The organism is Dyella marensis (genome assembly GCF_900112865.1).
Taxonomy (GTDB): domain Bacteria; phylum Pseudomonadota; class Gammaproteobacteria; order Xanthomonadales; family Rhodanobacteraceae; genus Dyella_D; species Dyella_D marensis_A.
The window spans coordinates 1-55,022 of the sequence record NZ_FONH01000021.1; the positions used below are offsets into that span (position 1 = coordinate 1).

Sequence of the window (55,022 nt, forward strand, 5' to 3'; positions counted from 1 at the left end):
ACCCTTCTCCCTCCGGGAGAAGGTGGCGGCAGCCGGATGAGGGTGCGGGCGGAGCGGTGCACATCACTCTTGCGCTCCGCCCGTACCCTCACCCCCAACCCCTCTCCCGAGGGGAGAGGGGCTTACGTTGCGGCTAATGGCAGGTGGTGTTTGTCAGCGGTGCTAAAGTGCCCCGCCTCACCCACCCCCATGGAGCGAATCACGCCATGACCACCCCCGCGCCCTATCCGATCGGCACCCCTGGCACACCCTGGGGTCCCGCCGAAGTGGCCGCATGGCTGTCGCGCCAGAGCAAGCACCGCAGCTACGCCGACGAAGTGCAGAGCAAGATCGACGCCCTGCGCGCGCGCTTCGACGTCGCGGAATACGGCCGCCTGGACTACGCACCGGAAAGCTATCCACTGTTCGCGATCAAGACCCGCCACTGGCGCGACGACCTGCCCACCATGCTCATCACCGGCGGCGTGCACGGCTATGAGACCAGCGGCGTGCATGGCGCGCTGCTGTTCGTCGACCGCCATGCGGCCGACTACGAAGGCCGCGCCAACCTGCTGGTGGCGCCGTGCATCAGCCCCTGGGCGTATGAGCGCATCCACCGCTGGAATCCGTCCGCGATCGATCCCAACCGCTCCTTCCGCGAGAACAGCCCGGCAGGCGAGTCGGCCGCGCTGATGCAGCTGGTGGCGCCGCTGCGCGACAAGGTGCTGATGCATATCGACCTGCACGAAACCACCGACACCGACGAGAGCGAATTCCGCCCCGCGCTGGCCGCGCGCGACGGCAAGCCCTCCGCGCCGGGCGAGATTCCGGACGGCTTCTATCTGGTCGACGACACCGAGAACCCGCAGCCGGCGTTCCAGCAGGCGGTGATCGAGGCGGTGGCCAAGGTCACGCATATCGCACCGACCGATGCCAAGGGCGAAATCATCGGCTCGACGGTGGTGGCGCCGGGCATCATCCGCTATCCGCTGCGCAAGCTGGGCTTGTGCGCCGGCGTGACCTCGGCGCGTTATACGACGACGACCGAGGTCTATCCGGACAGCCCGCGCGCCACGCCCGAGCAGTGCAACGAAGCACAGGCGGCGGCGGTGTGTGCGGCGATCGATTACGCGCTGGCCCATCGATAGGGCGAGCGCCTTCAGCCGCTGCGCAGATCAGCGCGCAGCGCGCGTAGCAGGGGCAACAATGTGTCGGGCTCGCGCAATGCGCGTCGCGCGGCGCCGACGGCCTGTCGCAGCCTGCCCGGTGTCGCGCCCTGATCGATCAGGGCTTTTGCCGGCTCGCGGCAATCGAGCAAGGTGTCGGCCCAATCGGCCGGATGCATGGCGCGCCGGCGAAGCAGCAGGCGCGCGGCGCGGAATGGCGGCGTCACCTCCTCCACGCGATCCAGTGCAGCAGTGAAGCGCGCCGCGCTGCGTTGCTCCGTCGCCGGATCCAGCGCTTCACTCAGCGCCGCCAACGCATCCGCAAGCCGCCGGCGCAGCACATCGGTAGAGCGCACCGGCAGCACCCACCACGCGGCAGCGATACCGACGATCGCACCCAGCACGATCTCCTCCATGCGCTGCCACAAAAGACCTGTCGGCTCGCCGCCGCCGAAGCCTTGCAGCAGCGCCAGTGCCAGCGTGACGAACAGCGCCCACCACGCATAGCCGAACGGGCGCAGCCACACGCCGAGGAATAATGCGGTGAGCATCAGGATCGGGCTGGTGTGCCGATCGACACCGAGATGTTGGCCAAGGCCCAGCGCGATCGCCGTACCGACGGCAGCGCCCAGCACGCGCATCCCGCTCTTGTAGACCACGTCGAGCCGGCCGCGATTGCCGCTGTTGACGATGAAGGCGGTCAGCACGATCCAGCCCCAGCGCTCGCGGAAAAACAAAAAGCCGAGCGCGAACGACACCGCAAGCGCAACGGCCATCTGAATGGCCATGCGCGTACTCACCGCCAGGCCAGGCCTGTCCTGGGTGGCCGGTATCGCGATGGGCGCATCGTCCTCGTCAACCGGTGGCCGTATGCGCAGGCGGCGCACCAGCAGGTGGAGCATCGACACCCAGAACAGCGCCAGCAAGGCCACCACGATCGGCACCAGCCACACCGGCAACACGCCATTTGCCGTCGGCTGCACATGCGGCACGGTCAGCAGCGTCACGAAGGGCAGGGCGATCAGGCCGCCGGCACGGCGCGCCATCGCGCCGAAGCGGCGCAGCCAGATGGAGACGAACATGCCGGCCACGAATACCGCCGCGCCTGCCCACGGCCAGTGCCGCAGCAACAGCCCCACGCCGAGCGCCACCAGGCCGACCAGCGGCAGTACCACGGCTGCCTCCAGCCGTCCGCGCAGGTCGCGGTCCAGCTGGCTGCGCGAGAGCGAGAGGCACAGCACGACGGCGAGCACGGCCGGCCCAGGCCCCGGGGCGGCAACCCATGTGCACAGCATGGTGGCGATGGCCGCCAGCAGCGTGGCCAGCGCCTCGACCAGCGCGCGCAACAGCGCGGTTGTCGAGGGCAATCCATCGCGTGTTCTTGCGAAGACGGGAAGGCGCATGGGCATCCAGGCTCGAGCGGTGCGCCATCCTAATCGTTGCCGCGCGGGACGGCGCATGCCTTCCGGCATCGCCGTCCCGCTTGCGCCTAGCCTGGCTGCCCGAGCGCGTCCAGTTCGGCGATCACCGCGTCGGACAGCGACAGCTGCGCCGCCTGCAGGTTTTCATGCAGATGCTTGACCGACGAGGTGCCCGGGATCAGCAGGATGTTCGGCGAGCGATGCAGCAACCACGCCAGCGCGAGCTGCATCGGCGTCGCCTTCAGCGACGCGGCGATGCCGGAGAGTCCGTCCGACTGGATCGGCGTAAAGCCGCCGAGCGGGAAGAACGGCACGTAGGCGATGCCCTCGCGAGCCAGTTCGTCCACCAGTGCGTCATCCTGGCGATGCACCAGGTTGTAATGGTTCTGCACGCACACGATCGGGGCGATGCCGCGCGCTTCGGCCACCTGCGCCGAGGTGACATTGCTCAGCCCGATATGGCGCACCAGGCCCTGCCGTTGCATTTCCGCGAGGGCGGCGACCTGCGTGGCGATAGAGCCCTCGCTGGGTGCATGGACGTCGCCCATGATGCGCATGTTGACGATCTCCAGCACGTCCACGCCCAGGTTGCGCAGATTGTCGTGCACGGCCCGCTCGAGTTCCTGCGGCGACTGCGCCGGCAGCCAGGAGCCTTCGGCGCCGCGGACCGCGCCCACCTTGGTGACGATCAGCAGCTTGTCCGGATAGGGGTGCAAGGCCTCGCGGATGATCTGGTTGGTGACGTGCGGACCGTAGAAGTCGCTGGTGTCGATATGGTCGACGCCGGCGGCCACGGCCTCGCGCAGCACGGCGACGGCGGCGGCGCGGTCCTTGGGCGGACCGAACACGCCCGGGCCGGCCAGCTGCATGGCACCGTAACCCATGCGGTTGACGGTGCGGCCGGCGAAGGAATAGGTCGAAGCGGAGGGGGTCATGGCGATGCCTTCTGGGTGGACAGGACGCCTACTATGGGGAAAGCCCGGCTGGCGGATAATCCGGCCCCATGTGCACGGGTTGTGCGAAGGAATGAACAATGGCCGAGATCAACGATCTCATGGCGTTCGTGTCGGTAGTGCAGGCCGGCGGCTTCCGCGACGCGGCCCGCGCCGGCGACATCTCCGCGTCCGGCCTCAGCGCGGCGGTGCGGCGGCTGGAGACCAAGCTTGGCGTGCGCCTGCTCAACCGCACCACGCGCAGCGTGGCGCCGACCGAGGCCGGGCAGCGCCTGATCGAGCGGCTGGCGCCGGCGCTCACCGAGATGGAAGCGGCGCTGGATGTGCTCAACGGTTTCCGCGACCAGCCGGCCGGCACCTTGCGCCTCAACGTGCCGGCGGGCGTCTCGCGCACGGTGCTGCCGCCGATCGTGATCGGTTTCATGCAGCGCTATCCGGACATCCGCATGGAAATCGTGGTCGAGGACAGCTTCGTCGACGTGCTGTCCGCCGGTTGCGATGCGGGCATCCGCTACGACGAACGGCTGGAGCAGGACATGATCGCGGTGCCGCTGGGGCCGCGCGTGGAGCGTTTCGCCACGGCCGCGGCGCCGGCATACCTCGATGCCCGCGGCCGGCCGCAGCATCCGCGCGACCTGCTCGCCCACGACTGCCTGCGCGGGCGCTTCGCCAGCGGTGCGATGCCGCTGTGGGAGTTCGAGCGCGACGGCGAAGTGGTGCGCGTCGATCCGTCCGGTCCGCTGGTGGTGAGTCCCGGCGGCGCGTTCGACCTGAAGATCCATGCCGCAGTGTCGGGGCTGGGCGTGATCCATCTCTACGAGGAGCTGCTGCGGCCGCATCTGGACAGCGGTGCGCTGGAGCCGATCCTGGAATCCTGGTGCCAGGACTTCTCCGGACCGTTCCTCTATTACCCCGGACGGCGCCATCTGCCTGCGCCGTTGCGGGCGTTTGTCGACTTCGTGAAGGCCGCAACGCCGGCGTAGGTTGGGGTGAGCGCAGCGAACCCCAGCGTGTGCGTGCGTGGTGATGCCCGGTTGGGGTTCGCCTTCGGCTCACCCCAACCTACGCCGGCCGGTTCAGCGATCGAGCGTAGGTTGGGGTGAGCGCAGCGAACCCCAACGTGTGCGTGCGCGGTGACGGCGGTTGGGTCGTTTACAGCTTGAAATTCGCGCTCAATGTATACGTCCGTCCATTCTTGTACGCATTGTACGGCTGGTTCGGCGAACCGTTGTAGACGAAGTAGGTCTCGTCCAGCAGGTTGTTGCCGTCCAGCTGCAGGCGCAGGTGGTCGTTGACTTCATACGACACCGACGCGTCGAGCTGGCGGAAGCGGCCGGTGATCTGCTGCGACTGCAGCGTGCCGATCTGGGTGAAGTACGGCGAGCGGCGGCTGAAGGTGACGCGTGCGCTCCACGGGCCCTGCTCGTAGTACGGCGTGAGGGTGAAGGCATTCTTCGAGTTGTACGGCAGCGGGAAATCGTTGCTGGTGTCGTCGTCCGAGTAGGTGTAGTTCGCCGCCAGGCCGAAACCGTGGCCGAAGCTGGTCTGGTAGGTCAGCGACACGCCCTTGACCTTGGCCACGCCCGCGTTGGTCGGCGTCACCATCTGGTACACGGTGTTCTGCTGCTGGGTCAGGTTGTAGTAGGTGCGCGCCACCGTGGTGTACAGCACGTAGTCGCTGATGCGGCGGAAGAAGAACTCCGCCGACAGCAGGCTGTTCTCCGCGAAGTACCACTCCGCAGTGGCATCGTAGTTGGTGGACTTGTACGGCTTGAGGTTGACGTTGCCGGAGGAGCCGGTCTGCGTGCGATCGTCCAGCGCCACGTACGGCGTCATGTCCTGGTAGCGCGGGCGGGCCAGGGTCTTGGCCGCGGCGAAGCGCAGGGTCAGGTCGTCGCGTACGTCATAGGCGATGTTGAACGAGGGCAGCCACTCGTTGTAGCTGTTCTTCTGGTCGACTGGCTGGTACTGGTTGTCGGCGATCACGTTGTAGCCGGTGATGCCGTTGCGCGTGTGGATATAGCGCGCGCCGAGATTGCCGCGGTAGTTCTCGCCGCCGAAGTCGCCCTGGATATAGAAGGCGCGATTCTGCTCGGAGATCGCATAGGTGGCCTTCGGGTCCATCGGCGCATCGGTGAACAGCGTGTTGACGTACTGCTTCAAGCCGCCCTTGCTGATCTGCACCCAGCGCGCCATGTTGCCGGCGGGGCTGAGGCCGTCGAGATAATCGCCGCCGGTCATGCCGCCCTGCAGATCGGCCAGCGTCACGCCGCTGTTGTCGAGGGTGGGGATGCTGGCGGCGTAGTTGGTCTGGCCGTTGAAGTGATTGCTGCTCTTGATGCCCAGCTCCACCGTGTTGAGCGGCCCCAGCGTCAGGTCGTGGCTGAAGTCGGCCTGGAAGTAGCGCTCGCGGTCGTAGCTCGGCGCGCGGCTGAAGCCGGCGCCGTGGGCGAGCATCTGGCTGGCGTCGGTGGGATCGGTGTTGTAGTTGATCTGCGGATGCTCGCCGGCGAGGTTCCAGTTGTAGCCGCCGTAGCCGCGGAACTGCAGGCTGTAGATGCCCTGCGAGCCGCCGGAGGAATTGGTGTAGCCGATCTGGCTCGACGCATTCCAGCCTTCGCCGTGCCAGTCGGCACGCAGCTGCAGGGCGCCGGTGTTGACCTTGGAGAAGCGCTCGTAGCCGTCCAGATAGGTCGGCGCGTTGGCGCCGTACGAGCCGCCGGTGGCCACGCCGTTGGCGACGTTGACCGACGTTGCCGCCGGTGCGCTGCCGGACCAGTCGCCGTAGCGGCTCTGGTTGTAGTTGTCGAACTTCTCGGTGACGTACAGCCCGGTGAAGTTCAGCTCGAACGACTGGTTCGGTTTCCACTGCACGCCGGTGGCCACGCCGTCGCGCTTGCGATGCTGCTGGAACAGCGCGGTGTTGATCGCGGTGGGGTAGGTGAAGCTGCTGCCCGGCGGTACCACGCTGGCAGGGAACTGGTGATTGGGATCGGTATCGGTCGGATCGTTGGCGCGCTGGTAGCCGAAGATTTCCGTGCCTTCGCGGTAGATCACGCGGTCCGAGTGCATCAGCGAGCCGAGCACGCCGAAGGTGCCTTCGGCGTTTTTCCAGCTGTACAGCATAGAGGCATTCGGCTTGCCCTTGTCGGCGCGGTCGTTGTAGCCGTAGCTGACCGTGCCGGTGAGCGTGTTGGCTTTGAGATCCAGCGGACGGCGCGTGTTGACGATCACCGTGCCGCCGATGCTGCCTTCGTCGATGCGCGCCTGCGGCGTCTTGTACACCTCGGCGGTGCCGATGATTTCCGAAGTGAGCAGGCTGTAGTTGAAGGAGCGGCCGTCCGGATGGTTCGGATCGCTGGTCCAGTTGGTGGAAGCCACTGTCTGGCCGTTGAGCAGCAGGCGATTGAGCGCCGGATCGGTGCCGAGGATGGAGACCTTGTCGCCCTCGCCGAAGTTGCGGTCCACGCTGATGCCCGGCAGGTGCGACAGCGACTCGGCCACGTTGGTATCGGGGAACTTGCCCACGTCCTCGGCGGAGATGGCGTCGATGATCGAGTCGGAGTTGCGCTTCAGATCCAGCGACTTCTGCAGGCTGGCGCGGATGCCGCTGACCGTGACGGTCTCCAGCTGCTTGGCCTGGCCCTGCGCAGGCTTGGACTGATCGTCATTCTGCGGTGCGCTGGTATTGGCGTCCTGCGCTATCGCGGTGCCGGCACAGAACAGTGCGGCGAGGATGCTGATGGTGAGCGTGCTTCTGCGGTAGTCCATGGGTCGATGCCTCCGATCGGGGGTTTGTGCCGGATGTCGCGCATCCGGTCGTTTTCGTAGGACGAACGAAACCGCACGGGCCCGAAGCCCGTGTGCGCTTGTTCGTCGTTGCTCAGGTCCTGCGCCGCGTCTGTTCCGGCCGGCCCGTCAGCCCCCCGCTGTCGGAACCGTCCTGCGGCCTCTCCGTCGAACCCTTCCCTTTCAACGGCGGAGTGGGTGAAGTCTTAGGTGCGCCCGATAACGTTGTCAACGAATTTTTGCCACGATCTAAACGACGGTGGTCAATATCTAAGCTATTGAGTGGTTGAGCCTTTATGGCGCATCGCAAAAATTTGTGCGGTCTAATTTGAATCGATTCAAGCGGGGCGCCGATGTGCGCGTTTTGCAGTGCACACATGACTCGTACTTAAAGCATGGGCGGAGGATTTCATCCGGACGCCGCGGCATGGCGGGCCAGGCATGACCACGTTGTCGCGCGTTGGCCATACAGTGGCGGGCAGAAGCACACACCAGTCATGCAAAGGGGAGCATGTCGATGAAGGCGTATGTCGCGTGGGTTGTGCCGTTGCTGGTCTCGCTCGGCTTGCCGGGCATCGTGCGTGGCGAAGAAGCCGTCACCGTCTCGGTATGCGCGGTGATGGCAGCGCCGCTCGATTTCGATCGGCATGTCATTCGCGTCGAGGGCACGGTGGATCACGCCGATGAAGGGTTCACCATCTCCGATCCAGCCTGCCCGGGCCGGCAGATCTGGCTGGAATACGGCGGCAAGACCGGTTCCGACACCGCTTATTGCTGCGGCAACATGTCCGAGCGGCATCGCAAAGAACCGCTGACCATCGACGGCGTCGAAACGCAACTCATCGAAGACAAGCCGTTCCGCCATTTCGATCGCATCGTGCGCAGCGCTTATAGCGTGACAATGCATGCGGTCGTGGAGGGCCACTTCTTCGCGCGCAAGGCGCCGGCGAATTCATTCGGCGGCGGCTACGGGCACTTCGGCGGCTTCAGCCTGTTGGTGGTCGAGCGAGTCCATGAGGCGACCCGCCTGAGTCATAGCTCGTAGCTCTGTGGCGCCACGCGCTCAGCGCGGCGTGCGCAGGACCGAATTGCGCAACGCGTCTTCCCGCTGCAATTCGTCCAGCTCGGAGGTCTCCACCGTATCCAGCACGTTGTGGCCGGGGCGATGCATGCCCGGGTGTTCGTTCGTGTCGGCCGGGTCCGGATGGATATGCGTTTCGCCGGGCGTCTTGTGGGTCATGGGGAAGCAGCGCAATGCCGGTTGGCGGGAGTCACGATGATGGGGGCGGGCATGGCGGAAGTCACGTTGTTGGGGCGAAGCTCGCGGTACTAGAGTCGAACGGGTGCGCGCGCAAATTCTTGCGCAGGCCAAGGGGCAGACATGGCAAAGGCAACCATCGTCGTACTCGTCGGTGCATTCGGCCTCTGGGCCAGCGGCGCGCAAGCTGCACAGGACTGCGCCAACGACACCATTCGCAAAGCCGGCGACGCCTTCATCGCAGCCGGCTCCTCCGACGGACTTTCCATCGCCGTGGTGAAGGACGGCAAGACCGTCTTCTGCGACTTCGGCACCGTCGAGCGCGGCAAGGCGCGGCTGCCTACGCCCGATACGGTTTATGAGATCGGCTCGATCAGCAAGACTTTCGGCAGCCTGCTGCTGGCGCAGGCGATCGTCGCGGGCAAGGCACAGGTCGATGACGACATGCGCCGCTACCTGCCGCCGGGCGAATACCCCGGGCTGATCTATCAGGGGCAAGCGGTGACGTTGCGCAACCTGGTGTCGACCACCTCGGCGCTGCCGGACAATCTGCCCGACGAACTCACCCGCAAGGCGAAAGAGGCCAAGCCGGAAGACAAGCCTTTCGTGCTCGTGGAAGGGCTCAATCGCTACACCATGCCGCAGTTCCTGGCCGACCTGCAGCAGGCCAGGCTGCAACGCCAGCCCGGTGTCATGCCTGCGCATTCCAATGTGGCGGCGCAGGTGGTCGGCCTTATCGATGCCAGGCTGCTCGGCAAGCCGTTCGAAACCCTGCTGGACGAACGCATCGAGCGCCCGCTCGGCATGGCCAGCGGCACGGACAAGGCGCGCGCCGCGCGCATGGCCACCGGCTATACCGGCGAAGGCCGCGTCGCACCGGTATGGGATGCGCCCGTGACGCGCGCCGCCGGCGGCCTGCGCTACAGCACGCGCGACATGGCGAAGTACGCGGCGTACCAGCTTGCCGAGCGCGATCCGGCGGTCAAGCTCGCGCACCAGGCGCAATGGGGCGATCCCGGCGAAGGCGCGACGGGCTTCAACTGGGTGATCGACTTGATGGTCGACGGCCAGCCGCACCTGGAGCACTCCGGCGGCACCTTCGGCTTCGCCAGCTATATGGACCTGTATCCGCGTTCCGGCTACGGCATCGTGCTGCTCGCCAATCGCAGCGCCGACAATACGCAGGGCCAGTTGCAGGCGGTGGCCGAGCGCATCCGCGATGGCCTGGTCGGCGCACTGCCCGCGCAGGTGGCGCTGGACAAGGCGTTCGCCGAGCATGGTTATGGCGATGTCGCCGCCACCGTTGCGCAAGTGCGCCGCGCGTATCCGGGCCTGCATCTGAGCGAGAACTACATCAACGCCCTGGGCTACCGGTTGCTGCAGCAGGAGAAGCGGCCGAAGGACGCGGTGAACGTGTTTGCCTACAACGTCACGCAGCATCCCAAGAGCTTCAATCCCTATGACAGCCTGGCCGAATGCCAGGAGGCGCTGGGCGAGCGCGAACATGCCATCGCCAACTATCGCCTGTCGCTGGAGCGCAACCCCAACAACGAGCATGCCAAGACCCGGTTGGCGGAGTTGGACAAGCCGAAGTCGTGAGGTATTGGCAGCGAGGTAGCGGTTGTGTTTCGATGACTGCCGTTTTTCGCTGGGGAAGTTCGTGATGCTTCGTTCGGCCGCCCTGGGGGTGGCGCTGGTTCTGCTTGTGGCTTGTTCGAATGGCGCCGCGCCGCCTGCGTCGAACCAGGCCGCGCCGGTGACTGCGGCCGCCACTGCGCCGCCACCGCCGCCGGCCTACGCGCTGGAGGGCACCGAAGTACGCGAGCTGCCGTCGAAGATCCTCGGGCGGGACTACCAGCTCTACGTCTATCTGCCCGATAGCTACGCCACTGAACCCGCGCGCAACTATCCGGCGCTGTTTGTCACTGATGCGCCTTATGCGTTCCCGCTGATCCGCAGCATCGCCAGGCGCGTGGGCGATCATGGCGAGGGCCTGCGCGACTTCATCTTGATCGGCCTCTCCTACGCCAAGGGCGACACGCCGAAGTTCAGCCGCAACCGCGACTACACGCCAACGGCGAAGGGACCATCGGGCGCCGAGTCGGACATGCCCGGCCGTGCTCCTCTGTACGGCGAGGCGGAGAACTACCGGCGCTTCATCGCCGAGGAAGTGTTTCCCTTCGTCGCCAGCCACTACCGCGCCGACATGCACGAGAAGATCTACGCCGGCCATTCCTACGGCGGCCTGCTCGGCGTGCAGATGCTGCTGACCGAGCCGGGCATGTTCGAGCACTACATCCTGGGCAGCCCGTCGCTGCAGTTCGACGGCAAGGTGATGTTCGAGCGCGAGCGCGCCTACGCGGCCAATCACAAGGACCTGCCGGCCGATGTGTTCATGGCGCTGGGCGGCTTCGAGACGGTCGATCCATCATCCTCGGATCGCCGTTATCACAACTCGGTAGATATGGTGCGCAATGCGCAGGCGTTCGAGCGGGTGCTCAAATCTCGGCATTACCCCGGCTTGCATATCCAGTCCGTGGTGATCGGCGACGAGGACCACCTGACGGTATTCCCTACCCTTATTACCCATGGCCTGCAGGCCATGCTGGCGCCACGACAGGAAGCCCCCGCGACGCGGTGACGCCCGGCCCGGTTTTGGGGCAGGATAGCGAGCGCGTCCAGGAGGGGCGGGACGCTTGTGGCGACAAGCCGATCACAGGGGGAAAACATGAGTAATCCGTACGAGGCACCCAAGGCGCAGGTGGGCGATTCCCTGCGCGACGATCCGGGCGTAGAGGAAGTAGCCAGCGGCCAGAAGCTGGTGATCTACGCAATCCTGGTCTATCTCGCGATCATCCTGGTGCGCGGCGGCGCCGGCCCGATCGCCGGCGTGCTGGCCATCGTGTCCCTGGTGCTGTCGCTGATGGGCATCCTGCGCATCAGCAATGGCCTGGGTTACGGCACCGGCACCAAGGTGCTATTGGTGATCCTGATGTTCGTGCCGCTGGTGGGGTTGATTACCCTGCTGGTGCTCAATGCCAAGGCGACGAATCGGTTGCGTGAGGCGGGGTATCAGGTGGGGTTGCTGGGGGCGCGGCGGTGAGGATCGGGTCCCGCGCCGTGGTGGCGCGGGACTTTGCTGGGCTTACGACCGAGTGTGAAGGTGGCGGGCGCGTAGAGCTAATTCACTTTTGTTTGTAGTGCAGTCCGCGCCGATAAAGTCCAGGGGCGGGTCTCGGCGTTGCGCTTCGCCCGGCCCCTCACCCCAGCCCTCTCCCCGGATGGGAGAAGATGCCGGTCCCACGGGGACTCCCTTCGGTAGCAACAGATGAGGGACGGGGCTCGCCTATGGGCTGGGTAGTATCGGAGCTCACTGCTCGTCATTCCTGCGCAGGCAGGAATCCAGTAGCGGTACCGCTCGATGGTCGCGAAAAGCCAAATCGACGCTATCGCGAAAATCCAGAATTTTCGCTACTGGATTCCTGCCTGCGCAGGAATGACGAGCAAAGGACCGGCGTAGGTTGGGGTGAGCGCAGCGAACCCCAACGTGGGTACATCGATGTGCACCGCAACGTTGGGGTGCGCCTGCGGCTTACCCCAACCTACGCCGGTTGTTGCCATTGCAGGCGTAGGTGCGCCTGTGTGGCGCAGCGGGTGCCCATTTCGATGAAGGCGGCGATGCCGTCGAGCATGATGGGCAAGCGATGCGCGTCGATGTTGCCGCGTTCGTGCGCCAACTCGGCCAGCAGCTTGATGGCGTGGTAGGCGTACTGCAGCCATTCGGTCGCGTCGTTCAATAGCTCATCCGGCTCCGCACTGGGATCGGAGAAATAGTTGGTGTGGCGGATGATCCAGGGTTCGCCAAAGACGTTGTTCATAAGCAACTCCTTGCTGAGCGCCGCATCCTCGATCCGTAAACGGCACGCCGCCAACAGCACGACGTGCCGCGACCACACGGACTCGAGGGTTCACCGGTAGCCTGAAATGTCAGGCGCCGAGCGGCTTGATTGAGGAAGTGGGTTGCGGGGTCGGAGGGTTTCGCCGTTGCGCAAGGCAACGCGCCGGGTTGCACGGCTCGGATTAATTCCTGCGAAAACTCTTAAACCGCGGTTCTTCAACCGTGTCCGCGGTGTCGTCGGACGGCCCGGATGGGCGGTGAGGATGTCGCCGTGGGGATCGGCGAGCGCGAGAGTGACGTATGATCTGGCCTAGCCATGATCAACTCCTGACGTAGTTGGTGATGGTCAGCGGGTCGAGGGTGCTCGTAACACCCTTGGCCCGCGCTTCTCACAGCATTGCTGCCATGGTCGTCCGCGACGCGACTCTAAGCACTCCGCGGACAACACGAATCAAGCTATCAAAGCGCTTCGCGCTTGTCTTTAGTCGAAATCCGATAAGCAAGCCGGTTGGCATTCGTCAGCCGGCCGGCAGCGGCGCCGTGTTGATGGCCAACTGCGCGGCAAACGCACGCTGATATGCCGGCCGCGCTTCGCCACGCGCGACGTACGCCGCCAGCTTCGGAAACTCATTGAGCAGGCCAGAGGGTTTCACGCGCAGCAGCACCGACACCATCAGCAGATCGCCTGCACTGAAATCGCCATCGAGCCATTCCGCATCGCCCAGGCGCGCGGAAAGCAGAGTCAGCTTCTGGCGGATGCGATCCTGCACCACGGGCAGGCGGTCCTGCGCCCAGGGTTTGTCACCCTCCTGGAACTTGGCGATGGACAGGTCGAGGATCGGCGGCTCCACGGTGCTGAGCGCGGCGAACATCCAGGTGACCGCGCGTGCTCGCGCGTTGGCGTCCTTCGGTAGCAGGCCGGGATGGCGCTGGGCGAGGTGGAAGACGATGGAGCCGGTTTCGAACAGGGTGAGGTCGCCTTCCTCGTAGGTGGGGATCTGGCCGAAGGGGTGTACGGAAAGGTGGGCGGGTTCTTTCATCGCCTGGTGCGGGACGAGGCGGACTTCGTAGGGCTGGCCGACTTCTTCCAGCGCCCAGCGCACGCGGGTGTCGCGGGCGAGGCCTTTGCCGCCGTCGGGGGAACGTTCGAAGGCAGTGATGGTGATGGTCATGGCGGTGGCTCCCTTGGGTCGATTCAGGCGGCGTGATTGCCGGCTTTCGTCATGACGACGAATGGGCGGGGCTGGTTTCGACATGGGATGGCAAAATTTTGTACCTGGCCTTGGAGCGGACAACGAGCGTCGTCCCGGCCAGCTGGTGCGCACAGCAACTGGAACGAACATTTCGCGATTCAGATCTCCGCGCGACGGAGCTCCTTGACGCCGCAGCCCAGTCGCTTGCGAAGCAGCGTGCGTAGCGTAACCCCATCGGCATAGCCGACTTCGGTGGCGATGGCCTCGACGTCCTGATGGCTCGTGCGCAACAGATGCACGGCACGCTCCACGCGCAGATCCTGGAAGTAGGCCAATGGCGACTTCCCAAGCACGGACTCCATGCGACGTTGCAGCGAACGCTTGCTCGTATTCATTGCCTCGGCGGCGGCCTCGAGCGAAAACCCTTCATGCAACCGCTCCCGAGCCCAGCGCTCGAAGCTCTGCACCACCGGATCGGCTTGCGCCAGGTGCACGGGGATCATGTAGGGCGCCTGCGAGGTCCGCGTATCCACCAGGAGATAGCGCGCGGTCATATCGGCCAGTGCGGGGCTGACCTGGCGAACCAGCCACAACGCCAGTTCCAGATGCCCCATGGCGGCGCCCGCGGTCACGAAATCCCCCGCGGGAACGAGAATGCGATTCTCATCGAGCGCCACGTTCGGGTAGCGCCGCCGAAAGAGCGGGCCGAGCCACCAGGTGGTCGTGGCGTCGTGACCGTCGAGCAGCCCCGACTCGGCCAGCAAGAAGCTGCCGATGCAGGCCGCGCCGATGCGCGCCCCGCCGCGATGCCAGCGGCGCAGTTGCTCCATGGCGTCCTGCGATTCCCGCTTGGCCAGCGCGAGCAGCAGCGGTTCGGGCATCTTGGTGCCCGGCGCCGGGACCATCACCCAGTCGGGTCGCCTGACACTCGCCGCTTCCTGCACAGGTACCCGAAGACCGAGCGATGTGCGCACCGTCTTGCGCACCCCGACGACGCGGAAATCGAACCGCGGCGACGGCATCTTCTGCATGACGGCGAGCTCGTTGGCCGTGGCCAAGGTGTCCAGCATCGTCGCCAGACCGGTATCGAACACGCCATCGACGGCAAGCACGGCAATCTTCATGGCGTAAATGATATCAATTTTGCCGTTAGCGACAATATGACCGCAGGAGGGCCGAGCCTAAAGTGGCAAGCGTCGAATGGTCGACAGCCACTGAAACGAGTCCTTCACCATGATCCAATTCGCACTGTTTGCACGCCTCGAAGCCAAGCCCGGCAAAGAAGCCGAGGTCGAGAAATTCCTCCAGGCCGGCCTCGATATGGCTCGCGACGAACACACCACGCCGATCTGGTTCGCGCTGCGGCTGTCGCCCACGACCTTCGGCATCTTCGATGCGTTTCACGATGAGGAGGGGCGACAGGCTCACCTCCAGGGGCCGATTGCGCAGGCCTTGATGGCGAAGGCCGACGAATTGTTCTCGGTACCGCCGTCGATCGAGGCGATCCAGGTGCTGGGGCTGAAGAACGAGCTCTGACAAGCGGGCGCTACTGCTATCGCTCCCCTTACAGCACAGGAATCCCCATGAATCTGAATACCTTCGCCCGCCTCTCGCTGCTTGGCGCCATCCTCGCCGGCGCTGCCGGTCTCGTGTCCGCGCCGGCCATCGCGCACGAGTCCGATAAGTTCACGCTGTCCAGTCCCGACGTCATGGCAGGCGGCAAGATTGACAACAAGTTCGTCCTCAACGGCTTCGGCTGCGAGGGCGGGAACATCTCTCCCGCCCTGGCATGGAAGAACGCTCCGGCAGGCACCAGGTCGTTCACGCTGCAGGTTTACGATCCGGATGCACCCTCGGGCAGCGGCTGGTGGCATTGGACCGTCTACAACATCCCGGCATCGGTGACGCAACTGGCCCAGGGGGCTGGCAATGCGCCGGCGGCACTGCCGGCCGGCGCTGTTGCGGGAGCCAATGACTTCCAGGACACCGGCGCCTCGGGTGGCAACGGCAACTACGGCGGTCCGTGTCCACCGGCTGGCGACAAGCCCCATCGCTACGTGTTTACGATCTACGCGCTGTCGGTGGACGACATCGATGCCGCTGCCGGCATTCCCAAGACCGGAACCGCAGCCCTGCACGGTTTCGTGCTGAACAAGGGCCTGGGTGACAAGGTGCTGGGCAAGGCTTCGTTTACGGCGCGCTACGGCCGTTAACGCAAGACTGAGCGCTGATGAGTCCGGGTGACGGGCTCATCGGCCTCGATGCGCAGCTTCGCCAGTCGGCCATCACCTCAATGACGGTGACCATCAACGCTCTTCATAAGGATCGCCGATGCAGACCCGCACCATTCCTTCTTCGCAGGAAGCGCTGCCCGTCATGGGGCTGGGCACGTATCGAGGGTTTGACACAAGCCTGGAAAGCGCCAACCGCAGCCGTCTCTCCGGAGTGTTGGACGCGCTGTTCACCGCCGGCGGCACGGTCATCGATAGCTCTCCGATGTATGGGCAAGCCGAAGCCGTGGTCGGTGAGCTGCTGGCCGGACAGGATCTTCAAAGCTCGGCCTTTCTCGCCACCAAAGTGTGGACCCAGGGCCGCGAGGCCGGCCGCCGCCAGATGGAGCACTCGTTCCGTTTGCTGCGCACCCAGCGCATCGACTTGATGCAGATCCATAACCTCGTGGATTGGAAGACGCATCTACCGGCTCTGCGCGACATGAAAGACGCGGGGCGCATCCGCTACATCGGCATCACTCATTATTCGAACGCGGCCTATGGCGAGGTCGAACGAATCCTCAAGACCGAATCGCTGGATTTCCTGCAGATCAACTATGCGCTCGATGCCCGCGAAGCCGAGGCCCGGGTGCTGCCCCTGGCTCAGGACAAAGGCGTTGCCGTTCTGTGCAACATGCCGTTCGGCGGCGGCGGTCTCTTGCGCCGGTTGAACGCCACGCCCATGCCGGGATGGGCACAAGCAGCCGGAGCCATCTCCTGGGCCCGGCTCGCGCTCCAGTTCGTGCTTGCCCATCCCGCCATCACCTGCGTCATCCCTGGCACGGGCAAGCCCCGGTCCATGGCGGAAAACGCCGCCGCGGCGGGCGGAATGCTGACTGCCTCCCAGCGGCGGGACCTGATCCGGGCTGTCTGAGCATCGCGCGCCAAGAACGGCAGAGGTCTGATGCACCCAACCCGTCGCCGGCATCGATGTGTAGACCACATATGGATATGTGCGGCGCCTTCGACAATGGCTTGGACGGCGACGTCGCAGTGACGTGACTCAGGCGTAGTAGGCGAGGAACATATCGACGGCCGTCTCCGCCACCCGCTTGCGCTCCTTCGGTCGCAACGCCGGCTGGCCCAGCGTGATCTGCGGCCAGAACGCGAACGTCTTCACCAGCCCCTGCAGCTGATGCGCGGCAAACACCGGGTCGGCGATCTTCAGCCGCCCATCCTTGGCCGCCGCACGCAACCACACCGTCAGGCCTTCCTCGCGCTCGTTCATCCGCGCCACCATGTCCTGCGCCCGTTCCGGCGAATGGATCGCCGCGGCGATGGCCACGCGTGCCAGCGAGACGAAGGCTTCGTTGTTGACCAGGCGCAACTTCAGCGTGACCAGTTCCAGCAACTGGTCGCGCAATGGGCGGTCGGCGCGGTAGGTGAGCTCCTCGCCCTCGCGGCTGGCCTCCCACAGCTGGTGCATGATCTCGACGAACAGCACCTCCTTGCTGGGGAAGTGGTTGTAGACCGTGCGCTTGGAGACCTCGGCGCGGGCCGCGATGCGGTCCATGCTGGTGGCTTCGTAGCCGGCGGAGCGGAACTCGTCGATGGCGGCCTCCAGGATGGCGGCGCGCTTGAGATCGGTGAGACGGGCGGGGCGGGACGGAGTGGGCATGCCCGGATTTTACACTGATGGGTTTACATTTGCCTCGCGGGGAAATTACACTGCTCGGTGTAGTTTCCCTTCCCACCCCTCTAAACGCCCTCGGAACCCGCCTTATGAAGATCGTGCTGGGCCTCGTCGCCCTCGCCATCGTCCTGGCCCTGCTGGCCTCCCGCCGCGCGCGTGCCGCGCTGGGCGGCTACCAGGATTCGCCGCAACGTGGCGGCGATCGCTTCCGCAACCCGCGGCCGCGCCCGTCCGAAGGCCTGGGCAAGATCCTGGGCATCATGTGGAACATGATGTTGCACAAACCCAAGGACGCGGCGCCCGATGCGCCGTTGCCGGTGCAGCGCCTGACCCGCGCGCAGCTGGAGGCGGCGCCGGACCGCAGCCTGTATCGCCTGGGCCATTCGACCCTGTTGCTGAAACTGCGCGGCCGTTTCTGGATCACCGACCCCGTGTTCGCCGAGCGCGCCTCGCCGTTCTCCTGGATGGGCCCGAAGCGCTTCCACGCACCGCCCATCGCGCTGCAGGACCTGCCGCCGATCCGCGGCGTGGTGCTCTCGCACGATCACTACGATCATCTCGACCGCGCCACCGTCGAATACCTCGCCGATCGCGCGGAGCTGTTCCTCACGCCGCTGGGCGTGGGCGATCGCCTCACGGCCTGGGGCGTGCCGGCGGACAAGGTGCGCCAGCTGGACTGGTGGCAGGAAACCGAGGTCGACGGCCTGCGCTTCATCGCCACGCCCGCGCAGCACTTCTCCGGCCGCGGCCTGTTCGACGGCGACCAGACGTTATGGGCCTCGTGGGCCATCATCGACGACGACCTGCGCGTGTTCTTCAGCGGCGACACCGGCTACTTCGACGGCTTCAAGACGATCGGCGAGCGGCTGGGTCCGTTCGACGTGACCTTTATCGAAACCGGCGCCTACGATCCGCAGTGGCCCTACGTGCACATGCAGCCGACCGAATCGGTGCAGGCGCATGTGGACCTGCGCGGCCGCTGGATGATGCCGATCCACAACGGCACCTTCGACCTGGCCATGCACCGCTGGCAGGATCCGTTCGAGCAGGTGAGCGCGCTGGCCGCCGAGCGCAATGTCGCCCTGTCGACGCCACGCATGGGCGAGCGGTTGGCGCTGGATGCGCCGCACGCGGGCGAGCGCTGGTGGCGGATGTTCGAGCAGCCGGCGGCGCGTCCCGCGTCGCTGCTGTCCGCCGCCGGGCACGACGCGCGCTGAGTTTCAGCAGGCGAGGGCGCAGGCAGGCGTTGCGTTCTCGTCGCGATGGATCACTTCGCCGCCTTCCGGAAATTCCAGCACCATCCGCGGCGCGCGCTGCATCCAGCGTGCGGTTTCCTGTTGAATGCCCAGCGCGGCGGCGATGGCGCGGCGGTCCACCGCGCGGCTGCGCCGGCGGCGCTCGAGGTGGGCGAAGCGCAGGTAGTTGTAGGACGACCAGCTGAACATCAGCAGCGCGCAGGCCGCCGCCAGCGCCAGCAGCGCGGCGAGGTCGTGCCCGCCGTGGCCGTGCTCGCGCACCACCATCTCGACATAGCCGGCGCGCAGGCCCAGGGCCCAGGCGACCAGGGTCGCCAGCGGCAGCCACAGCGAGATCCACACCATCCACGCCATCAGCGTGGCGGTGGTGAACAGCAGGCGGTGCGCCGGATGCTGGCGCTCGGGACGCTGGATCAGGATCGCTTCGGCTCTCATCGCACACCTCGGTCGGGGCTGACCCACACGGCGCGCGTGCCCTTGCGCTTGAGCAGCGCCTTGGGCAGTGCCGCCACGGTGGTGGCGGTGCTGAGCAGCCAGTAGGTCAGCGGATACCAGATCATCCAGTAGTAATTGCGGCCGACCCGCGTCTCGTAGCGGCGGTCGATCAGCGTGCTGATGCCGAACTGCAGCAGGCACACGATGCCCAGCACCACGCCGTGCCACTGCGGCAACAAGGTGGCGATGCGCAGGGGCGGTGGCAGCACGACGAAGATGCCGACCAGCCATAGCGAAACGATGGCCAGCATCACGTAGGCCCAGACCAGGCTGAGCAGGTATTCCAGCGCCACCGGCCACATGCGCCGACGGCGCCAGCGCAGCAGTTCGGGCAGGTAACGCAGGGTGACTTCCACGCCACCCTGGGCCCAGCGCAGGCGTTGCTTCCACAGGCCGCGCAGGGTTTCCGGCATCAGGATCCAGCACAGCGCGTTGGGCTCGTAGCGGATGTCCCAGTGGCGCATCTGCAGGCGCCAGCTGATGTCGATGTCCTCGGTGACCATGTCGGTGTTCCAGTAGCCGACGTCGTGCAACGCGCTGCGGCGAAAGCAGGCGATCACGCCGGACACGGTGAACACGCGGCCGTACACGCGCTGCGCGCGCTTGATCAGGCCGATGATCGAGGAGAACTCGCCCACCTGCAGCTTGCCCAGCAGGGTCGAGCGGTTGCGGATGCGCGGGTTGCCGGTGACCGCGCCGACGCGCGGACTGCCCACCATATGGCTGACCAGCCAGTGCGTGGCGTAGTCATCCAGCAGCGCATCGCCGTCGACGCAGACCAGGAAATCGCCGCGCGCGGCCATCGCCGCCATGCGCAGGCCCATCGCCTTGCCCTGGTTGCTGGCGAAGTGGATCACGCGCAAGCGCGGAAACTGCGCTTGCAGTTCGTCCAACTGCGCGCCGGTGTCGTCGGTGGAGCCGTCATTGACGGCGATGATCTCGAAATGCGGGTAGCGCTGCGCATCGAGGTGGGCGATCGTCTCGCGCACCTGCTCGCCTTCGTTGTGGCAGGGCACGATCAGCGTGACGAAGGGTGCATGCGGCAGGACGGGCGGCTCGATGCGCAGCGGCTCGCCGCGCTCCCAGCGCAGGTAGTAGATCAGCCCACCGCTCAGCCACACGAAGGACATCAGCAGCGGATAGTAGAAGGCGAAGTCCAGCAGGACGGTCATGAGCTCGCGCATGTCCGCCTCACGGTTCCCGGAAGGGATGTTCGGCGGCCGAGATATACGGCCGGATCGCTTCGAGCGCGGGACGGCCGGCGACGAAGTCGTCCGGGTAGTAGCCCAGGTGGCGCACGCCCTGCGCCTGCAGCAGGCGCAAACGTGCGCCAAGCACTTCGGCAGGCACCGGCTTGCCGCCGCTGCGCCAATCCACGGTGGCCAACTCGAACAGCGTGCGGTCCATGCCGTGCGGTTGCGCGGCGACGGCGGCGGCCAGGCGCTTGAACCAGGCGTCGCTGGCCGGCTCCTGGTCCAGTTGCGGCATGGCCATCAGCGCGGTGTAGTCGTAGGCGGCATTGAAGGCAGCGAGGCTTTGCGCGAACCAGGCTTCGGAGGCCGGTTGCAGTACCGGGCGCGCGTAGAGGTTGCGCGCGGTCTTCAGTTGCGCGCGCCATTGGCGGGCGCGGTCGGCCAGTTCGCGGGTGAAGTCGATCAGGTATTGGGTGCGCTCGGCCGGAGTGGCGTGGGCGAGCGGGCCCAAATCGTCGGTGTCACGCAGATAGGCATCGTCGGAGAACAGCAGGCCGCTCATGCCGCCGTGCATGGCGAGGTCTTCGTACACATCGCCGATCATGGCGCGCACGTGCGGGTTCCAAGGCGCGAGGCGGTAGTGATCGCCGCGCTTGCCGTCATCGAGCGCCGGCAAGTCCTTCGCATCCGGAAAGCGGAACGCCAACACCGGCATCCACGCATACACCTCCACCTCGCAGCGCGTGCGCAACTGCCACGCCACGCGTGCGAACAGATCGGCGCGCACGGGCAGGTGGCGGTTGGGGAAGTACACGGCATCCGCGACGCCATCGCCATCCGGGTCGGCATAGGCTTGCAGCCACACCTGCGACGGCTTCATGCGGCGGATGCGGTCGAGCAGGGCGGAGAGGTTCTTCTCCTGCTGTGCCGGATCGGGGTCGTAGATGTAGTCCAGATCCACCTGCACTACGCGCTGCGGGTCGATCGCGCGCTGGCGATAGATCAGCGCGGCGAGGCCGTCGACGCCGATGTTGTCGGCGATCAGCAGGCGCGGGAGGTTGCGGCCTTCCGCCAGCTGCACCGGCTCGTCGTCCAGGCTCAGCGAGACGTCCATGCCCAGCGCGGCCGCTTCCGCCTGCGCGATGCGGTTGTAGGCGCCGTACGGCCACACGATGGCGCGCGGGCGCTGGCCGGTGCGCCGGGCGATTTCGTCGGCGCTGCGGGCGAGATCGGTGTGGATGCGGGCGCGATAGGCATCGGCGTTTTCGTAGCCGGACCTGAGGTCATAGGTTCCGGGGTCATGGATGCCGGGGTCGTAGATGAGGCTGATCGCCGCCGGCATCTGGTTGCCCTGCGGATTTGCCAGCACGCCCTGGTGCAGATCGTTGGTGTGCGAGGCGATCTCCACCAGGCCGGAGGCGCGGAGCTCCTGCACCTGCGCCCAGCTGACGAAGCATTCGCGTCCGCAGCTTTCGCCGTTGTAGTCGAAGCGCTTGCCGTCGGGCAGGTCCATCCACGAGTTCTCCACTGCGAACAGGGCGGGGTAGCCATAAGCGCGCAGCAGCGGGAACACGCGGGTGTAGAAGCTGATCAGGCCGTCGTCGAAGGTGAGCAGCACGGCCTTGGGCGGCAGTGCGCGCTCGCCGCGGCGCGCGGCGATCACATCGTCCAGGCTGACCATGCGGAAGCCGTTGGCGCGCAGCCATTCGAAGTGGGCGATCAGGTGGTCGGTGCTGATCGCCGTGCTGTCGCTTTTGCCGGCGTCGCGGATATCGTCGCGTACATCGTGGTAGTTCAGCACGATCAGCGGCGGCAGCGGTGCGCGTGCGGGCAGCGGGCCGGCCAGCGCGGCCAGGCGATCGGCGGCGCCGGCCGTGGGGGCGGCGAGGACAAGCAGCAACAGGAGAGCGTGGCGCCAGCGCATGTCATTCGCCCCAATGCAGGGTGAGGTCGAGCATCACGCGGTTGTCGCGCTTGCCGTCGTAGGGCTGGCTGTTCCAGCCGATGCCCCAGCCGAACGCCAGGCCGGCATGCGGCGCCCAGCGCTGGCCGTAGTGCGCGCTGGCCATCCAGCCGCTGCCGTAGCGGCATTCGTCGTAGCTGCCGAAAGAAAGGTCGAGCTGGTGGCTCCAGCTGCGCTCGTAGCGCTCGTACAGCATGTTTTCCAGTCGCCCGGTGGCGGCGATCCAGCGCGCGCACGACGGGCTGTAGTACGGCACGTCGCTGCGCGAGTTACGCGTGGCGCCAGCCTGCAGGCCGCCGTCCACGGTGAACCACGCCGCGGTGTAGGCGCGCTGCGTCCATGCCGCTTCCCAGCCATAGCGGCGGTTGCCGTCGCTGTAGCGGTCGGCGTTGGCGCTGAGCTTGATCGCGCTGCGTTCGCTGGCGCGCCACTGCGCGGAGACATTGAGCGAGTGCGCGGTGATGTCGTAGTAGTGCGCGCGCAGCGGCACGTCCGCGTCGCCGGTGTTGCTCCAGTCGAGCGTGTAGGTCCAGTAGTCGTCCGGGAGCCAGCGCAGGCCGGCTTCGAGGGCGGTGCGGCGAGTCTGGTTGCCCACCGCGGGCAATGCCTGCACGTAGGCTTCGAATCCGCGCGCATAGCCGCGCAGGCCGAGGCCCAGGCGTTCGCGCTGCGTATGGCCTTCGGGCAGGTTGGCGGCGGCCAGGCGCGTGATGCCATAGATGCGCCAGCGCTCGCCGAGCAGCGGGCTTTGCAGCGTGGCCTGGGTTTCGTGGTCGGCATCGCCGAAGTTGGGCGAGCCGCCGCGGCCGCGGTCGTGTTCCAGGTCGAACTGCCAGCCACGCTGGCGATCCCAAACCTGGCGCGCGAGCTGCACCTGCGGATCGCGCGGCACGACGGCTTCCACTTCGCGCAGCGCCGGTTCCACGCGCGGGAAGTCGCCGAGTTCGCGCCAGGTATCGATGGCGCCGAGGCGGATCGAGGTGTCGTCCGGATCGAGGCCAGCGGCGCCCACCAGCGTGTCTTCCGCGCGGCGCGGCCAGCCGCGGGCGCGTTCAGTGTCGGCCAGCTGGTTCCAGATCGAGGCGTTGGCCGGACCCTCGGCGCGCAGCGCTTCCAGGCGCCGCCACGCCTCGCGATAGCGCCAGGTCTGCTGGCGCACCAGCGCGGCGGCGAGTTCGGCTTCGGTCTTGTGCGGGTTGGCGCGAGGTCGCACGGAGCCCGGCGCCGGCAGCCAGGCGGGTTCGCTCACGGCTACGCGGTCGATCCACTGTTGCGCATCGCGATGACGCCCGGCTTCCAGATAGGCATGAGCGAGGCCGATGCGCGGATCGGCTTCTTCTTCGGGATACGGGCCGGGCTGTGCGCGCGACGCGGCTTCGTAAAGCGGGATGGCCTGCTCAGGCTGGCGTTGTTGCAGCAATGCGTCGGCCACCGGCGTGTCGGCATAGGCGGGCAGCGTGCCGCCGCGGCGGCGCAGCGCCTGGTAGGCGCCGGCGGCTTCGCGGCTGCGCGAGGCGCGGGCCAGGGCGATCATCCGATCGGCGGCGGCGATGGCATCGTCGACCGCTGCGGGGTCTGGTGAGGCCAGCGCGCGATCGGCCTCCACATAGGGATGGCGCGTATCGGCAGGCATGGCCTGCGCCCAGCGCGCCTGGTGTGCGGCGGCGTCGGCTTCCAGGCGGGCCAGTTCCGGCGCGGGCAAAGGTGTGGGCAGTTGGCGCGCGAGTTCCAGCGCGCGCACGGCGGCACCTAACTCCGCCAGCAGGCGAACACGCAGGCGCAACGCATCGGCATCGGCGGGCCAGCGGCGCAGCAGGTCTTCGCAGGCGGCGAGCGCTTCGAGGCGATGGCCGGCGTCATGCTGCTGGCGCGCCTGGGCTAGCAGCGCGTCGCGCGTGGCCGGGGTCTGCGGGGATGCCTGCGGCGAAGCGGTGGCCAGGGCCAGCGCGAGTGCGGCAGCCAGCGCCGTGCGTCCCGCACCGGCACCGGCCTTGGCCGGTACGGAACGGTCGCGTTGTGAGGGCGCTGCTGGAGACATGGTTGCTGCTGCTGGTGGCGCTCGTCGGACCCGCGCCGGATGGAAGGCTTCGGGGCAGCGCGCGCTTCGTGCGCGCAGAGCGGCATCGAAAAGTTTCCAGACAGGCCGCGCCGGGGTAGAGCGCGGCCTGCCTCCGACACAGGGTCGACGCATGACGTCCGTGGCATGCGGGAAGGCATTCGGCGAGCCGTAAGGTCTGCTCGTGGCCGTCGTCGACGATCACGGGCCGGTCGCCAGTGAGGGAGAGTGTTCCCGGATCGGCCGGGCGTCGGAATCAGAAAAGTCCTAGGCGATGGATTTCCTTCCGAATGCCGTGCCAGTCATCGAAGACCGCGCGTCCCGTGGCCCCGATTCAGAGAAATCCCATGGATGCCTCGCTGGCATGCGTGCTGCAATTTCCCGGACGCCGAAGATCGCACCCGCCTCGTCCGAACGATCCTCACCAGGGGCCACTCCATGACGCTTTCCATGTACCGCGGCCCAGCACTGGCCCGCAAAAGTCCGCGCAATCCGATCCGGGTCGCCTTGCTGGACGACCACGAATTCATTCTCAAGGGGCTGGTCTCGCACCTGCGCCAGGTCAGCGCGGTGACCGTGGTCGGCAGCCATCGCTGCAGCCGCACGCTGCGCGCCATGCTGGCGGAGACGCCGGTCGACATCGTCCTGCTCGACTACTCGCTCGCCTCGGACGACCTGGACGGCATGGCGCTGATCAAGGCGCTGCGCCTGCGCTATCCGGAGCTGCGCATCCTGGTGGTGTCGGGCCATTGCCAGCACGTCACGGTGAACATGCTGCTGCGCGAGGGTGCCAACGGCTTCTTCGCCAAGCACCAGGAAGCGGTCGAGATGGCGGAGGCGATCACCCGCGTGATGGCCGGCGAAACCTATCTGCCGCCGTTCCTGACCGCGGTGACGCCGGCGCGGCGCTCCTCGCCGCTGTCGCCGCGCGAGTGGGAGGTGATCCGCTGCTTTCTCGACGGCATGTCGGTGAGCCAGATCGCCGCCAAGTTCAATCGCAGCCTCAAGACCATCAGCACGCAGAAATCCACCGCGTACAAGAAGCTGGGCATCCAGAGCGACGCGGAGCTGTTCAAGATGCGCGACCAGGTCCTGCAGGCGCGGAGCATGGCCTGACGCCATGTCCATCGCACCCTTGTTCCATGCGCGCTGCGATGTGCTGGCGGTGGCGCGCGAATGCGTGCAGGCGCGTTCGCGGGTTCTGTGGGCGCGCGGCATCGACGTCGGCATCGAGCTGCCCTGCGGCGCGCTGCCGTGGCTGAAGCTCGACGAGCGCCTGCTGCGCCGCCTGTTGCAGAACGCGCTGGACCGCGTGGCCAGGCTCACCGGCGCGGATGGCGTGCAGCTCGCGCTATGGCACGAAACGGCGGACGACGGCGTATCGCGCCTGCAGGTGGAGGCCTATGCGGACGAGCCCTCGGCGAGCCTGTCGTTCGAGCTGGCGCTGGCCGGCGGCGGCGTGGCGGAGCCGCCGCTGCCGTGCCGCGGCGGCACGGCGCTGCTGGTCGAGGATCATCCCGCGCGCCGCCGCATCCTGCGCGCACAGCTGGCGCGGATCGGGCTGGCGAGCGATGCGTCCGCTCCGGGCGAGCCGATGGCCGCGGCCTTCGCCGGCGGGCGGCACGGTTTCGTGTGGCTGGGCGGCATGGCGGATGTCGACCGGGTAGCGCTGGCTTCGTCGCTGCGCCGGCTGGAGCGCGGGCAAGGCCGGGCACGCATCGTCGCCTTGCGCGAGACCCGGGCGGGAGCGGCGCGCGCGCCCACCGGCATCGATGCCTGGGTCGACTGGCCGTTGTCGCTGGATGAACTGCGCGGGCTGTGCCTGGACCTGCCGCGGGAAGATGCCGCCGTCAGCGCGGCACTGTTCTTCCGCGAATGCCGGCGCGATGCGGCGGCGCTCGGCGCCGCCCTGGAAGCGGCGGACTGGGTGGCGGTCGTGCGCCACGCGCATCGCATCAGCGGCGGCACCCTCGTGCTCGGCGAGAACGCCGTCTGCGCGCTGGCCGAACGCATCGAGGCGATCGCTCGCCGCGCCGTGCCGGATCGCGCGCAGGTCAAGCGCCTGCTGGCGGAACTGCAAGACGGCCTGCGCCGCTTCGCCGACTGAGCGGGCCTGCCGCCTCAGGCATTCCTGCCGCCGGCGACCATCGCCGGCAGGCGCCGGCGCGCCACCGCGCCGATGCCGGCGATCAGCAGGCGCGAGAGCAGGGCCAGGTCCGGCGGCAGGTCGCCCCGCCGCACGTCCAGCAGCAGCGCGATGCGCCACTGGTCGCTGTCGTTCCACACTTCGTGCGGGAAGGTGTCGTCCCACAGCATGGCGTCGCCGTCGCCGATGCGGTAATCCTGGTCGGCCAGGCGCAGCACCGCGGCCGGCGTGCCGTCCTCGCGCACCGGCACGGACAGGCCGAGCTGGAAGCGCAGCACGCCCTTGAACGGACCGCGATGCCGCGGGATGTGCTTGTGCGGGGCCAGGAACGACAGCGTGGCGGACAGCACGTCCGGCGAGGTGCGTACCAGTTCGCCCAGGAACGGGCAGGCCGCCATGTGATCGTCGACGTCGTTGCCGTAGACCTTGAGCAGGTACATGCGCCAGTCGTGGCCGTCGTTGTCGGAGATCGCGCGCTGCTCGGCCATCAGTTCGTGGAAGCGCGGCACCGCCTGGATCTGGTGAGTGAGCGCGAGCGCCTCGTCGCGCAGCGCGGTCCAGGCGTCGGCAAAGCGGAAGCCGTCGGGAAAGCGCTCGGCCAGGTCCAGCACCGGCGGGGTGGCGACGCGGGCGTCGTAGAGCGAGCGCAGCGCTTGCGACGAGAGGTCGTACAGACGGCTCATGGCGGCGATGGTTCCGATGCCCTTGGATCGTGCAGCAATACTCGTCCAAAGGTGAGCACATCGTAACGCTGTGGCGCAGCAGAACAGCGCGGGGCGGCGATCGCCGGCCCCGCGCCGTGATGGGTCAGCCGGGCGCGGCTAGCGGCCCAGGTCGGACAGGAAACGCTTGGTGTATTGCAGCGGCGACGTGCTCGGCACCGAGTTGCAGGTGGGCGAGGCATAGCCGGCGTTGGCGCATGGCGTGTCGCGGTCCAGCGACCAGAAGTGCAGGCCGGCCAGGCCGTTGCTTACCGCGTAGCTCACCACCGTGTCGGTGTTGGCGAGGGTGAAGGTCTCGGCGGTGTTGTCGTTCAGGCCGATCATCGGCGTCAGCTCGATCTTGCCGAGCGGGATGCCGTAGGTGTGCTGCAGGTTCTTGGCGGCCTGGATCGCCGACTGGCCCATGTCGCAGACGCCGTTGCTGACCACGCAGATCGACGGGCCGGCGGCGCCGTAGTCCATCACCATCAGGTTGATGGTGTAGTTGGTCAGCGACGGGTTCGCCTTGACCGCCTTCACCACCATGTCGCCCAGGCTGTTGACGCCGCCGTAGCTGCCGTCGGAGGCGGCCAGCGTGGCCAGGGTGAAGGAGAAGCGCAGGTTCGGATGCAGCGACTGGCCATAGGCCGCGGCCGCGACCAGCGCGTTGATCTGCGCCTGCGACTGGCCGCCTTCGATGTCGAAGTCCACGCCCAGCATCTGCGGCGTGTAGTAGCGCGACAGGAAGGCGGCCATGCCGGAGGTGCTGCCGCAGGTGAAGCTGCCGGCGGCGCCGCCGGTGGAGACGACGTAGGGCAGTCCCGCATTCGACAACGCGGTGACATTTACGCTGGCGAAGGTGGCGCCGGGGATGCCTCCCCAGTTTTCGCTGCCGCACTCGCCGGTGGCAAAGGCCAGCGTCACCGCGCTGAGGTTGTGCACGTAGTTGGAATACAGGCTGCCGCTGCCGACGATCGGGATCGGCGAACCGGTCGCCGCCGCCGTCTGCATGGTGTTGGTATTCCAGTTGAGATTGATGGTGACGTCCTTGTACGGGCTGTACAGCAGGTTGGCACCGGTGCCGGGCGGCGGCGGGGGTGTGCCGCCACCTCCACCTCCGCCGCCACCACCACCGCCGCCACCGCCGCCACCTCCACTCGATCCGCTGCACGCGCCCTGCGAGGTCCACGGCTGGCCGCTGCCGGCGCCGCCGTTGTTGGTGGCCGGGTCGTTGCCCTGGGTCCACCAGTTGGCCTTGTAGTTGACGCCGTTCTCGCTGGCGACGTTGCCGCCGACGTAGACCGCGCTGGCGCTCCACGCCGCCGCGCAGGCGGGCAGCGATTGCGCTACGGCGGTGGACACGGGCGCGGCGGTGAGCAGGCCGATACAGGCCGCGAGGGTGGTGCTGCTTCCGAGGATCGCCGACAACGTGCGCGATCCCACGTGTTGCTTGGCATGCATAAGACGTTCTCCTCTCTTTGGGTGCGGCGGTTCGATTGGCCAGGGCGCCGCCGGGCGGGCGTGCCGAGGGAAGGACGCTCGCCGTGCCGGTCTACCTGCGGGCCGCTGCGCATGTGTCGGGCAAGCGGCATGCGCCCTGGTACTGACAACGTTGTCTTCTGTTGTCCCGGCAAACTGTGAACCTGGGCGGGAAATGCGCTTCTGCGGCGCAGCACGCGAAATCCTGCGTTGCGCGCGCGAGGCTTCGCGCGCGCAAACGGTGTGACGATCAAGTGAAGATTGACAACGTTATCAGCAGCGGCGTCGGACGGTCGCAAGAACCGGCGAAAGGATGTACTACCATCGCGGTCCTCCACCCCACGACGCGAGCGGACGACCATGAAGTTCCTGGTGATGATCTATTGCGACGACAAGCTGGTCGCCGACCTGCCGCCCGGGCAGTTCGACACGATGATGCGCGGTTGCCTGGACAAGGCCGACGAATTGAAGCGCAAGGGCATCCTGCTCGACAGCCAGAAGCTGGAAGCGCCGGTGCAGTCGCGCACCATGCGCATCCGCCAGGGCAACACGACGATCGTCGATGGGCCTTTCGCGGAAACCAAGGAATACCTCGGCGGTTTCAACCTGATCGAAGCGAGGGACATGGACGAGGCGATCGAGATCGCCAAGTCCTTCCCCTGGGCCAGCATCGGCAGCATCGAAGTGCGGCCGGTGGGCAGCCTGGAAGCGGAGCGCGAGCGCGTCGGCGTCGCTGCCTGATCCCGGTAGGTTGGGGTGAGCCGCAGGCAAACCCCAACGTTGCGGTGCCTATGAAGATGGCGAATGTTGGGGTTCGCACCCCAACCTACGTCTACCTCGCCGACTCCACCACCATATCCAGCACATAGGCCGTCGACGGCGCATCCGCCGGCGGATTCTTCACGGTGTAGCGCTTCACCCGCAGCACGTTGCGGATGCCCGGCTGGTGCGTATAGCCCTCGATGTCCTGGTACAGCGGTTGCCATGCGCCGCTGCTTTGGACCACGCCGTTCTGCCCGTACTTGCGCTCGCGCACCTGCAGGCATTGCTTGTTGGGGATCAACGGGTGGTTGCACGGCCTGGTGTCGGCGGCCACTTCCAGAAACACCGTTTCGCCTGCGTCGCCGTAGCGCGTTTCGGCGGTGGGCTCGCCGGTGAAGACCAGGGTATCGCCGTTGTCGGCGGCCAGGCTGAGCCTCGGTACGTCGCCTTCGCTTTGCACGCTCAGGCTCGGCTTGTCCTGCAGGCGGTGCGAGATGGCGCTGTCGAGATCGGCCAGCGCCTTGTCCTGGCACGCCATCATGGTCTGCGCCATCGGGCCGGTGTGCAGCCGGCCGCCCTCGACCTTGAAGCCGGCGCCGATGCGGTTGCATGCGTTGCTGACGCTGAGCCGGTCGCGCACGAAATCCAGTTGCAGCGGTTTGTCGGGACGCGCGAACAGCGCATCGATGCGCTTGCCGCTGGCATCGCTGGCCGCGCTCAGGCGCCAGTGGTAGCGGGCGAGGATGCCGGCATCGAAGCTCGCCGCGGTGGTGGCCGTCGAAGCGGCGGCGATCGTGGTGGACGCGGCGGCGGCCGGCCCGCCATGGTTCGACGGCGTCTGCGGGCAGGCGGTCAGGACGAAGGGCAGCAGGGCGAGCAGCAGGGGACGGTGGTTCATGGGTTCTCCTTAGCGACCGTCGTTCGACGTGCGCGGCGGCGGGCCGGGGGCGGCGGCGACGGACGCGCGATGCGAATCCGTGTCGGCGGGATATGCCATAGCCGGCGTCGCGCTTTCGTCATGACGAGGGCTTCACGCCGCGTGGGCTCCTTATGCGCAGTCGGCCGCACGGCCACTCATCCGATCGCAGAGGAATCCGCATGGGCAAGAAACCGAGCATCGTGCTGGTGCATGGCGCCTGGGGCGACGGATCGCACTGGAGCAAGCTGATTCCGGTGCTCGGCGCGAAGGGCTACCGCGTCAGCGCCGTGCAGAACCCGCTCACTTCGCTGGCCGACGATATCGAGCGCACCCGGCGGCTGGTCGATATGCAGGAAGGGCCGGTGCTGCTGGTCGGCCATTCCTACGGCGGCGCGGTGATTTCAGGCGCGGGCCTGGCGCCGCAGGTGGTCGGGCTGGTCTATGTGGCGGCGTTCGCGCCGGACGAAGGCGAAGCGGTCGGCGCCTTGCTCGGCCGCCACGAACAGCCGCCCGGCGCCAAGGCGATCCGCCCCGATGCGCACGGCTTCCTGTGGCTGGACCGCAAGCTCTATAAGGAAAGCTTCTGCCAGGACCTCGGCGACGATGCGGCGCTGATCATGGCCGCCGCGCAGAAGCCCACCGCCGCGCGCTGCTTCGAGGATACGGCCGGCGCACCGGCGTGGAAGCAGCGGCCCAGCTGGTACCAGGTCTCGCTGGAAGACCACATGATCCCGCCGCAGACCCAGCAATGGATGGCCTCGCGCATGCAGGCCAGGAAGACGGTGGAACTGGCCGCCAGCCATGCCTCGCTGGCGGCGTATCCGCACGAGCTGGCGGCGTTGATCGACGAAGCGGTGACGCAGCTCTAGCGTCGCCTCAGCTGCAGCTGGAGGACAGCGCCACCACGTTGCGCACCGCCGCGTGTGTGTCCTGCGGCCCGCGCGCCTGCAGCCATTGCGCGCGCAGCTCGTCGTAGGAGGCCAGCTTGGCCTGCAGCCAGCGCTGCACCTTGGGGCCGAACAGGCTGTCGACCTTGCTCTCCGGCGCATGCAGGCGGCCATTGAGCGCGCGGCGCTTCCACGGTTCCTGATCGAGGTCGGCGATCACCTGCGTGCAGTTGTCGTCCAGCGACAGGCTGGGATCGAGTTCGAGGAAGCGGCACAGGCGGCGCCATTCCTGCTGCGGCTGGGCGATCAGGTCTTCCAGGAACAGCAGGTAATGGCGCGGATGCTGCAGATAGGCGCGATGGATCTGCATCGCGCGATTCCAGCGCCGCGCCCAGTGCACGGTACCGCCGCCGAAGGCGTTGTCGCTTTCGAACAGCAGGCTGGCGTCGATCAGCGAGGCGATCACTTCCGCGCCGGGACGGATCACATGCACGAAGCGCCCCTCCGGCACCAGCGCCTCGATCTCCGGCAGGTAGAGCAGATGATTGGGCGTCTTCTCGATCCACATGTCGCGGTCCGCCGCCTGCGTCAGCGCATCGAGCAGCCGCACGAAGCGGCGCTGCATGGTGCGCGTGCGCAGCGAAGGCCGCGGCAGCGCATCCGGCGAGGCGGTGCTGAGGCGTTGCAGGGAAAGGAACAGCTGGCGTTCGTACTTGCGCGTGAAACCCAGGCGCTGGCGCAGCCGCGGCGGCCGGTGCTCGGCCTGCGCATCGCCCCAGCGCCAGGCCAGGTTGCCCAGGGTGTGCTCGAAGAATGCGGTCTCGGGCAGGGTGAACACCGCGGGATGTCGGGCCAGCATGGCCTGGACGACGGTCGTGCCGGAGCGGGGGCAGCCGACCACAAAAGTTCGTTTCATCGCGAAGGGCTTCCCCTGGGCCGCGCGGCCACGGACGTCATGGCCACTGAGCAGCGACCAACGCAGGATTCCACGAAGCGTTGACAAGAACCAGCGCCGGACGCGGATCCGTTGCCCGAATACCGCACGCGCCGGTTCGACAGCCTGCCGGATCCACGCTACCGTGCCGCCTCTCCAGGCCAGCCGCTGCCCCGCATGTCCGCTTCTGCGCCCGGCGCGCGCGGCGCTTCGTACCGCGTGGTGCTGGACACCAATGTCTGTCTCGACCTGTTCGTGTTCCGCGATCCGGCGGTAGCGCGGTTGGCGCATGCGCTCGCCGAGGGCCGCGTGGAGGCGGTGACCGATGCCGCCTGCCGCGAGGAATGGCGCCGCGTGCTGGGCTATCCGCAGCTGGCGCTGGAGCAGGCGGCCCAGCTGGCGGCCCTGGCGGGATACGATCGCTGGATCCGCTGCCCGGCGGATGCCTGGGCCATGCCGGCGCAAGTCCGGCTGCCGCGCTGCGCCGATCCGGACGACCAGAAGTTCCTCGAGCTCGCCCTTGCCGCTGGCGCGGGCTGGCTGCTGAGCAAGGACAAGGAAGTGCTGCGCCTGGGCCGGCGCACCCTGCGCGACGGCCTGTTCGCGATCGTGACGCCGGCGCAGTGGCTGCCCGGCCAGGAAGGCGACGCGTAGACGCGCATCGCGCTAAGGTCGCGCCATGGAATCGGCCCTCATCTACTGCCCGTACTGCGGCGAAGCGATCGAGATCCTGGTCGACGACTCGGTCGACGGCCAGACCTATGTGGAGGATTGCCAGGTGTGCTGCCGTCCGATCGTGCTCAGCGTGACGCTGGACGAGGATGGCGTACCCGAGGTGCGCACCGCGCGCGAGGACGACGCCTGAGGCTCAGGCCGCGATCGGCAGCGTCTCGACCACGTCCACGCCCATCTGGTCGAACTTGGTGCGCGAGGCCAGGTCGCTCTCCGGCGTGACCGGGCGCGTCAGGTCCCACAGCACGCGCGACTTGAAGCCCAGCGCGGCCGCGTCCTGCGCCGTCCACAGCACGCAGACGTCGCGTGCCAGGCCGCAGACGTAGACCTCGTCCACGCCGCGCGAGCGCAGCCAGTCGGCCAGTTCGGTGCTGGGGCGCGTGCCGTTGGGGCCGAAGTTCTCGCGGAAACCGCTGTAGGAATCGACCCGGGGGTCGCAGCCCTTGCGCACGACCTTGTCCAGCCTGGCCCAGTCGATGGCCGGGTGCAGCGCGGCGCCGGGCGTGTCCTGCACGCAGTGCTCGGGCCACAGGGTCTGCGCATGGCCGTACAACGGGATGCGCTGGAACGGCGCGCGGCCTGGATGGCTGCTGGCGAAGGAGACATGCCCGCGCGGATGCCAGTCCTGCGTGGCGACCACGTGGCGGAACGCGCGGCTGTCCAGCAGGCGGCGGATGCCCGGCACGATGGCGTCGCCTTCGTGGCAGGCAAGGCTGCCGCCGGGCATGAAATCCGGCTGCACGTCCACGACGATGAGGGCGGCTCGTTGGCTGATGGGGTAGCGCATGGGGGTGTCGCGGCAGGGTGTCTCGGTGACTGAGTCTAGCCTCACCGCCGCGGCCTGAGGTGTGACGCGGTGGGCGTCGGGCCGATGGCTCGATGGCGCCGATCGGCACTGCGTCACATCCGGAGGAAATGACCGCGTTGCAGGCATAATGCGCGAACGAGTACGCGGAACAGCGGGATACAGATGCACTACGACCAATCGTGGATGGGCTACGGGATTGTCGGTGGCCTGGAGGCCGGCGCCATCTCGGCCGTGGCCGGATTCCTGCTGTACGCGCTGTTCAACTGGATCGGCAACCGCAACGACTGGGGCCATGGCCTGCGCACCGGCTGGTCCAGCCTGATGGCCTTGCTGCTGACCGCCAGCGGCGACCTGTGGGACATGGTGTATTTCAACTACGGGCGCGTGGAATCGATCCAGTTCCTCAAGGTGAAGCTGGCCGAGGTGCACGATTTCGACGGCCTGGGCACGCGCATCTTCTTCGAGTTCCTCGGCGTGGCGGCGGGCGTGTTCCTGTCGCGCCTGCTGCTGCGGCGCAAGCACGACGAGAAAGACACGCAAGGCTGAGGCCGGCCCCTCAGCGCGGCGCCTGCGCCAGCCGGTGCGAGAACATCCAGGGCCATAGCTCGGGCGTGGCATAGGCCGGTACCCAGGAGCCGTGGTTTACGCCGGGAAATTCGCTGTACCTGACTTCGCGACCGCGTGCCTGCAGCGCTGCGTGCATGGCGCGCGATTCGGCGGTGGGTACCACCTCGTCGGCGCCGCCGTGGAAGATCCACACCGGCAGCCTGATGCGATCGGCGACCCAGCCGTAGGGATCGACCCGCGCCGGCACGCCTTCGACCGCCAGGTCCGGCGCCGGCGGCGGATCGTCGGGCAGCGGGCGCACGCCGCCGCAGACGATGGCTGCCGCGGCGAACAGGCCGGGATGGTCGACCGCCATCTGCCACGCGCCATAGCCGCCCATCGACAAGCCGGTGAGATAGATGCGCTGGGTGTCCCCGTGGAATTCGTCGATGCTCGCCTGCAATGCGCGCAGCGCCGCGCGTTCGGCGCGTCCGCTCCAGTACTCGCCCTCGTGCGCCTGCGGCATCACCACCACGGCGGGAAACTCCGCGCCGTGCGCCGCCAGCCACGGCGGCAGGCCCTGGCTCAGCTGCTTGCGGTTGTCGTCGCCGCGCTCGCCGCTGCCGTGCAGGAACAGCACTACCGGCCAGGCGTGTGCGGCGGTCCATCCGTCGGGGACGAACACCTGGTAACCGTATAGCCGTCCATCCACCACGAGGTGGCGTTGGGTGAAGCGTGGCGCGGCGTGCATGGGCAGGGCGGCGATCAGCAGGAGGCAGAGCAGGATGAGTTGTCGGGGCATGGGTGGACCATAACGTAAGCCCTGTCCGCGACGTTGCGAAAGCCCCTCTCCCGCTGGGAGAGGGGTTGGGGTGAGGGTACGTGCGGAGCGCAAGAGTGATGTGCATTGCTCCGCCCGCACCCTCATCCGGCTGCCGCCACCTTCTCCCGGAGGGAGAAGGGTTCCATCTTGGAGGCTGAGGAATAACCGTCTGTGCGCAGCGCAACGTAAAGCCCCTCTCTCTCTGGGAGAGGGGTGGGGGTGAGGGTACGGGCGGAGCGGAACAGTGATGCGCACCGCTCCGCCCGTACCCTCATCCGGCCGCCGCCACCTTCCTCGCTCCTCAAAGCCGGGCACATCCCTGTGCCCTCCCCGCGTGCTCCCGGAGGGAGAAGGGTTCCATCTTGGAGGTTGAGGAATAACCGTCTGTGCGCAGCGCAACGTAGAGCCCCTCTCCCTCCGGCGACCCGAAGGTAGTCCCCGTGGGAGAGAGGGGTGGGGGTGAGGGTACGGGCGGAGCGCAAGGGTGATGTGCACCACTCCACCCATACCCTCATCCGGCAGCCGCCCGGATCAACTCCAGCACCCCCGCCTCCTGCGCCTGCATGCTGGCCTGCAGGTGATCGACGAACAGCCGGATGCGCGCGGGCAGATAGTCGCGGCTGGGATAGATCGCATAGATGTGCGCTTCCTGGATGGCGCAATCGGTCAGCACCGGCAGCAGCCGTCCGGCGCGCACGTCGGCGGCGATATCCCAGATCGACTTGAAGGCGAGCCCGTGGCCGGCGATGGCCAGCTCGCGCATCAGGTCGCCGCTGTCGGTGGTGAGCGAGGCGTCCAGGCGCAGCGGGCGCGGGCCTTCGGGCGTCTGCAGCATCCACGGCAGGATGCCGCGGCCGGGGCGGTGCAGCATCAGGCAGGCGTGGTTGGCGAGGTCGGCGGTGTCCGTGGGCCGGCCGTGCTGTTCCAGATAGGAAGGCGCCGCGCATATCACGCGATAGTTGAGCGCGACACGGCGCGAGACCAGCCGCGAATCGGCCATGGCGCCGCTGCGCACGGCCACGTCCACGCCGTGTTCGAACAGGTCCAGCATGCCGTCGGAGGCGCTGATGCGCATCTGCAGCGCCGGATGCTGCGCGGCGAACTGCGCCGCCAGCGGGCCGACGTACTGGCGGCCCAGGTCCAGCGCGGTGGAGACATGCAGGGCGCCGCGCACTTCCTGCTGGCCCAGCCGCACGGCGGCGTTGGCGTCGTCCAGGTCGGCCAGGATGCCCACGCAGCGCTCGTAGTAGCAGTTGCCCTCGCCGGTGAGGGCGAGCCGGCGCGAGCTGCGCTGGAGCAGCCGCACGCCCAGTGCCTGCTCCAGCCGGGACAGGCGCTTGCTGGCCACGGCGGGCGACAGGCTCAGCTCGCGGCCGGCGGCGGACAGGCTGCCGGAGCTGACCGCGCGCACGAACAGCCGCATGTCCTCGAGTTCGACCATCTTCAATATTCCGGAAAAGATGATTGCGCAGTTTCGGCAATTCCCGTCCGTTCCGGCAAGTAGCACAGTGCCGCCTCCCTTTCCCGAGGCCTGTGCATGACTTCCCCCGACCACTCCCGCGCCGCGCTGCTGGCCCTCGCGGTGGCCGCCTTCGCCATCGGCACCACCGAGTTCGTGATCATGGGCCTGCTGCCGGAGGTGGCGGCGGACCTCAAGGTGAGCATTCCCTCGGCCGGCCTGCTGGTCTCCGGCTACGCGCTGGGCGTGGCCGCCGGCGCGCCGCTGCTGGCGGCGCTGACTGCCCGGATGGAGCGCCGCAACGCCCTGCTGGCGCTGCTGGGCCTGTTCATCGCCGGCAATGCGCTGTGCGCGGTCGCGCCGAACTACGCGGTGCTGATGCTGGCGCGTGTGGTGGCGGCGTTCTGCCATGGCTCGTTCTTCGGCATCGGCGCGGTGGTGGCCGCGCATGTGGTGCCGCGCGGGCAGGGCGCCCGCGCCATCGCGCTGATGTTCGCCGGCCTGACCCTGGCCAATGTGCTGGGCGTGCCGTTCGGCACCTTCCTGGGCCAGTGGGCGGGCTGGCGTTCCACTTTCGGCGCGGTGACCGTGCTGGGCGCGGTCGCCGCGCTCGGCGTATGGCGCCTGGTGCCGCCGCTGCCGGAGCTGCACGCGCCGGACATGCGCCGCGAGATGGCCGTGCTGCGCCAGCCGCAGGTGCTGCTGGCGCTGGCGATGACCGTGCTCGGCTTCGGCGGCGTGTTCACCGTGTTCACCTATATCGCGCCGATCCTGCAGACGCAGTCGCATGTCAGCGTCGGCGCCACCGGCTGGGTGCTGGTGCTGTTCGGCGCCGGCACCACGCTGGGCAACCTGCTTGGCGGGCGCCTGGCCGACTGGCGGCTGATGCCGTCGCTGGTGGCGATCCTTGTCGCGCTGACGCTGATCCTGGTCGGCTTCACCTGGACCATGCATGGCACCGTCGCCGCCATCGCCACCGTATTCGTATGGGGCGTGGCCGCGTTCGCCACCGTGCCGCCGCTGCAGATGCGCGTGGTGCAGCAGGCGGTGGAGGGGCCGCACCTGGCGTCGACCTTGAACATCGCCGCATTCAATCTGGGCAATGCGATCGGCGCGTTTATCGGCGGCGCGGTGATCGATCGCGGGCCGGGCCTGCCGGCGCTGGGTCTGGCCGGTGCGGCGGTGACCGCGCTGGGCCTGCTGGTCACGGTGTGGAGCATGGCGCTGGAACGACGCCGCGCCACGTCGGCCGTCTGCACGGCCAATGCCTGATCTGTCTTTCGAAGGAACTCCCATGCACACGAAGCTCAAGACCGCGCTGGTGGTCGGCGCGCAGGGCGTGATCGGCCGCAACCTGATCGATCACCTGCGCACGCTGGACGATTGGGGGGTGATCGGACTTTCGCGCCGCGGCGGCGTGGACGACGAACGCGTGCGCCACATCGCCGTCGACCTGCTCGACGCCGAAGACGCGCGCGCCAAGCTTGCGCCGCTCGGCGATGTCACCCACGTGTTCTACGCCGCCTACCAGGACCGCCCGAGCTGGGCCGAACTGGTGCCGCCGAACCTGGCGATGCTGCGCCACGTGCTCGATGCGCTCGAACCGGTCGCGCAGGACTTGCAGCACGTGAGCCTGATGCAGGGCTACAAGGTCTACGGCGGCCATCTCGGCCCGTTCAAGACGCCGGCGCGCGAGACCGACGCGCATTTCATGCCGCCGGAATTCATGCACGACCAGCAGCGCCTGCTCGAAGCTCGCCAGCACGGCAAGGCATGGAGCTGGACGGCGATCCGCCCCTCGGTGGTCGGCGGCTTCGCGCTGGGCAATCCGATGAACCTGGCGCTGGCGATCGCGGTGTATGCGTCGATGTCGAAGGAGCTTGGCGTGCCGCTGCGCTTCCCCGGCAAGCCCGGCGCCTGTGACCGCCTGCTGGAAATGACCGACGCGGGCCTGCTCGCCCGCGCCACCGTGTGGGCCGCCACCGACGCGCGCTGCGCCAACCAGGCGTTCAACATCAACAATGGCGACCTGTTCCGCTGGAGCGAGATGTGGCCGTTCATCGCCGGCTATTTCGAACTGGAAACCGCGCCGCCGCTGCCGCTGTCGCTGGACAGCGTGATGGCCGACAAGGAGCCGCTGTGGCGCGCCATGCAGGCGCGGCATGCACTGGAGCCGCACCCGTATGCGGACGTATCGTCCTGGCGCTTCGCCGACTTCGTGTTCTCCTGGGACTACGACATGTTCGGCGACGGTTCCAAGGCGCGGCGTTTCGGCTTCCACGAGTACGTGGACACGCGCGAGATGTTCACGTCACTGTTTGACGATTTCCGCCGGCGCAGGATCATCCCCTGAGTCGGCCCTGCTCTTTCCGCCCTGTCTTTCCGTTATCTGGAGTCGCCATGAAAGCTGTCGCCTATCGCCGCTCGCTGCCCATCACCGATGGCGAAAGCCTGCTCGACGTGAGCCTGCCGGAACCCGTGCCCGGCGGCCGCGACCTGCTGGTGCGCGTGGAAGCGGTGTCGGTCAATCCGGTCGATACCAAGATCCGCCGCCGCGTCGATCCGCAGGGCGCGGACAAGGTGCTGGGTTGGGATGCGGCCGGCACGGTAGTGGCGGTGGGCGGCGAAGTCACGCTGTTCAAGCCCGGCGATCACGTCTACTACGCCGGCGCGCTGGACCGTCCCGGCAGCAATGCCGAACTGCAGCTGGTCGACGAGCGCATCGCCGGCCGCAAGCCGGCCACGCTGGACATGTTCCAGGCCGCGGCGATGCCGCTCACCACCATCACCGCGTGGGAGCTGCTGTTCGATCGCTTCGCCATCCCGCGCGGCAATGCGGCGCGCACCGGCGCGGTGCTGATCGTCGGTGCGGCCGGCGGCGTCGGCTCGATGGCGGTGCAGCTGGCGCGGCGGCTGACCAATCTCCAGGTGATCGGCACGGCGTCGCGGCCGCAGACGCAGGCGTGGGTGCGCGAGCTGGGTGCGCATCATGTGGTCGACCATCGCGGCGACCTGAAGGCACAGGTGCTGGCGGTGGCGCCGCAGGGCGTGGACTATGTGCTCAGCCTTACGCATACCGAACAGCACTATCCGGTGCTGGTCGAGCTGCTCAAGCCGCAGGGCAAGTTCGGCCTGATCGACGATCCGGACGGCGCGCTCGACATCGGCCTGCTCAAGCGCCGCAGCTTGTCGCTGCATTGGGAGTTCATGTTCACCCGGCCGCTGTTCCAGACCGAGGACATGAAGGCGCAGCACCAGTTGCTCAACGAAGTGGCGGACCTGGTCGATGCGGGGGTGTTGCGCACGACCTTGCGCGAGCACTTCGGGTCGATCGATGCGGCGAACTTGCGCCGGGCGCATGAGCATGTGGAGAGCGGCGGCGCGATCGGCAAGGTGGTGCTGGGCGGGTGGTGATCGTCATCCCGGCGCAGGCCGGGATCCAGTGGCGATACCGTGTGATTGTTGCGTGTCGCTTCATCGGCGCTCTTTAGCGAGGGAAACCAGGGCGATATAGCGCGACAGTCAAACGACGTCGCCACTGGATTCCGGCCTGCGCCGGAATGACGGCCATTCTGGCCGCCGTTCCGCTTACGCTGCGTTCCCGTCAGCCCGCCAGCAACCGATCCGCCATCTGCCGCGCCTGCTGCCGGATCTCCGGCATCGCGGTCGATTCCCAGAACGTGCCGCGCAGCAGGCTGCCCATCGCGTAGAGGTGCGGCCAGGTGCTGCCGTCGTGCTGCAGGCGGCCTTCCGGCGTGGCGTTGCAGCCCAGGCCCAGCGGGTCGGGTGTGATGTGGCCGTTGGTGGCGAGCTGGCGCACCAGGCTGTGGCCGGTGCGGCGCACGTCGGTGTTGAGGCCGATGGTCTGGATCACCAGGTCGGTGTCCAGCGCCTGCGGCGTGCTGCTGCCGGTCGGCGTGATGCTCAGGTGCAGGTGATCGCCTTCCACGTCGGCCGCATGCAGGCGCGCGCGTTCGCGATGGAAGCGGCCGGCGCGTTCCAGCTCCTGCATCTGCTTCATCACCTGCGGCGCCATGCGATGGCGCGCGCGTTCCCATGCCCAGCGCGCGTGGCGCAGGAAGCGGGAGCGTTCCTCGCGCGGCAGCGCCTGCCACAGTGCGGGTGTGTGCGGCCGCATGCTGTCGATCACCACGCGCCAGTCCTCGCTGTGCGCGATGGCGTCGCGCAGCAGGCGCAGCCAGCTGCGCAGGTCGGGCGCGGCCTGCATGGCTTCGATCAGGTCGGCGCTGTCGTCGCTCGGCGCGGTGGCCGAGGCCAGGTGCGCTTCCGGCAGCAGGCCGTGGCGCGAGATCGCGGTGAAGCTGGCATTGGGCCACAGCGAGGCCAGCTCCAGCACCACGTCGACCGCGGTCAGGCCCAGGCCGACCAGCACGACCTTGCGCGGCGTCGGATCGGGTTTCGCCTTGGCCAGGAACGACCATGGATCGACCACGTAGCGCCCGCTGGCGATCGCCGACTCGCTCACGCCGCTCAGCGGCTGCGGCGGCAACGCGCCGAGTGCGAGCACGGCAGCGTCGACGCGCGTGGTTTCCTCGCCATGCAGGATGGTGACGCCGTCGTTCTCCGGCACCAGTCCGTCGACCTTGAACGGAACCACATGCACGTCGTGGCCGAGCGACCTGGCGCGTTCGAGTGCGCGTTCGACTTCCGCTTCGAGGTAATCGCCGTAGAGGCGGCGCGGCAGGAAGTCGGTGCCGGCGATGCTGCGGTCGCCGCGCTGCGCGAAATCGAGGAAGCCGCGCGGCTGGCTGGCGAACATGCTCATCGACGCCGCGCGCACGTTCAGCAGGTGCCGTTCCGAGCGCGTGCCATAGGCCACGCCGCGGCCGGGCGCACCGCCGCCGGTGAACCAGTCCAGATGCAACGGCTGCGCCGGCTGGCGATCCAGCAGCTCGCTCAGCAGCGTCGCCGCCGCCGCGCCGCCGCCGATGATGGCGACCCGTCGATACATGCCACTCCTTTGTGAAATCCGGCCCGAAGAAGGGGAGCGCTCAGGCGCTCAGCCGGCCGGTGATCGCGGCACGTTGCGGCCGGGCGAGCCACTGGTCGCCCTCGGCGCTGCGCTCATACGCGAGGTACTTTGCCAGATCGCCGCCGTAGACGTGAAGCGTAAGCGCCGTGTCGTGCCGCGACAGATTGCGGCAGCGGTGCGCATAGCCGGCGTCGGCGTCGAACCAGGTGGCGTCGCCGGGGCCCAGCCAGTCCTGGCCCCTGAGGCTCAGTTCGCCGCTGGCCGCGTCGCGCGACCAGGCCTGGACTTCCAGCGCGCCGTGCAGGGCCAGTTCCAGTCCCCACAGGCCACCGTGATCGTGCACGGGCGTGGCATGGTTGGCCGGCCACGCCATCACCAGCAGGCTGATGCCGGGCTTGCGGCCGCGCGCGGCGAGCAGCCAGCGTTCGAAGCCGCGCTCACGCGTGCGCAGTTCGTGCAGTGCTTCGTTGAGTGCGGCGCCGTCGCGATGGACCACGCGGCCCAGTTCGCGCGCCATGGCGGCGAGGTCGGGATGCTCGCCGACGCCGAGGTCGAACGCGATGTCACGCAGCGCCTTGAGGGTGTGCATGGAATGCTTCATCCGATGGAGCTCGGTTGGAACCGGGCGGCAGTGGACCATGGGCACCGTTAAGGACCTGTAACCCCTGCGCCGTCGCGCGACGCGCTGTGACTTATGTCCCGTATGACTTCTGCGCCATGCGCGGCAAGGACTTGCGGGTGCATGCTGCAAGCGTGGCCGGATGGATGAAGGCCACCAGGAGGAACCACATGTTCGTGCTAAGCGTGATCGTGATGGCGGTGCTTGGTCTTTGGCTGCTCGGTTCGCTGATCGGCCTGGTCTTCAAGTTCACCTTCGCCATCGTGGGTGGCGTATTCAGCGTGCTGGGCGCCTTGCTCGGGTTCTTGATTGCCGGCGTGGTCCTGGTGGCCATCGCACCGATCGTCCTGCTCTCGCTGCTGCCGGCCTTGCTGCCGGCGCTGATGATCGCCGGATTGATCTGGCTGGTGGTCCGCGCGGCGCGTCCCGCGCCTGCGGTGACCAAGCCGGTGCACTGAGTTGCCGTGAGGGGCCGGCCGGTCCGCTGGTGCGAACGGCACGGTCGGCCGGCCCCGTTTGACGGTTCTATCCGGTGCCGCGGGATCTCACAGTTCGCGCAGTTCGAAGCTCACCGGCACGCGCGCCCACGCCGGCACCGCATGTCCTTGCGAGGTCGCCGGCTGGAAGCGCCAGTTGGCCAGCACCTGGTCGCGCGCGCTCTTGTCGAGCAAGTCGGAGCCGCTGGTCTTCTCGATCACCACCTGGGTGGGCTTGCCTTCCGTATCGACCAGCACGCGCAGCATCACGGTGCCGTGCAATTTGCGGCGGATCGCCATCGCCGGGAAGGTAAGCGGCGCGGCGCGATAGGCGAGTGTCGCTTCGATCGGCGCCGGGTCCGCCACGGGCATTGCCTGGACCGCGGGTTCGATCGCCGGTGTCGGGATAGCAGGTGGGGCGGCGATGCTCCCCTGGTCGGTGGGAACCGCGGCTGGCGGAGTAGCCCTCGGCAACGTGTGGGGAACGGATGGAGGCGCCTTGGGCACTGCCTGCATTTCGATCGGCGGTGGCTCCGGCGGTTTCGGCAGCGGGGTGATCCAATTGATCACCACCTGCTTGGTCTGCTGGAGCGTTTCGGCGACCTGCGGCGCCATAGGCCGCATGACGAGCATTAACGCGGCGATATTGAGCGCGATCGCCGCACTGAGCGCGGCAATGCGGACCTTGTCGGGATGGGCGTGCGACGGACGATGAGCGACAGCCAGGCTTGCGGACGGCATGAGCGACCTCCTGACGGGACGATGTGGTTTGGACGCGGCCGGGACACGCTGCGTGGGGACGCAGAGGGATCGTGCCTGAACGCGCGTTCAGACTATGCCGGTCAGAAGCGCCTGCGCAAGTAGGTGTATGGACGTCCGGACGGGAGTACGCTCCCGACGTTCCCTCCCGCCGTCGCCTTCCCCGAATTTTTCAGTGCGCCACCAGCATGGGCAGGTCGCCATGCATGAAGAGGTGGCGGGTGGTGCCGCCCAGCACCATCTGGGCCAGGCGCGAACGGCTCCAGGCGCCCATCACCAGCAGGTCCGCGCGGAAAGCGTGGGCCGCGTCGAGGATCAGCGTGCCGGCGGCGTGAGTGGGGCCGGCGTCCAGGGTCTGGATGCGCGCGCGGATGCCGTGGCGTTCCAGCCAGTCGGCCAGTCCGGGCGGCGGCAGCACGGCGATGGAATCGGCATACATCTCGCTGCCGTCGAGCAGCAGCACTTCGTCGGCCTTCTGCAGCAGCGGCGCGGCCGCGGCCAGGGCCAGGGCGGATTCGCGGCTGCCGTTCCAACCCACCAGCGCGCGTGCGCCGAGGGTATCGCCGACCTGGGCGATGTCCGGCACCACCAGCACCGGCCGGTCGCTGCCGAATACGCAGCGCGACACGGTGCCGAAGCCGACCGGCGCATCGCTGCGCTGCTGGCTGCGCTCCATCACCAGGTAGTCGTAGCCGGCGGCGGCCTGGCAGACCGTCTGCACGGTATCGCCCTGGGCCACGCGCCACTGGCCGGTAAGCCCGCGCGAGGCGAGCAGGCGCTGCCACTCCGCGCCATGTTCCTCGGCCTCCACGCAGCGGCGGCGGGTTTCCTCCAGCTGGACCGGCACGGCCTCCGGCAGGCTGAAGGCGGCGGCCGGCAGGTCGGCCACGTAGAGCCCGTCCAGCCTTGCTCCCAATCTCGCCGCCAGGGCCGCCGCGGCGCGCGGGCCGGGACTGTGCAGATCGGTTTCCTGGAGGTACAGCAGCAGATCGGTGCTAGGCATGGAGCCACTCCTTCGCCAGTCTCGCCCCAGCTTACCCCGCGGGTGTCGATACGGTTTGACGCCGGACAAAAAAAGGCCCCGCACAGAGGGGCGGGGCTCAATGAGCCGGGCATCGGGGGAGAGAGGGGGAGATGCCCGGACGACGGAGATTGCGCCCGGGCGGCTTTGCACGGCGTTCAATAGGCGTGAATATGCCATTCACGGCCGTTCATGCGAGAGGCCACACAATCGCGTGTCCCGGACTGGCTCCGGGTGGGGCAGAAGAAGAAAGGTTCGAGGAGAACGTCATGGGGAAGACCTGGCTTGGCTGCGCCGTACTGGCGGCCGCGATCTTCGGCGCGCTGCCGGCGCCCGCAAAGGCGGCCGACGTGTCCTGCCGGATGGACTTCCAGGTCTCCGGCTGGTCGGTGTTCTACCAGACGGCCTCCGGCAGCGGCACCGTCCATTGCGACAACGGGCAGAGCATGGCCGTGCGCATCCGCGTCAAGGGCGGCGGCCTCACCTTCGGCAAGACCAGGATCACCCACGGCGTGGGCAAGTTCACCGGGGTCGGCGGCATCGGCGAGATCAAGGGGCATTACGCCAACGCCCAGGTCCATGCCGGCGCGGAGAAGTCCGCCGCGGCGCAGGTGCTGACCAAGGGCAATGTCTCGCTGGCGCTCAGCGGCACCGGCGAAGGCTGGAACATCGGCATCGCCTTCGGCGCCTTCATCATCGAATAGCGCTTCGGCGCATGCAGTACGCACTTACCGTGCGCGGGAGTATGCAAGGGCTTCCGGCGCGGGTAAGGTGCGTGGGAGTGCCAGCCGGCGCATCTCCGCTCCCGAGGAACACCCCATGTCGGTCTCGCCCAGCGCCGCCGTCCCGCGCTATGCCTTCGGCGACGAAGTCGCCAGCAGCGTGCTCCACGGCATCGGCATCCTGCTCAGCATCGCCGGCCTGGCGACCCTGGTCGCGTATGCGGCGATGCTCGGCGACGCGCGCGCCGTGGTGGCCAGCGCGGTGTTCGGCACCAGCCTGATCCTGTGCTACACGGCTTCCACGCTGTACCACGCGATCCCCGGCGAATTGCCCAAGCGCGTGCTGCGCACGCTGGATCACATCGCGATCTTCCTGCTCATCGCCGGCACCTATACGCCGTTCACCCTGATCGCCCTGCCGGGCGCGTGGGGCTGGAGCCTGTTCGGCGCGATCTGGGCGCTGGCGATCGCCGGCAGCGCGCTGGAGCTGGGCCTGCTCAAGCATTCGCGCAAGCTCGCCGTGCTGCTGTACGTGGCGATGGGCTGGGTCGGCATGATCGCGTTCAAGCCCTTGAGCGCGCACCTGGAAACCGGCGGCATGGTGCTGCTGATCGCCGGCGGCGTGGCGTATACCGCGGGCGTGCCGTTCTATCTGGCGCGGCGCATGCCGTATCACCACACGGTGTGGCATTTCTTCGTGCTCGCCGGCAGCGTGCTGCATTACCTGGCCGTGCTGCTCTACGTCATTCCCGCGCCCGTGGCGTGAACGCCGCGACGGACGCCGCCCGCCGGGATCTCGAAGATGCCGCCACGCATCTGGGCCTGGCGCACGAGCTGCGTTTCCAGCCGATGTTCGGCGGCCTGATGGCGTATCTCTCGGAGCGACCCTGCGCATGGATCGGCGCCGCGGGCCTGGCGCTGAAGCTCGGGCCGGACGACTACACGAAGCTGCTCGGCACCGCGGGCGTCAAGCCCTTCGTTCCCTACGCGGGCTCCAAGCCCAGCCGCCAGTATCTGGTGCTTCCCTCCGCACTCACGCACGACACGCCCGCGTTCGCCCAGTGGCTGGAACGCAGCCTGCACGCGCCGCAAAAAAAGCCGGCGCGCAAGCGCCGGCCTTGAGGTGAAGCGCGCCGCCCTCGCGGGCGGCATGCATCAATGCTTCTTGTCGTACTGCGGAATGAACTGCGTGCGCACCGCTTCGGCCAGCTGTTCCGGCGGCAGCAGGCCCTGGCCGATCACGAAATCGTTGAAGGCCTTGCGGTCGAAGCGCGAGCCCAGCGCCAGCTCGGTCTCCAGGCGCAGCTGCTGCAGGCGCATGTAGCCATAGAAATACGCGGTGGCCTGGCCGGGGCTGTTGAAGGTGTAGCGGTCCAGTTCCTGCCGCGCCATCGCCTCGGACAGACCCACCTCGTGGGTGAGGATGTCGTGCGCGCGTTCGCGCGTGATCAGGCCCAGGTTGAGCATCGGATCCAGGTATGCACGCGCCGCGCGCAGCATGCGCGCCTGCAGCGCGCCGAACTGGCCGGCCGGCGGCTCGTACGGCAGCGTCTCGGCTTCCGCATACAGCGCCCAGCCTTCGACGTTGACGCTGTTGAAGGCGAACAGGCTGCGCGCCAGCGAGACGCCGCGCTCGACCATCGCCGCGAACTGCAGTTCGTGGCCGGGACGTCCCTCATGCGCGGTCAGCGTCCACGCGGCGGCCTTGTAGGTGAAGTCGTCATAGGCGTCGGAACTGCCCGCCTTGGCGGAAGGGTTGCCCATGGTCAGCACGAAGGTGCCCTGTTCGCCCTTGTTGCCGATGAAGGGCGGCGGATCCATGTGCGGCGCCGGCACGGCCGCGGCCTCGGCGTCCGACGCCATGCGGATGGCCATCTTGCGCTCGGGCAGGGTGACGATGCGCTCGCGCCGGATGATCTCCTCGATCTTGCCGATCACCTCGTGATACCAGGGCATCACCTGGTCCCGGGTCAGCTGCTGTTTTTTCAGCGCCTTCATCACGTCGCGGTAGTCGGTGGCCTGGATGTTCTCGGCCTTGGCCACCACCGGCGCCATCATCTGCATGGCCTGGCGCAGTTCGACGAATTCGAGCTCCGCCTGCTTGATCAGCTGCTGCGGCGGGATGTCGATGCCGACCTGCTTGAGGTTATAGGCGTACACCGGCTCCGGCAGGCGGAAGTCGGCGCGCGTGCGCGGCATGACGGTGCTGCGCACCCAGGCGTCGTAGTCCTTCAGCTGGCTGTCCAGTGCGTCCAGCGCCGCCTTGCCCTCGGGCGTGTCCAGCTTGTACTTGGCGAACAGCTGGCGGATGCCGTCGGCGTAGCGCTGGGTATTGGCCAGCTTCTGCTCGATCTCGCCCTTGTACGGACCCAGCAGCGACTTGTTGCTCAACCGTTCGGTGGTGCGCGCCTTGGCCAGCGCGGCGATCGATTCGCAGCCCGGCGCCTTGCCCACGTAGCACTGCAGGCGGTGGAGCGCGAGCGCGCGGCGCTTGGGATCGACGTCGTCCTTCAGCAGCACGAACTCGCCGTTGAAGATCAGCTGCGCCACGTCCTGCACCGGCAGCATGTACTGGCGATTGAGGTCGATGCCTTCGATCTGCTCGTCGACGGTCTTGAGCATGATCTGCAGGTCCTGCCGCACGTTGGCGTCCTTCTCGGCGACCAGCAGCTTCTGCAGCTTGCCCTTGACCTCCAGCAGCGCGGCGCGCGAGCGCTCGTCGATGCCGGGCTTGAGGTCGGCGACCTTGTCGTCGTAGCCGGCCAGGCCGACTTCCGAGGCGAACTCGGGCGAGAAGCGCGCCATCGTGTCGAGCAGCACCTTGGCGTCGGTGTTGCTGCGTTCGATCCATTCGGGCGACTTGCTCTGGGCGTGGGCGGAGCCGGCCGCCGCCAGCGCGGCGGTGATCACGAAGGCGAGACGTTTGGACATGGATGGGTTTCCTGGATGGGTCGCGCCAGCCTAGATGGCCGGCAGGTTGTATGCCTGTGCCGAACGGCGCAGCGAAGGTTCAGCCGAACAGCATGGCGAAGCCGAACATGCCGATCATCAGCAGCGAGATCACCAGCTTGACCAGGGTGCCGAACAGCAGGCCAAGCCAGGTGCCGACGCCGACATGGGCCGAACGCAGCACGCTGTTGCCGGAGGCCAGCTCGCCCGCGAGCGCACCGACGAATGGCCCCAGGATCAGCCCGGGGATACTGAAGAACATGCCGATCACGGTGCCCAGCGAGGCACCCCACAGCGCGGCCTTGCTCGCGCCGACCCGCTTGGCGCCCAGCACCCCGGCCATGAAATCGACCAGCACGCCGAACGCGCCCAGTGCGCCGATCGCCAGCAGCCAGCCGGTGCCCAGATGCCGGTACTGGTCCACCGCCGCGGCCAGCCAGATGCCGCCGAAGATCATCGGGATGCCCGGCAGCGCGGGCAGGATGTTGCCGGCGAGGCCGCCGATCATCAGCAGGGCGGCGAGCACGTAGAGGGCGATGTCCATGAACGTGAGCTCCCGGCGCGTGTCGGTGGCGAATCGGCCACAATAGGCCGTTGCGGCATGGCGGGCGAGTGTACCTAAGCCGCCGCCTGCGGGAAGCCACGTGAACAGCACCGACGACACCCTTCTGCTCAAGGCCGACGAACTGGGCCGCATCGAAATCACGCGCCGCGATGGCGTGGCGGTGATCCGCCGCGACGTCGGCGCGGCCCGCTGGTGGGCGCGCGCCTTCGCGCGCCGCGCCGCGGCGCGGGAGGCACGCGCGCTGGCCAGGCTGGCGGGGCTCGACGGCGTGCCGGCGCTGCTGCGCTGGGACGGCAGGGAACTGCTGCGCGGCTATATCGCCGGCGCGCCGATGCAGCAGGCGCAGCCGCGCGATCGCGCCTATTACCGCCAGGCCCTGCGCCTGCTCGCGGCGCTGCATCGCCGCGGCATCGTGCACAACGACCTGGCCAAGGAGCCGAACTGGCTGGTGCGCGAGGACGGTCGTCCCGCGCTGGTGGATTTCCAGATCGCCTGGACCCGCGGCCGGCGCGGCGCATTGTTCCGCCTGCTGGCGCGCGAGGACCTGCGCCATCTGCTCAAGCACAAGCGCACCTACTGTGCGGACGCATTGAGCGCGCGCCAGCGCGCCATCCTCGCCACGCCGGCGCCGCATGCGCGGCTGTGGCGCGCCACCTTCAAGCGGCTGTACAAGCTGGTGGCGCGGAGAATCTTCGGCTACTGGGACAACGAAGGGCAGGGGCGCATCCGCCAGTGACGATGCGCCCGCCCGGTCACTTCTCGACGAAGGCCCGCTCGACCACGTAGTCGCCCGGCTCGCGCGTGCGCGGCGAGGCCTGGAAGCCGCGGCCGTCGAGCAGGGCGCAGGCGTCTTCGAGCATGGACGGGCTGCCGCACAGCATGATGCGGTCGGTCTCGGGGTTGAGCGGCGGCAGGCCGATGGTCTGGCTCATCAGGCCGTCGGCGATGGCGTCGGTGATGCGCCCGCGGTTGCGGAACGGCTCGCGCGTGACGCTGGGGTAATAGATGAGCTTCTCGCGCACCAGCCCGCCCAGGTATTCGTGCGCCGGCAGTTCGCGTTCGAGATAGTCCGAATAGGCCAGGTCGTTGACGTGGCGCACGCCGTGGGCCAGCACGATCTTGTCGAAGCGTTCGTAGGTGTCCGGATCGCGGATGACGCTTAAGAAAGGCGCCAGGCCGGTGCCGGTGCCCAGCAGATACAGATGCCGGCCCGGCTTGAGATCGTTGAGCACCAGCGTGCCGGTGGGCTTGCGGCTCACCGTCACCGGGTCGCCGGGCTTGAGGTGCTGCAGGCGCGAGGTCAGCGGCCCGTTCGGCACCTTGATGCTGAAGAACTCCAGGTGTTCTTCCCAATGCGCGCTGGCGATCGAATAGGCGCGCATCAGCGGACGGCCTTCCGTTTCCAGGCCGATCATCACGAACTGTCCGCTGTCGAAGCGGAAGCCGGGATCGCGCGTGGTGCGGAAGCTGAAGAGGGTGTCGTTCCAGTGGTGCACGTCGATCACGTGCTCGGTTGCCAATGCGACCATACGGGTACCAATCACTTAAGAAGATTCGTAACAAGACTGCCCGGCCGGCGCGGCGGGCGCCGCCGATGCGGGGACTCGTTGGGGTGGCGTGGGCGGCCTGACGAGTACTGCCGAGCGGCAGTCGATGGCGCTCATTATGCCATCTGGCGGGAACAGGCGCCGAACCGGGGGCGAAACGCAGGGAATTCCGCGACGGGGCTGGTGGACAGCAACCGCTCGGACCAAGGCGCGGCGAAGCCTGGAAAAATCTAAATCCTTGGCCGGATCGGAGAAATCCGAGGCCGTTTGGCTACATTTTCGGACAAATGGGCCCCAGGCGCAGATGCCCTTGCTTCGCTCGTTAGGGTTGAATGAAGGCTTCGCACAGCCGACCGCGACGGTTCGCGAACAGCACAGCCAAGGCCGCGCTTCTCCCGCCCCGGCGGCGACATGGACGAGCGCCGCGGCAACCCCGGCCGGAACACCTCGCGAGCGGCGCAAGGATCGGCGACAGACGAGGACAGCGTGATGATTCGAGTCATCGTGGCGGACGACCACCCGGTGGTACTGGTCGGAGTCAGGACGGTGCTGGAACGGCAAGGCGACATCAAGGTAGTGGGCGAGGCCAGCAACGGCCGCGAGCTGATCGAACTGCTCAAGCGCCAGCCCTGCGACGTGATCATCACTGACTTCTCCATGCCGGACGAAGCGCCCGACGGCCGCACCATCATCGCCCAGCGCCACAGCGACGGCCTGCCGCTGATGACCCTGCTCGGCACCCGCTACGCGGACATCCCGGTGATCGTGCTGACCATGCTCAACAACGTCGGCGTGCTGCGCGCGATCCGCGAGACCGGCATGAAGGGCCTGGCCTACAAGAAGTCGTTCATCACCGACCTGCCGCAGGCGGTGCGCGCGGTGAAGCGGGGCGACCTGTACGTGAGCCCCGGCCTGCGCGAACGCTTCGAGCGCCGCGGCCGGGTGCCTGCCGTGGTCGGCACCGAGGACCTTTCGCCCTGCGAGATGGAAGTGCTGCGCCTGTACGGCCTGGGCAAGCTCACCGTGACGCAGATCGCCGAGCGCCTGCACCGCAGCGTCAAGACGGTGAGCACGCAGAAACGCAACGGCATGAAGAAGCTGGGCATCCAGCATGACAGCGGCATCGGCGAGTTCATGGAAAAGCTCGGCTTCCGCTGATCTTGGAACTTTCCCGATCCACTTTTCAGACCATGCTGATTTTCTCGCTGCGAATGGCCTGACTACTGTGAAGGCTTCCGTGCGAGCCGCGTCCTGGCGCCTGTCCATCGAGGCGACGGCGCCGCGCCGGCCATTTTCATAGGAAGTGCTTGCATGGTTTGGCTGCGCCTGTGCCTGTTCGCGATGCTGCTGTGCGCAGCGGGCCGCGCCGCGGCCGACGGCGTGGTGCTGACGCCGGAAGAAGAGCGCTGGCTGAGCGAGCATCCGGTCGTGGTGGTGGGCGCCTACCAGGAAGGCTTCGCCCCGTTCGAAAGCGTGGTGCACGAGCGCGTGCAGGGCATGGCGCCGGACTACCTGGCCAAACTGGCGGATTCGCTGGGCATCCGCATCACCTACCGGGTCTTTCCGGATTGGCCGGCGCTGCTCAACGCGGCGCGGGCCGGTTCGATCGACCTGCTGATGGATATTTCCCCGACCGCCGAGCGCTCGGCCTATCTCCACTTCAGCCAACCGTACTTCGAGGACTTTCCCACCCTGGTCACGCGCATCGACGGCGGGCGCGTGCAGGACATGGCGGGCCTGCGCGATGCGACCCTGGTGAGCCTGGCCGGCGACGCCACCGCGGAGACTGCGCGCAAGTACATCCCCGGGGTGAAGCTGATCCACGCGCGCAGCACCCGCGAGGCGCTGCGCATGGTCGCGGACGGCCGCGCCGAGGCGTATATCGAGAACCCCTATGCGCAACGCGCGGCGATCGACGCCGCCGGCCTGCAGAACCGGCTCGGCATCGGCCCGCCGGTCGCGCTGCCGATCTCCGCGCTGTGCCTGGCGGCGCCGCTCGACCGCCTGCCGCTGATCGGCGCGCTGGACAAGGCGCTGGCCCTGCTCACCAACGAGGACCACGCGCGCCTGCGCGCGCCGTGGCTCAACGGCGACCTGCGCCATGCGCGCAGCGACGACTCCGCGGTGCCGCTCAGCGAGGACGAGCGCGCCTGGCTGCGCCAGCTGCCGCCGCTGCGCATCACGGTGGACCCGACCTCGCCGCCGTACACGCTGCTGGATCGCCACGGCCAGCCCGCGGGCATCTCCAGCGACTACCTGCGCGAAGTGGCCAAGGCGCTGGACCTGCGCCTGACCTTCGTGCCGGTGCGGAACTGGAGCGAGGTCGTGCGCGGCATCGCCGAAGACCGCATCGACCTGACGCCCGCGGTGTCGCCGGTCAGCCCAGAGCATGCGCAGCTGATGGATTTCTCGGTGGCCTACCTGGACTACCCGGTGATGATCGTCACCCGCACCGAGGCGAACGCCATCACCGGGCCTTACGACATGAACGGCTGGACGGTCGCCGCCAACCTGTCCCGGCAGGACATCAAGGCGATCACCGCGCGGATGCGCGGAGTGAACGTGGTCGGCGTGGCCAGTACCGAGGAAGGCCTGGGCAAGGTCGCCGACGGCTCGGTCAACGCCTTCGTCGGCGACATCGCCAATGCCGACTTCGTCATCCGCGAGCGCTTTCCCGGGCGGCTGAAGATCAATGCGCCGACCGAGGACCACGTGGTGCTCGCGATGGGCGTGGCCAAGCGCTATGCGCCGCTGGTGCCGCTGATCAACCGCGTGCTGGTGAACATGCCCGACCGCAAGCAGCAGGCCATCCGCAATACCTGGCTGGCGGCGCACTACACCTACGGCGGCACCTGGAAGGAAATCGCGCGCAAGACGCTCCCGGTGATCGCGATCGTGCTGCTGTTCCTGCTGACCGTGTCCTACGCCTATGTGCGGCTGCGCCGCGAGACCAGCCGGCGGCGGCGCACCGAGGAGCAGCTCACCGACGTCACCCGCCACCTGCCGGCGGTGGTCTACAAGTTCCGCTACACGCGAGAGGAAGGCGTGCGCTTTCTGTTCGTCGGCGGCAACCCGGAGCCGATGTTCGGCATGGGTGCGCAGGCTTTCATCCATGGCGAGCGCGGCGCGCTGGCCGCGATCGTGGCAGAGGACCGCGGCGCGCTGCTGGCCGAGGTGGCGCGTGCCGCCGGCAGCATGCTGCCGTTCCAGGCGGTGGTACGGGTCAAGGCCGCCGGCGGCGTGCGCTGGGTCTCCACCAGCGCGACGCCCAGCCTGGTCGACGGCGCGGTGCATTTCAGCGGCTGCTGGGTCGACATGACCGAGCAGCACCAGCAGGCCGAGCAGCTGGCCAAGGCGAAGGAGCTGGCGGAGAGCGCCACCCAGGCCAAGACCGAATTCCTCGCCACCATGAGCCATGAGATCCGCACGCCGATGAACGGCGTGATCGGCATGCTCGAACTGCTCGGCCACACGCCGCTGAGCGAAGACCAGCGGCGCATGCTCGGCACGGTGGAGACCTCGGCGGTGGCGCTGCTGCAGATCCTCGACGACGTGCTGGATTTCTCCAAGATGGAAGCCGGCCGCCTCACCATCGAATACGTGCCGGTGGACGTGCGCGACCTGGTCGACAGCACGGTGAGCGTGCTGTCCGCGCAGGCCCATCGCAAGGGGCTGGCGCTGGCGGTGGAGATCGACGAGCGGCTGGCGGCGGAGGTCAGCGCGGAGAACGTGCGGCTGCGCCAGATCATGCTCAACCTGCTGAGCAATGCGATCAAGTTCACCGTGCTTGGCGCGGTGCGCGTCTGCGTGCGCGTGCTGGAGGACGGCGGTGCCAGCCAGAAGGTGCGCTTCAGTGTGATCGACACCGGCATCGGCATGTCGCCGGACCAGGTATACCGGCTGTTCCAGCCGTTTACCCAGGCCGAGTCGTCCACCACGCGCCGCTACGGCGGCACCGGGTTGGGCCTGTACATCTGCCGGCGCCTGGTCGAGCTGATGGGCGGCACCATCGCGGTGGAAAGCGAGGTCAACATGGGCACGGGCATGCATGTGGAACTGAACATGCCGATCCACCGGCGCGAGCTTTCGCATCACGCGCTGCGCGGGCGCACGGTGCGCATCGAGGTGGCCGACGCGGCGGTGGCGCAGGCGCTGCAGCGTTATGTGCTGGCGCTGGGGATGGCGGTCGAAGAGAACGGCAGCGGCGAAGGCCCGGAGCTGCGCTTCGTCGACGAACAATTCGGCGCCAGCCGCCCCGCGCAGGCCACCGGTTGCATCGCCGTCACCGCCATTCCCGACCCGCACGGTTATTCCAGCAGCACCGCGGGCATCACCATCACCAGCAATCCGCTGAAATGGTCCACCTTTGCCATCGCCTGCCAGCACGCGCTGGGGCTGGCGGTCGGTGAGACCGAACGGGAGGTCTTGCCCGATCTGGCCACCGGTACCGAAGGCCGCGTGCTGGTGGCGGAGGACAATCCGATCAACCAGGCGCTGATCGCCGCGCAACTGGACAAGCTCGGCTACGCCTGCGACGTGGTCGCCAACGGCAAGGAGGCGCTCGAGGCGCTGGAGCGGCGCGACTACGGCCTGCTCATTACCGATTGCCACATGCCGCTGATGGACGGCTACGAACTGGCCCGCGCGGTGCG

53 protein-coding genes (1 of these 53 running past the window's edge) are annotated in these 55,022 nt (G+C 67.8%); 27 read left to right on the forward strand and 26 right to left on the reverse strand.

Going from position 1 to position 55,022, the window contains the following annotated elements:
* The first annotated feature begins 206 nt into the window (after window positions 1–206).
* Window positions 207–1,127, forward strand: a complete 921-nt coding sequence (locus BM172_RS18915) for a M14 family metallopeptidase (RefSeq protein WP_026635734.1) — start codon at window positions 207–209, stop codon at window positions 1,125–1,127.
* 11 nt (window positions 1,128–1,138) lie between these two features.
* Here the strand turns inward: BM172_RS18915 and BM172_RS18920 are convergent, their stop codons facing one another.
* Both BM172_RS18920 and BM172_RS18925 read right to left on the reverse strand, forming a co-directional pair.
* On the reverse strand, window positions 1,139–2,548 hold the full coding sequence (locus tag BM172_RS18920) for an FUSC family protein (protein ID WP_177218840.1): 1,410 nt from the start codon (window positions 2,546–2,548) through the stop codon (window positions 1,139–1,141).
* An 86-nt stretch (window positions 2,549–2,634) separates the two neighbouring features.
* Window positions 2,635–3,501, reverse strand: coding sequence for an aldo/keto reductase family oxidoreductase (locus tag BM172_RS18925; protein ID WP_026635736.1), 867 nt, complete (start codon window positions 3,499–3,501; stop codon window positions 2,635–2,637).
* Window positions 3,502–3,599: 98 nt separating this feature from the next.
* Between BM172_RS18925 and BM172_RS18930 the strand changes: the two genes are divergently transcribed.
* Window positions 3,600–4,502, forward strand: coding sequence for a LysR family transcriptional regulator (locus BM172_RS18930; protein ID WP_026635737.1), 903 nt, complete (start codon window positions 3,600–3,602; stop codon window positions 4,500–4,502).
* A gap of 169 nt (window positions 4,503–4,671) precedes the next feature.
* On the opposite strand, the gene BM172_RS18935 is transcribed toward BM172_RS18930, so the two are convergent.
* Window positions 4,672–7,290, reverse strand: coding sequence for a TonB-dependent receptor (locus tag BM172_RS18935; RefSeq protein WP_051548817.1), 2,619 nt, complete (start codon window positions 7,288–7,290; stop codon window positions 4,672–4,674).
* A gap of 535 nt (window positions 7,291–7,825) precedes the next feature.
* Here BM172_RS18935 and BM172_RS18940 point away from each other — a divergent pair.
* Entirely contained in the window at window positions 7,826–8,353 is a 528-nt protein-coding gene (locus BM172_RS18940) for a hypothetical protein (RefSeq protein ID WP_026635738.1), read from the forward strand.
* 18 nt (window positions 8,354–8,371) lie between these two features.
* Here BM172_RS18940 and BM172_RS22590 read toward each other — a convergent pair whose 3' ends face one another.
* Window positions 8,372–8,548 carry a hypothetical protein gene (locus BM172_RS22590; RefSeq protein ID WP_155964719.1) on the reverse strand — a complete coding sequence of 59 codons (177 nt, stop codon included), beginning with the start codon at window positions 8,546–8,548 and terminating at the stop codon, window positions 8,372–8,374.
* Window positions 8,549–8,689: 141 nt separating this feature from the next.
* Here BM172_RS22590 and BM172_RS18945 point away from each other — a divergent pair, with 141 nt between their 5' ends.
* The 3 genes from BM172_RS18945 to BM172_RS18955 all read left to right on the forward strand — a co-directional run bounded on the left by BM172_RS18945 (window position 8,690) and on the right by BM172_RS18955 (window position 11,669).
* Window positions 8,690–10,165: a serine hydrolase domain-containing protein gene (locus tag BM172_RS18945; protein ID WP_035323577.1), complete on the forward strand. Its 1,476-nt coding sequence runs from the start codon at window positions 8,690–8,692 to the stop codon at window positions 10,163–10,165.
* Between the two features lie 64 nt (window positions 10,166–10,229).
* Window positions 10,230–11,207 carry an alpha/beta hydrolase gene (locus BM172_RS18950; protein ID WP_035323578.1) on the forward strand — a complete coding sequence of 326 codons (978 nt, stop codon included), beginning with the start codon at window positions 10,230–10,232 and terminating at the stop codon, window positions 11,205–11,207.
* Between the two features lie 87 nt (window positions 11,208–11,294).
* Complete coding sequence (locus BM172_RS18955) at window positions 11,295–11,669, forward strand: hypothetical protein (RefSeq protein ID WP_026635740.1); 375 nt, start codon at window positions 11,295–11,297, stop codon at window positions 11,667–11,669.
* 499 nt (window positions 11,670–12,168) lie between these two features.
* On the opposite strand, the gene BM172_RS18960 is transcribed toward BM172_RS18955, so the two are convergent.
* The 3 genes from BM172_RS18960 to BM172_RS18970 all read right to left on the reverse strand — a co-directional run bounded on the left by BM172_RS18960 (window position 12,169) and on the right by BM172_RS18970 (window position 14,781).
* Entirely contained in the window at window positions 12,169–12,444 is a 276-nt protein-coding gene (locus BM172_RS18960) for a hypothetical protein (protein WP_026635741.1), read from the reverse strand.
* 538 nt (window positions 12,445–12,982) lie between these two features.
* Complete coding sequence (locus tag BM172_RS18965; protein WP_026635742.1) at window positions 12,983–13,636, reverse strand: glutathione S-transferase family protein; 654 nt, start codon at window positions 13,634–13,636, stop codon at window positions 12,983–12,985.
* A gap of 179 nt (window positions 13,637–13,815) precedes the next feature.
* Window positions 13,816–14,781: a GlxA family transcriptional regulator gene (locus tag BM172_RS18970; protein ID WP_026635743.1), complete on the reverse strand. Its 966-nt coding sequence runs from the start codon at window positions 14,779–14,781 to the stop codon at window positions 13,816–13,818.
* Window positions 14,782–14,890: 109 nt separating this feature from the next.
* Between BM172_RS18970 and BM172_RS18975 the strand changes: the two genes are divergently transcribed.
* The 3 genes from BM172_RS18975 to BM172_RS18985 all read left to right on the forward strand — a co-directional run bounded on the left by BM172_RS18975 (window position 14,891) and on the right by BM172_RS18985 (window position 16,801).
* Window positions 14,891–15,193 (forward strand): putative quinol monooxygenase, encoded by a 303-nt coding sequence (locus BM172_RS18975; protein WP_026635744.1) that lies wholly within the window; start codon window positions 14,891–14,893, stop codon window positions 15,191–15,193.
* A 47-nt stretch (window positions 15,194–15,240) separates the two neighbouring features.
* On the forward strand, window positions 15,241–15,870 hold the full coding sequence (locus tag BM172_RS18980; protein ID WP_026635745.1) for a YbhB/YbcL family Raf kinase inhibitor-like protein: 630 nt from the start codon (window positions 15,241–15,243) through the stop codon (window positions 15,868–15,870).
* A 118-nt stretch (window positions 15,871–15,988) separates the two neighbouring features.
* A complete protein-coding gene (locus BM172_RS18985; protein WP_026635746.1) occupies window positions 15,989–16,801 on the forward strand; it encodes an aldo/keto reductase in 813 nt (270 codons plus the stop codon).
* Between the two features lie 129 nt (window positions 16,802–16,930).
* On the opposite strand, the gene BM172_RS18990 is transcribed toward BM172_RS18985, so the two are convergent.
* Entirely contained in the window at window positions 16,931–17,545 is a 615-nt protein-coding gene (locus BM172_RS18990; RefSeq protein ID WP_026635747.1) for a TetR/AcrR family transcriptional regulator, read from the reverse strand.
* A gap of 104 nt (window positions 17,546–17,649) precedes the next feature.
* On the opposite strand from BM172_RS18990, the gene BM172_RS18995 reads away from it, so the two are divergent.
* Window positions 17,650–18,777: an MBL fold metallo-hydrolase gene (locus tag BM172_RS18995; RefSeq protein ID WP_035323579.1), complete on the forward strand. Its 1,128-nt coding sequence runs from the start codon at window positions 17,650–17,652 to the stop codon at window positions 18,775–18,777.
* 3 nt (window positions 18,778–18,780) lie between these two features.
* Here the strand turns inward: BM172_RS18995 and pgaD are convergent, their stop codons facing one another.
* The 4 genes from pgaD to pgaA are packed head-to-tail and all read right to left on the reverse strand — an operon-like array spanning window position 18,781 to window position 24,505.
* A complete protein-coding gene (gene pgaD, locus BM172_RS19000) occupies window positions 18,781–19,251 on the reverse strand; it encodes a poly-beta-1,6-N-acetyl-D-glucosamine biosynthesis protein PgaD (RefSeq protein ID WP_051548820.1) in 471 nt (156 codons plus the stop codon).
* Complete coding sequence (pgaC, locus tag BM172_RS19005; protein ID WP_026635749.1) at window positions 19,248–20,495, reverse strand: poly-beta-1,6-N-acetyl-D-glucosamine synthase; 1,248 nt, start codon at window positions 20,493–20,495, stop codon at window positions 19,248–19,250. Before pgaC ends, pgaD begins: the two co-directional genes overlap by 4 nt.
* A gap of 7 nt (window positions 20,496–20,502) precedes the next feature.
* Window positions 20,503–22,428, reverse strand: a complete 1,926-nt coding sequence (pgaB, locus tag BM172_RS19010; protein WP_026635750.1) for a poly-beta-1,6-N-acetyl-D-glucosamine N-deacetylase PgaB — start codon at window positions 22,426–22,428, stop codon at window positions 20,503–20,505.
* 1 nt (window position 22,429) lies between these two features.
* Complete coding sequence (pgaA, locus tag BM172_RS19015; RefSeq protein WP_026635751.1) at window positions 22,430–24,505, reverse strand: poly-beta-1,6 N-acetyl-D-glucosamine export porin PgaA; 2,076 nt, start codon at window positions 24,503–24,505, stop codon at window positions 22,430–22,432.
* 456 nt (window positions 24,506–24,961) lie between these two features.
* Here pgaA and BM172_RS19020 point away from each other — a divergent pair, with 456 nt between their 5' ends.
* Window positions 24,962–25,639 (forward strand): response regulator, encoded by a 678-nt coding sequence (locus tag BM172_RS19020; RefSeq protein ID WP_197022875.1) that lies wholly within the window; start codon window positions 24,962–24,964, stop codon window positions 25,637–25,639.
* A gap of 4 nt (window positions 25,640–25,643) precedes the next feature.
* Window positions 25,644–26,630, forward strand: coding sequence for an Hpt domain-containing protein (locus BM172_RS19025; RefSeq protein WP_026635752.1), 987 nt, complete (start codon window positions 25,644–25,646; stop codon window positions 26,628–26,630).
* 14 nt (window positions 26,631–26,644) lie between these two features.
* On the opposite strand, the gene BM172_RS19030 is transcribed toward BM172_RS19025, so the two are convergent.
* Together BM172_RS19030 and BM172_RS19035 are read right to left on the reverse strand one after the other, a co-directional pair.
* The gene (locus BM172_RS19030; protein ID WP_051548824.1) at window positions 26,645–27,352 is read right to left on the reverse strand and encodes an aspartyl/asparaginyl beta-hydroxylase domain-containing protein; all 708 of its coding nucleotides are present in this window, start codon (window positions 27,350–27,352) and stop codon (window positions 26,645–26,647) included.
* A gap of 138 nt (window positions 27,353–27,490) precedes the next feature.
* Window positions 27,491–28,831: a carbohydrate-binding protein gene (locus BM172_RS19035; protein ID WP_035323580.1), complete on the reverse strand. Its 1,341-nt coding sequence runs from the start codon at window positions 28,829–28,831 to the stop codon at window positions 27,491–27,493.
* 378 nt (window positions 28,832–29,209) lie between these two features.
* Here BM172_RS19035 and BM172_RS19040 point away from each other — a divergent pair, with 378 nt between their 5' ends.
* A complete protein-coding gene (locus tag BM172_RS19040) occupies window positions 29,210–29,590 on the forward strand; it encodes a YciI family protein (protein ID WP_026635754.1) in 381 nt (126 codons plus the stop codon).
* A 91-nt stretch (window positions 29,591–29,681) separates the two neighbouring features.
* On the opposite strand, the gene BM172_RS19045 is transcribed toward BM172_RS19040, so the two are convergent.
* On the reverse strand, window positions 29,682–30,509 hold the full coding sequence (locus tag BM172_RS19045; RefSeq protein WP_026635755.1) for an META and DUF4377 domain-containing protein: 828 nt from the start codon (window positions 30,507–30,509) through the stop codon (window positions 29,682–29,684).
* 200 nt (window positions 30,510–30,709) lie between these two features.
* Here BM172_RS19045 and BM172_RS19050 point away from each other — a divergent pair, with 200 nt between their 5' ends.
* Window positions 30,710–31,399 carry an alpha/beta hydrolase gene (locus tag BM172_RS19050; RefSeq protein ID WP_026635756.1) on the forward strand — a complete coding sequence of 230 codons (690 nt, stop codon included), beginning with the start codon at window positions 30,710–30,712 and terminating at the stop codon, window positions 31,397–31,399.
* Window positions 31,400–31,406: 7 nt separating this feature from the next.
* Here BM172_RS19050 and BM172_RS19055 read toward each other — a convergent pair whose 3' ends face one another.
* Window positions 31,407–32,333, reverse strand: coding sequence for a sulfotransferase family protein (locus BM172_RS19055; protein ID WP_081805209.1), 927 nt, complete (start codon window positions 32,331–32,333; stop codon window positions 31,407–31,409).
* Window positions 32,334–32,528: 195 nt separating this feature from the next.
* Between BM172_RS19055 and BM172_RS19060 the strand changes: the two genes are divergently transcribed.
* Window positions 32,529–33,005, forward strand: coding sequence for a PIN domain-containing protein (locus BM172_RS19060; RefSeq protein ID WP_026635757.1), 477 nt, complete (start codon window positions 32,529–32,531; stop codon window positions 33,003–33,005).
* A 25-nt stretch (window positions 33,006–33,030) separates the two neighbouring features.
* The gene (locus BM172_RS19065) at window positions 33,031–33,216 is read left to right on the forward strand and encodes a CPXCG motif-containing cysteine-rich protein (RefSeq protein WP_026635758.1); all 186 of its coding nucleotides are present in this window, start codon (window positions 33,031–33,033) and stop codon (window positions 33,214–33,216) included.
* 3 nt (window positions 33,217–33,219) lie between these two features.
* On the opposite strand, the gene pncA is transcribed toward BM172_RS19065, so the two are convergent.
* Window positions 33,220–33,870: a bifunctional nicotinamidase/pyrazinamidase gene (gene pncA / locus BM172_RS19070; protein ID WP_026635759.1), complete on the reverse strand. Its 651-nt coding sequence runs from the start codon at window positions 33,868–33,870 to the stop codon at window positions 33,220–33,222.
* A gap of 183 nt (window positions 33,871–34,053) precedes the next feature.
* Here pncA and BM172_RS19075 point away from each other — a divergent pair, with 183 nt between their 5' ends.
* Window positions 34,054–34,437 (forward strand): hypothetical protein, encoded by a 384-nt coding sequence (locus BM172_RS19075; RefSeq protein ID WP_035323582.1) that lies wholly within the window; start codon window positions 34,054–34,056, stop codon window positions 34,435–34,437.
* Window positions 34,438–34,447: 10 nt separating this feature from the next.
* On the opposite strand, the gene BM172_RS19080 is transcribed toward BM172_RS19075, so the two are convergent.
* Together BM172_RS19080 and BM172_RS19085 are read right to left on the reverse strand one after the other, a co-directional pair.
* On the reverse strand, window positions 34,448–35,239 hold the full coding sequence (locus BM172_RS19080; RefSeq protein WP_026635760.1) for a carboxylesterase family protein: 792 nt from the start codon (window positions 35,237–35,239) through the stop codon (window positions 34,448–34,450).
* Window positions 35,240–35,771: 532 nt separating this feature from the next.
* Window positions 35,772–36,701: a LysR family transcriptional regulator gene (locus BM172_RS19085; RefSeq protein WP_051548828.1), complete on the reverse strand. Its 930-nt coding sequence runs from the start codon at window positions 36,699–36,701 to the stop codon at window positions 35,772–35,774.
* Window positions 36,702–36,797: 96 nt separating this feature from the next.
* Here BM172_RS19085 and BM172_RS19090 point away from each other — a divergent pair, with 96 nt between their 5' ends.
* From BM172_RS19090 to BM172_RS19100, 3 genes are read left to right on the forward strand one after another with little or no spacing between them, the layout of a single operon-like run.
* On the forward strand, window positions 36,798–37,991 hold the full coding sequence (locus BM172_RS19090; RefSeq protein ID WP_026635761.1) for an MFS transporter: 1,194 nt from the start codon (window positions 36,798–36,800) through the stop codon (window positions 37,989–37,991).
* Window positions 37,992–38,013: 22 nt separating this feature from the next.
* A complete protein-coding gene (locus BM172_RS19095; RefSeq protein ID WP_026635762.1) occupies window positions 38,014–39,072 on the forward strand; it encodes an SDR family oxidoreductase in 1,059 nt (352 codons plus the stop codon).
* A gap of 47 nt (window positions 39,073–39,119) precedes the next feature.
* Window positions 39,120–40,133 carry a zinc-binding alcohol dehydrogenase family protein gene (locus BM172_RS19100; RefSeq protein WP_026635763.1) on the forward strand — a complete coding sequence of 338 codons (1,014 nt, stop codon included), beginning with the start codon at window positions 39,120–39,122 and terminating at the stop codon, window positions 40,131–40,133.
* A gap of 190 nt (window positions 40,134–40,323) precedes the next feature.
* Here the strand turns inward: BM172_RS19100 and BM172_RS19105 are convergent, their stop codons facing one another.
* Both BM172_RS19105 and BM172_RS19110 read right to left on the reverse strand, forming a co-directional pair.
* Complete coding sequence (locus BM172_RS19105) at window positions 40,324–41,691, reverse strand: FAD/NAD(P)-binding protein (protein WP_026635764.1); 1,368 nt, start codon at window positions 41,689–41,691, stop codon at window positions 40,324–40,326.
* Between the two features lie 40 nt (window positions 41,692–41,731).
* Window positions 41,732–42,301: a cysteine dioxygenase gene (locus BM172_RS19110; RefSeq protein ID WP_231504213.1), complete on the reverse strand. Its 570-nt coding sequence runs from the start codon at window positions 42,299–42,301 to the stop codon at window positions 41,732–41,734.
* 200 nt (window positions 42,302–42,501) lie between these two features.
* Here BM172_RS19110 and BM172_RS19115 point away from each other — a divergent pair, with 200 nt between their 5' ends.
* The gene (locus tag BM172_RS19115; RefSeq protein ID WP_035323584.1) at window positions 42,502–42,789 is read left to right on the forward strand and encodes a hypothetical protein; all 288 of its coding nucleotides are present in this window, start codon (window positions 42,502–42,504) and stop codon (window positions 42,787–42,789) included.
* 87 nt (window positions 42,790–42,876) lie between these two features.
* Here the strand turns inward: BM172_RS19115 and BM172_RS22895 are convergent, their stop codons facing one another.
* A complete protein-coding gene (locus tag BM172_RS22895; protein WP_026635767.1) occupies window positions 42,877–43,548 on the reverse strand; it encodes an energy transducer TonB in 672 nt (223 codons plus the stop codon).
* 190 nt (window positions 43,549–43,738) lie between these two features.
* Window positions 43,739–44,569 carry a universal stress protein gene (locus BM172_RS19125; protein WP_026635768.1) on the reverse strand — a complete coding sequence of 277 codons (831 nt, stop codon included), beginning with the start codon at window positions 44,567–44,569 and terminating at the stop codon, window positions 43,739–43,741.
* Window positions 44,570–44,856: 287 nt separating this feature from the next.
* Here BM172_RS19125 and BM172_RS19130 point away from each other — a divergent pair, with 287 nt between their 5' ends.
* The 3 genes from BM172_RS19130 to BM172_RS19140 all read left to right on the forward strand — a co-directional run bounded on the left by BM172_RS19130 (window position 44,857) and on the right by BM172_RS19140 (window position 46,431).
* On the forward strand, window positions 44,857–45,291 hold the full coding sequence (locus tag BM172_RS19130; RefSeq protein ID WP_026635769.1) for a hypothetical protein: 435 nt from the start codon (window positions 44,857–44,859) through the stop codon (window positions 45,289–45,291).
* A 115-nt stretch (window positions 45,292–45,406) separates the two neighbouring features.
* Window positions 45,407–46,075, forward strand: coding sequence for a PAQR family membrane homeostasis protein TrhA (trhA, locus tag BM172_RS19135; RefSeq protein ID WP_026635770.1), 669 nt, complete (start codon window positions 45,407–45,409; stop codon window positions 46,073–46,075).
* A complete protein-coding gene (locus BM172_RS19140) occupies window positions 46,072–46,431 on the forward strand; it encodes a TfoX/Sxy family protein (protein ID WP_026635771.1) in 360 nt (119 codons plus the stop codon). The genes trhA and BM172_RS19140 overlap by 4 nt, the downstream gene beginning before the upstream one ends.
* A 33-nt stretch (window positions 46,432–46,464) precedes the next feature.
* Here BM172_RS19140 and BM172_RS19145 read toward each other — a convergent pair whose 3' ends face one another.
* Complete coding sequence (locus tag BM172_RS19145; protein ID WP_026635772.1) at window positions 46,465–48,240, reverse strand: DUF885 domain-containing protein; 1,776 nt, start codon at window positions 48,238–48,240, stop codon at window positions 46,465–46,467.
* Window positions 48,241–48,319: 79 nt separating this feature from the next.
* The gene (locus tag BM172_RS19150; RefSeq protein ID WP_026635773.1) at window positions 48,320–48,802 is read right to left on the reverse strand and encodes a DUF456 domain-containing protein; all 483 of its coding nucleotides are present in this window, start codon (window positions 48,800–48,802) and stop codon (window positions 48,320–48,322) included.
* Between the two features lie 100 nt (window positions 48,803–48,902).
* Here BM172_RS19150 and BM172_RS19155 point away from each other — a divergent pair, with 100 nt between their 5' ends.
* Window positions 48,903–49,559 carry an RIO1 family regulatory kinase/ATPase domain-containing protein gene (locus BM172_RS19155; RefSeq protein WP_026635774.1) on the forward strand — a complete coding sequence of 219 codons (657 nt, stop codon included), beginning with the start codon at window positions 48,903–48,905 and terminating at the stop codon, window positions 49,557–49,559.
* Window positions 49,560–49,575: 16 nt separating this feature from the next.
* Here the strand turns inward: BM172_RS19155 and BM172_RS19160 are convergent, their stop codons facing one another.
* Window positions 49,576–50,352: a ferredoxin--NADP reductase gene (locus BM172_RS19160; RefSeq protein WP_026635775.1), complete on the reverse strand. Its 777-nt coding sequence runs from the start codon at window positions 50,350–50,352 to the stop codon at window positions 49,576–49,578.
* 507 nt (window positions 50,353–50,859) lie between these two features.
* On the opposite strand from BM172_RS19160, the gene BM172_RS19165 reads away from it, so the two are divergent.
* On the forward strand, window positions 50,860–51,528 hold the full coding sequence (locus BM172_RS19165) for a response regulator (RefSeq protein WP_051548830.1): 669 nt from the start codon (window positions 50,860–50,862) through the stop codon (window positions 51,526–51,528).
* A 153-nt stretch (window positions 51,529–51,681) separates the two neighbouring features.
* Window positions 51,682–55,022, forward strand: partial view of a transporter substrate-binding domain-containing protein gene (locus tag BM172_RS19170; RefSeq protein ID WP_026635777.1) — the 5' portion only. It continues 559 nt past the right edge of the window; only the first 3,341 of its 3,900 coding nucleotides appear in the window; it begins with the start codon at window positions 51,682–51,684; the stop codon falls past the right edge of the window.

Coding starts and splice junctions, on each gene's coding strand:
- BM172_RS18915 (WP_026635734.1), top strand. CDS start 207: ATGACCACCCCCGCGCCCTATCCGATCGGCACCCCTGGCACACCCTGG.
- BM172_RS18920 (WP_177218840.1), bottom strand. CDS start 2,548: ATGCGCCTTCCCGTCTTCGCAAGAACACGCGATGGATTGCCCTCGACA.
- BM172_RS18925 (WP_026635736.1), bottom strand. CDS start 3,501: ATGACCCCCTCCGCTTCGACCTATTCCTTCGCCGGCCGCACCGTCAAC.
- BM172_RS18930 (WP_026635737.1), top strand. CDS start 3,600: ATGGCCGAGATCAACGATCTCATGGCGTTCGTGTCGGTAGTGCAGGCC.
- BM172_RS18935 (WP_051548817.1), bottom strand. CDS start 7,290: ATGGACTACCGCAGAAGCACGCTCACCATCAGCATCCTCGCCGCACTG.
- BM172_RS18940 (WP_026635738.1), top strand. CDS start 7,826: ATGAAGGCGTATGTCGCGTGGGTTGTGCCGTTGCTGGTCTCGCTCGGC.
- BM172_RS22590 (WP_155964719.1), bottom strand. CDS start 8,548: ATGACCCACAAGACGCCCGGCGAAACGCATATCCATCCGGACCCGGCC.
- BM172_RS18945 (WP_035323577.1), top strand. CDS start 8,690: ATGGCAAAGGCAACCATCGTCGTACTCGTCGGTGCATTCGGCCTCTGG.
- BM172_RS18950 (WP_035323578.1), top strand. CDS start 10,230: ATGCTTCGTTCGGCCGCCCTGGGGGTGGCGCTGGTTCTGCTTGTGGCT.
- BM172_RS18955 (WP_026635740.1), top strand. CDS start 11,295: ATGAGTAATCCGTACGAGGCACCCAAGGCGCAGGTGGGCGATTCCCTG.
- BM172_RS18960 (WP_026635741.1), bottom strand. CDS start 12,444: ATGAACAACGTCTTTGGCGAACCCTGGATCATCCGCCACACCAACTAT.
- BM172_RS18965 (WP_026635742.1), bottom strand. CDS start 13,636: ATGACCATCACCATCACTGCCTTCGAACGTTCCCCCGACGGCGGCAAA.
- BM172_RS18970 (WP_026635743.1), bottom strand. CDS start 14,781: ATGAAGATTGCCGTGCTTGCCGTCGATGGCGTGTTCGATACCGGTCTG.
- BM172_RS18975 (WP_026635744.1), top strand. CDS start 14,891: ATGATCCAATTCGCACTGTTTGCACGCCTCGAAGCCAAGCCCGGCAAA.
- BM172_RS18980 (WP_026635745.1), top strand. CDS start 15,241: ATGAATCTGAATACCTTCGCCCGCCTCTCGCTGCTTGGCGCCATCCTC.
- BM172_RS18985 (WP_026635746.1), top strand. CDS start 15,989: ATGCAGACCCGCACCATTCCTTCTTCGCAGGAAGCGCTGCCCGTCATG.
- BM172_RS18990 (WP_026635747.1), bottom strand. CDS start 17,545: ATGCCCACTCCGTCCCGCCCCGCCCGTCTCACCGATCTCAAGCGCGCC.
- BM172_RS18995 (WP_035323579.1), top strand. CDS start 17,650: ATGAAGATCGTGCTGGGCCTCGTCGCCCTCGCCATCGTCCTGGCCCTG.
- pgaD (WP_051548820.1), bottom strand. CDS start 19,251: ATGAGAGCCGAAGCGATCCTGATCCAGCGTCCCGAGCGCCAGCATCCG.
- pgaC (WP_026635749.1), bottom strand. CDS start 20,495: ATGCGCGAGCTCATGACCGTCCTGCTGGACTTCGCCTTCTACTATCCG.
- pgaB (WP_026635750.1), bottom strand. CDS start 22,428: ATGCGCTGGCGCCACGCTCTCCTGTTGCTGCTTGTCCTCGCCGCCCCC.
- pgaA (WP_026635751.1), bottom strand. CDS start 24,505: ATGTCTCCAGCAGCGCCCTCACAACGCGACCGTTCCGTACCGGCCAAG.
- BM172_RS19020 (WP_197022875.1), top strand. CDS start 24,962: ATGACGCTTTCCATGTACCGCGGCCCAGCACTGGCCCGCAAAAGTCCG.
- BM172_RS19025 (WP_026635752.1), top strand. CDS start 25,644: ATGTCCATCGCACCCTTGTTCCATGCGCGCTGCGATGTGCTGGCGGTG.
- BM172_RS19030 (WP_051548824.1), bottom strand. CDS start 27,352: ATGAGCCGTCTGTACGACCTCTCGTCGCAAGCGCTGCGCTCGCTCTAC.
- BM172_RS19035 (WP_035323580.1), bottom strand. CDS start 28,831: ATGCATGCCAAGCAACACGTGGGATCGCGCACGTTGTCGGCGATCCTC.
- BM172_RS19040 (WP_026635754.1), top strand. CDS start 29,210: ATGAAGTTCCTGGTGATGATCTATTGCGACGACAAGCTGGTCGCCGAC.
- BM172_RS19045 (WP_026635755.1), bottom strand. CDS start 30,509: ATGAACCACCGTCCCCTGCTGCTCGCCCTGCTGCCCTTCGTCCTGACC.
- BM172_RS19050 (WP_026635756.1), top strand. CDS start 30,710: ATGGGCAAGAAACCGAGCATCGTGCTGGTGCATGGCGCCTGGGGCGAC.
- BM172_RS19055 (WP_081805209.1), bottom strand. CDS start 32,333: ATGAAACGAACTTTTGTGGTCGGCTGCCCCCGCTCCGGCACGACCGTC.
- BM172_RS19060 (WP_026635757.1), top strand. CDS start 32,529: ATGTCCGCTTCTGCGCCCGGCGCGCGCGGCGCTTCGTACCGCGTGGTG.
- BM172_RS19065 (WP_026635758.1), top strand. CDS start 33,031: ATGGAATCGGCCCTCATCTACTGCCCGTACTGCGGCGAAGCGATCGAG.
- pncA (WP_026635759.1), bottom strand. CDS start 33,870: ATGCGCTACCCCATCAGCCAACGAGCCGCCCTCATCGTCGTGGACGTG.
- BM172_RS19075 (WP_035323582.1), top strand. CDS start 34,054: ATGCACTACGACCAATCGTGGATGGGCTACGGGATTGTCGGTGGCCTG.
- BM172_RS19080 (WP_026635760.1), bottom strand. CDS start 35,239: ATGCCCCGACAACTCATCCTGCTCTGCCTCCTGCTGATCGCCGCCCTG.
- BM172_RS19085 (WP_051548828.1), bottom strand. CDS start 36,701: ATGGTCGAACTCGAGGACATGCGGCTGTTCGTGCGCGCGGTCAGCTCC.
- BM172_RS19090 (WP_026635761.1), top strand. CDS start 36,798: ATGACTTCCCCCGACCACTCCCGCGCCGCGCTGCTGGCCCTCGCGGTG.
- BM172_RS19095 (WP_026635762.1), top strand. CDS start 38,014: ATGCACACGAAGCTCAAGACCGCGCTGGTGGTCGGCGCGCAGGGCGTG.
- BM172_RS19100 (WP_026635763.1), top strand. CDS start 39,120: ATGAAAGCTGTCGCCTATCGCCGCTCGCTGCCCATCACCGATGGCGAA.
- BM172_RS19105 (WP_026635764.1), bottom strand. CDS start 41,691: ATGTATCGACGGGTCGCCATCATCGGCGGCGGCGCGGCGGCGGCGACG.
- BM172_RS19110 (WP_231504213.1), bottom strand. CDS start 42,301: ATGCACACCCTCAAGGCGCTGCGTGACATCGCGTTCGACCTCGGCGTC.
- BM172_RS19115 (WP_035323584.1), top strand. CDS start 42,502: ATGTTCGTGCTAAGCGTGATCGTGATGGCGGTGCTTGGTCTTTGGCTG.
- BM172_RS22895 (WP_026635767.1), bottom strand. CDS start 43,548: ATGCCGTCCGCAAGCCTGGCTGTCGCTCATCGTCCGTCGCACGCCCAT.
- BM172_RS19125 (WP_026635768.1), bottom strand. CDS start 44,569: ATGCCTAGCACCGATCTGCTGCTGTACCTCCAGGAAACCGATCTGCAC.
- BM172_RS19130 (WP_026635769.1), top strand. CDS start 44,857: ATGGGGAAGACCTGGCTTGGCTGCGCCGTACTGGCGGCCGCGATCTTC.
- trhA (WP_026635770.1), top strand. CDS start 45,407: ATGTCGGTCTCGCCCAGCGCCGCCGTCCCGCGCTATGCCTTCGGCGAC.
- BM172_RS19145 (WP_026635772.1), bottom strand. CDS start 48,240: ATGTCCAAACGTCTCGCCTTCGTGATCACCGCCGCGCTGGCGGCGGCC.
- BM172_RS19150 (WP_026635773.1), bottom strand. CDS start 48,802: ATGGACATCGCCCTCTACGTGCTCGCCGCCCTGCTGATGATCGGCGGC.
- BM172_RS19160 (WP_026635775.1), bottom strand. CDS start 50,352: ATGGTCGCATTGGCAACCGAGCACGTGATCGACGTGCACCACTGGAAC.
- BM172_RS19165 (WP_051548830.1), top strand. CDS start 50,860: ATGATTCGAGTCATCGTGGCGGACGACCACCCGGTGGTACTGGTCGGA.